Genomic DNA, 56,480 nt, shown 5'->3' with positions numbered 1-56,480 from the left:
CCCCGGATGCGGCGAACCCCCGCCGCCGCTGGAGGCGGCGGCGGGGGCTCTGTCTACGACATGTCAGCCATGACCGTAGGTCACTTCTTGACGGCCTTCAGGGTGACCGTGTTGCCCGGGCCGGCAGCGAGAGCGCTGACGAGCGGGTTCAGGAAACCGCAGCCCTGGAGGGCCGGAAGGGTGAACGTGCCGCTCAGGTCGCCGCCGTTCGGGCCGAAGTTGGACGACTTCAGCGGAACGGTGGCGGGCGTCGCGGTCTGGCAGGTCGTGCCGCCGGCGATCTCCAGGCCGAAGATCTTGATCGACGAGAGCTTGACGACCGTCTTGGTCTCCGTGCTCAGCGCGGTCCCGGCCAGGGTGCCCGTGGTCTTGCCCTGCGGAACGTAGGCGACGTCCACCGTGCCCGGCAGGAAGCCGAACAGCGAGAACTTGCCGGCGCTGCCGCCGAGCGTCAGGTCGGCGCTCACCTTGCCGTCGGTGACGGTCGAGGTGACGGAGCCCGTCAGCGGGATGGTCCCGTTGATGCTCTTGATCGCCGACGTGCCGGTGAGGGCGTAGGTCGTGCTGCCGCCGGCCGGCGGCGTCTCGACCGTGACGTCGGTGCCCGCGCTCTGGTCGGACTCGTTGCCGGCCTTGTCCGCGGCCGAGACCGTGAACGTGTACTTGCCGGCGGCGAGGCCGCTGATGGTCTTGCTGGTGCCCGTCACCAGGCCGGGAAGCTTGGTCCCGTTCTGGTAGACGTAGTAGCCGGCCAGGCCGGAGCCGCCGTCCTCGTCCTTGGACGCCGACCAGGTCAGCGCGACGCTGTCGCCGGTCGCCGTGCCCTTGACGTCACCCGGAACCGAGGGCTTCGTGGTGTCGGGCTTGGCCTGGGTCTTGGCGTCGACGGAGGCCGCCGTGCCGTCACCCGCGGTGTTGTTCGGCGTGACCGTGACCTTGTACGCGGTGTTCGCGTTCAGGCCCTTGATCGTGTAGGTGGTGTCGGCGGTCTCCGCGGAGCCGCCGTCCCACGCGATCTTGTACTTGGCGGCGCCCGCGGTCTGGTCCCACTTGACCGTGACCGAGTCGAAGGTCGTGCCCACGACCGTCAGGCCCTTGAGCTCGCCCGGCTTGTCGATCGGCTTCGCCGGGGTGGTGGCGTCGACCGTGGCCGCGTCACCGGAACCCTGCGCGTTCACACCGTTCACCGCGAAGGTGTACTTGGTCTCCGGGGAGAGACCCGTGATCGTCGTGGTGGTGCCGCTCGGGACTTCCACCGTCTTGTCGCCGTACTTCACGACGTACTTGTCGGCGTTCGTGGCGGCGTTCCACTTCAGCGAGACCGAGTCGAAGGTCGTGCTGGTCACTTCGAGACCCGTGACCGCGCCCGGCTTCTGGGGCGGCGCGGGGGTGTCGAACTCGACCGCGCTCTTCGCGGACTCGTTGCCCTTGTTGTCGATCGCGCTGACTTCGAGCTTGTAGTGCTTGCCCGCTTCCAGCCCGGTCAGCGCCACCTTCGGGTCGGTGACGGTGTCACCGAACTTGGTGCCGTTGAGGAAGACGTTGTAGCCCTTGAGGCCCGAGCCGCCGTCCTCGTCCTTCGAAGCGCCCCAGGTCGCGTTCGCCGTGGTGCCGGTGATGTCGGCCACGGTCGGCGTGCCGGGAACGGTCGGCGGCGTCTTGTCCTCCGCCGGCGACGTCACGTCAGTGATCTTGAAGGTGTGGATGATGTTGTTCTGGCCGGGAGGCGCCGCCGGCCCGTCCAGGGTGCAGGGAACCTGGAACGGCTTGCCGCCCGGGTTCAGGTCGGGGTGCGGATCCCCGTTCGCGTCGCGCAGGACGATGTACAGGTCCAGGCGCTGCACGCCCATCTTGCCCTCGCCGGCCTTGGAGAAGACCAGCGGCGGGGCGGTGCCCAGCAGGCCCTTGATCGGCAGCGTGCCCGACTCGGGGACCGGCAGCTTGGCGATCGGCAGCTTCAGCTTGGCCGCCAGCGGGGTCTGGCCGTTCTGGATCTCCGGCGCCCACAGGTTGGCCGTCGCGATCGCGTAGCCCTCAAGGGACGCGGCAGGCGGGTCGATGACCGTCTGCATCGCGTTGACCGTGTAGGCGTTGACCTCCGCGTCCGAGCTGACCTTCATCTGCGGGGTCAGCGTGTTCGCGTGGATGTCCTCCGGGTACGGCAGGCTCGCGTCGACCTTCAGGCCCTGCGGCTTGATGATCGGGAACTTGCAGGAGAACGTGAGGCCGCTCAGCTTGCCGTCGACCGGCGTGTGGTCGTCGGCCTTCGGCTCCGGAGCCGTCGGACGGTCCCACTTGACGTTCGGCGCGTCGCCGCCCGTCTCGGAACCCTCCTGGACGTAAACCGCGGCGATCTGGTTGTCCTGGCCCGGCTTCTGGTAGCACTGGACGTCGAACTCGCCCAGCGCCGTCAGCTCGCCCGCGGCGTTCTTCGGCGCCACGTGCAGCTTCAGGTTGCCGACGTTGACCCGGCCCCAGCCCTTCGCCGTGCCCGAGTTGATCGCGCGCGGGGTGGTGCCGTCCGCCGTCAGCGGGAAGTCGCCCGTGTCCGGCACCGTCACCTTGGGGATGGTGACGTTGGTCGGCATGTCCTCGGTGTGCCCGTCCGGGAACACGCCGTTGACTTCCGCGACCGCCGAGCCTTCGAGGGACTTGGCGTCCATCGCGAACAGGCCGGTGGTCGTGTCGCCGCTCACGATGTCGGTGGTCTTCACCGATAGCGGCGCGACCGTCGTGTTGGTCTTGACCGTGTCCGGGATGCCGTCGACCTTGACGTTGACCTTGAGGTCCTGGGCACCGATCATCGGGTAGACACAACGGTAGTTCAGCGTCAGCTCGCCGTGCGGCACCGCCGCCACCGCGCTCTGCGCGAACGTCAGGCCCACGACCCCCGTGAGGGCAGTGGAGCCCGCGGCCAAGAGCGCGAGGGCTCTGGCCTTACGTGCTCGGGTCCTTCGTCTCACTTTTTATCTCTCCTGTTAGGTGGCAGACCGCTGGCCCCCGCCGCGAACGGGATCGAGGCGGGAGCCAGCTTGTGAGGACCAGCCGTCCGAGGGCTTTGGATCAGGCCTTCGGGGTGAGCTTCAGGTCGATGGTGTTGCCGGACTGGGAGGCGAAGATGGAGAGGATCCCGTTGATCAGGCCGCAGTTCTCGAGCTCGGCGATCGAGTAGTTCGGGGCCTTGAAGGGCCCGCCGACCAGCGGGTTGAAGAAGACGCCGTCGTTGGACTGCATCTGGATCTTCGAGGGGTCCTTGGCGCGGCACTGGTCGCCACCACCGAGGGGGATGCCGAAGAGCGTGAAGCTCGGCAGCTTGATGTACATCGTCGAGGTGGTCTTGATCTGACCGTTGGCGAAGGTGCCGACGGTGTCGCCCACCTGCTGGAAGTCGACCGTCGCCTCGACCGGCAGGAAGCCGAGGATGCTCATCATGCCCTTGGTCTTCTGCAGGGAGAGCTGGCCGGTGATCGCGCCCGTGCCGCCGTCAACGGCCACGTTGATGCCGCCGTTGATGGGGACGGTGCCGTTCGGGCCCTTGATGTACGACGAGCCGGCGAGGCCGAAGCCGTAGTTCAGGGTGCCCGGCTTGGCGCCGGTCGGCTTGTACGGGAAGTAGCCCGGCTTCTGCCACGGGTCGCCGAGGGGCTGGTCGCCCTGGACGATGTCCGCCGACACGATGGTCGCGTCCTGGCCGCTGGCCAGCGTGCAGGGAACCTTGAACTCGCCGAGCGCGGCCGGGGAGCTGTCCGCCTTCTTGACGAGGACGGTGAACTCCATCGAGCTCAGGGCGGCGGTGACGTGGCCGGCCTGGTCGAAGCCGATGGCCGGGGCCTCGCCGTAGCCGTCCAGCGTGAACGCGCCGGAGTCCGGGATCTTCGTCTCGGGGAACGCGTTGTTCACGTTCACGCTGACGTTCTGCCCGGGGCCCGTGACGGCGGCCTTGGCGTTGGCGGCGCCGACGAGCGTGGAGCCGCCGATCGCCTTGAGGCCGTCGGTGGTGTCGCCGCCGATCGTCGCCTTGAACTTGATCTGGATGTCGTTGGTGTACTGCCCGACACCCAGCTTGGCGGGGACGTTCGTGTCGATGTCGATCTTGACCTGGCGGCTACCGATGAGCGGGTAGGCACAGTTGTAGGTCAGCGACTTCGTGGCAGCAGCCTGCACGCCCGTGGCCGCCGAAGCCGCGCCGACACCCGCGACGCCCGCGGCGCCGATCGCGAGACCCGTGGCCGCGCTGAGGATCAGACCCTTCCTGATCCCTTTGTTGTTGAGGTTCACTCACATGCCTTTCTGATGGGAACAGCACCGCTTGAGGCCGTACTGCTTTCTCTCGATCACCCCCGAGATCCAGCACACCTCCGATACTCTCGGCTGTCCGCGTCAGAGCGGGTTTGCGGACTGGCTGTCAGGCGGCTTTCGAAAATCGAGGGAATTCGACTGGACGGGGGGTTCGACTAGCGGTCTCTCAGGCGTCCATCGAGCCGTTTCCACCGACGTTTCGTGGACGTAAACTACCCCCTGGTGAGGCCTGCGTCATCGTACTGGTGTGACAAGTTTCACGCCGGGGTGGCTCACTCCGATCCAAGAGTTCGACCGCAGGTCAGCGGGGTGACTACGAGTCGCCACCCGGCGAACACGACGCGATGCGGCAGGCCGGAAGGTTGTCTTCCGACGCCATGTTCCGCGCGTGCTTTATCGTCTTCTTATAGCCGCCGCCGACCCGGCCGGCGCGGTGGTCGCCGGTGGGACGGGACCCGCATCCGGCCAGCCGTGGTACGGCGGGCCGGGCGGGAAAACGGGCCATCCTTGGGAGCGATGTGACCGCTGCCGGAAAGACATTTCCCGCAGGAAAAGAAGAGATGCCGCGAACGCTTTGTGCGGGGCGGTGGGAAAACCGTTGTGAACCACGTTCGGTCGCGGCGCGCAGCTCGGGCCCGGTGGGCCGGAGTTCTCTTTCTCGCGGCTTTCCGGGCGGTCCCGCCCGGCGTGTACCGCAATTCCGATACCCTGCTTCACAGGCGTCCCACCTTCCCGGCCGGGTGTATCGTCCCCGGCCGCGGAACCCGCCGGCCGCGTCCGTCGCCGTCCGGTGCGCGGTCGTTCGCCGGGGAACGCGGCCCGGCGGTCGCCGGTGCAACGTTCCTCTGCGCGCGCTCGCCCCATATCAGCGACATCGACGGCGAAACCGTCACAACGACAATTGACCCTATCGCCGACGAGACGGACACCACAAGATTGTTCGCGGCGGGTGCGAAATGGCGCACCAAGTGACAAGAAACCGGTGGCCACCGGAAGAAATATGGAACCGGACGCCGTGGCGTCCGGTTCGGGGGACCGTCCCCGCCCCGTGCGGGGGACGGTCCCCTCAGGCCGTCTCGGGCCGTCAGCGCACCGGCTGGACCGGGCGGCAGTTCGTCGTCTCGGGCTTGCAGATCGGGCCCTGGACGATCTTCACGTAGTTGCCCTTGCCGGAGATCGCGGCGTTGAAGATGCGGTTCATGTTCTCCCGCTTGCCGCCGCACCCGCTGAAGCTCGGCAGGTCGATCTTCCCCGACAGGATCCCGCCGACCAGGATGTCGCGGTACTCGGTCGGCTTGGCGGTCAGCGTCAGGTCGATCGGCTTGCTGCTCTGGCAGGACGGCCCGACGTTGAGCGCCCCGCCGTTGGCCTTCGCGTCGTAGATCCGCGCGATGACCTTGGCCTTCGCCGTCATGTCGTAGCCGCCGCCGTTCTCGGGGTGGTATATCCCCTCGAGCGTCCCGATGCCGACCTGCTTCAGCTCCATCATCGCCGTCGTCGGCATGAGGCCGAACGTCAGGACGGTCGTCGGCGAGCGCAGCGGCGAGGCGAACTTGAAGCTCGCGTGGATGTTCTTGCCGTCGGCCGTCGCCTGGTAGGCGATGTTCGTGTGCGTGGCGGTCTTCGGGTCGTTGACGATCACCGCGCTGTCGAGCTTGTTCAGGTTGTTGTACCCGGACATGTAGACGCAGCCGCGGCTTTTCTGCGACGCCGGGGCGTCGTCGAACTTGCCGCAGCCGTCCGGCGGGCCGTCCGTGGTGTGGACGGTGACGGGCGCGCTGAACGGAGAGGCGTTGCCGGCCTCGTCCTTCGCGCGGACGTACAGCGTGTAGTCGTGCTGCGCCTTCAGCCCGTCGGCCCAGCCGTACGGGTCCGTGCCGGGGAACGTGCCGGAGAGCTTCGGCTGGCCGTTGCCCTCCTTGGCGTACACCTCGTAGGCGGCGACGCCGATGTTGTCCTCCGACGCCCCCCATTCGAGCCGCGCCCACGTCCCGCCGACCGCCGTCACCTTCGGCTTGCCCGGCGTGCTCGGCGGCGACTTCTCCGGCGCGTCCGGCCCGGCCTTGAACGCGACCGGCTCGGACTCGGAGGAGTTGTCTCCGGCGTCGAAGGCCTTCACGCTCAGGTTGTAGCTCTTGCCCGGCTCCACCGGCATGGTCGTCGTGGCGACGTCGCCGAATGAGCCGACCTTCCCCCCCAACGGGTCGTCGGGGTTGTCGATCTCCTTGCCGTCGTTCAGGATCCTGTAGGCGACGATGCCGTGGTCGTCGGTCGACTTGCTCCACGACAGGTAGGCGGTCTTACCGGACTGGACGACAGTCGGCTTGCCGGGCTTCGTCGGGGGCTGCTTGTCGGACTCGATGACGTCGAACTCGGCCAGGACGTTGCTTCCACTGCTCTGCGTGCACTGCGTGTCGAACGTGTCGCCGAGGTCGGTCAGGCCGCCATCCGCCTTCCGGAGCTTGACCGTCAACGACAGCGAGTCGAGCGTGATCTTGCCCTTGCCGGCTTCAGATGCGAACGGAGCCGTGATCTGGCCCGTTGCATGGACCTTGAACGACCCGGATGGCGGGACCGGGGTCTTTGCGATGGCCGGATGTGCGTTCGCCGTGATGGGCTTGTCTCTACCGGGCACCAACACGCCCGCCTTGGCGTTGGCGGCGCCCTCCAGGGAAGCCGCGTCGAGCAGGCGAAGTCCCTGGGTGGTCTTCGCGTTGATCGTCGCCACCGCGTCGATGTGCACGTAATCCGGTGATTCGTTGTGATCCGGCACGATCTGCGAGTAGAGGTCGGGCAGCTTGATGTTCATGCTCAGCTCTTGCTCGCCGATGTACGGGAACGTGCACTTGAACGGCAGCGTCACCGCGTCCGGAGCGGCCTGCGCGGCCGGTGATCCGCCGAGGCTGACGGCAGTGGAGAGAGCGCCCGCCAGCACCGCGGTAGTGGCCAGGGCCCAGGCGGGCTTCAGCCGCTTGAAAGTGATCTTGGCGTCCAAGTGCTGCCTCTCCTAGTTCCGCCGAGGCTGGGTGCGGCCTCCATGGGCATCGAGCGCCATGGGCGCGTCCCGACCTCCGGTCGCTCGACGACGGGCACGGGAAACCGGATGTTGCCGAGCGTAGGGAGTGACCTGAGCCTCACGAAAGTGGAGGGGTCGAGATCCGGCCTATTCTAACAACGGGCGAGTACCCGCCTACAGGAGCTTGTCATCCGATAACACAAACAGCGGCACATTGCTCGCCCGGCCAACTGCGGCCGAGCGATAGTTGTCACCAAGTGAGCAAACGCCGTTTCGGAGAGGCCTCCAGAAGCCGTCGGGCTCAGCGTACTGCTCAACGGTCGCGCGAAAGATGATCTGGCCGAAACGGGCCGCCCACAAGGTTGTCAGAGGGCTTTACCGTAAGTGCGGACGCGAGTCGGAACGACTCTCCCGTTCTCTCGGAAGGAAGCCTCGACATGGTGGAACAAGTCGTGAAGGGCAAGCGCAGGACGGTGTTGCGCGCGGGCCTGGCCGGGATCGTCGCGACGGCGGCGACGGTCAGCGGAATCGCCGCCTCCGCGTCCGCCCTGACACCGACCCCATGGGGCAATCCGGTGCCGGGTGCCGCTGCGATGGGCACCTACTTCAGCCTGATGGCAACCGCTCCGGACGCCACTGGATTCAACGAGGTCTACGCGGCGGGAGACAACCTCTGGGGTGAGCTGGGAATCGGCAGCACGAGCTTCGGCTCGAACGTGTTCGTCAAGGTGAAGGGCTTAACGCGGGTCAAGGCGGTGGCTGCCGGTACGACGACCGCTGTGGCCGTCAAGCAGGACGGCACGGTGTGGACGTGGGGCTCCAACCTGAATGGTGAGCTCGGTCTCGGTCTCGACCCCGAAACCGAGCTCCACGTTCCGACACAGGTTCCCGGCATCACCAATGCCGTGTCCGTCAGCGTTGCCAACCTCGGCGCGGTCGTGGTGGTCCTGGCGGACGGCACCGCCAAAACCTGGGGCGCCAAAAACGCGAACTGCTCGAACAGCAGCACGCCGGTCACGGTGGCGGGAGTGACCGGCCTGGCGACCACTCCACGCGCGGTCGCCCTCGGTTACAGCCACTATCTGGCGCTCAAGGCCGACGGCACCGTCCAAGCATGGGGAAGCAGCAACAATTACGGGCAGCTCGGCACCGGCGACACCACCGCTTCATGCTCCCCGCACACGGTGCCGGGCCTGTCCGGCGTCACGCAGGTCGCGGCGGGGGACTACCACTCCGTGGCGTTGACCTCCGATGGGACCGTCAAGGCGTGGGGCTGGAACGGCTCCGGCCAAATCGGTGACGGGACGACCACCAATCGCCTGTCGCCGGTCACGGTCCCCGGCCTGGCGAACGTCGTCGGGATCTCCGCCGTATACCGGTACAGCACAGCGGTCACCAGTGCAGCCGCGCCCGCTAACAACCGCTTCGCATGGGGAGCCAACTCGTACGGCCAACTCGGGACCGGCACTACTTCCTACGCGCTGAGCCCCACGCCGCTCGCCGGCGAGAACTTCAGCAACACGGTCATCGCTGCGGGGAAGTTCCACGCGCTGAGCGTGCAGTCCGGCGCGGTGCCGCGCGCATGGGGCAATAACTCCTCCGGCGAACTCGGCACTGGGGACACGGTCGACCATCCCACGCCGACGTACGTGCAGCGCGTGGGGTGATGGTGCGGCTCGTCCTCTTCTGATGCCGTGCCCCGGCGGGACGGTGAACTTGTCGGCGGACGACAGCCCTCGCGGGCTGATTGCTCCGGAGTGACGCAGGGAGCCGGGCCGCCGGGGCGCGACCCCCGTGATCGGCCGTAGCGCAACCCGTGGCGTGTGCGCGAGTTCGTGGGGCAAGTTGTCACGGCGACGCGATGAAGTTTTGCCTGACTGACAAGTACCTTTGCCTCCACGAAACTTCCGGACGGCGGCGTGGAAGCGGCCTCGGAGGAACTCGCCGGTTCGGCGCCCGGCGGGTCCCGCGCGGCAGCGGCCGTGACCGGGTGATCGGTGTCTCCCACCGGGTGAGACGAAGAGGCGAGGGTGCCATGAAACGGACCAGGACGGGGTTTGCCCTGGCAGCGGGCGCGGCCCTGGCGATCGGCGGTGCCTTCGCGGGCGTCGGCGCACCGCCCGGCGGCGGCGTCGGGCTCGCGCGGGCCGCCGGTGCCCCGGCCGACGCGGGGCAGGCGGTGTCGCTGACCCTGAAGTACCAGTGCGCGTATCCGCTCATCGGGAAGCAGCCGTTGAGCGTGAAGATCGACGCCGAGATCCCGAAGACGTTCCCGGCCGGCGAGGGGACGCCGAAGTTCGCCGTCCAGGCGGTGGCGACGGTGAACGCGGGCGCGACCAAGGGCCTGCGCGCCGTCTACGGCGAGACGCTGGAGGGCTCCGCGCTCGCCACCGCGACGGTGACGTCCCCGGACCACCCGGACGGCTCCCCGCTCGGCGTGACGATGGCGCTCGACAAGAGCGCGATCCCCGAGTCCGGCGAGTTCCCGGTGAACGTGCACGGCAACGCGCCCTCGCTCACCTTCACCAAGGCGGGACACGGCACGATCGCGGTGGGCGACCTCGTGCTGTCGCTGAGCGCCAAGCTCAAGGACGGCGGCGAGAGCGGCCTCGGTCCGTTCGAGTCCGAATGCACGCAGGACCCCGGGCAGAACAACGTGCTCGCCGAGTTCGACGTCGTCGGCAAGGAAGAACCCGCCGCCGTGTTCAAGCTCAAGGGCTCCACGCGCGTCAAGGCGGCGGGCGTGACCGTCCCGCTCACCGGCGCGCTCACGACGGGCTTCGACGCGGCCGGAAAGCTGACGGGCACGCTGGCGCTGGACAAGAGCGCGGTGCCGTTCAAGCTGTTCGGCTTCCTTCCGGCGAACTTCGACGTGGCGTTCGGCCCGGCCGTCCCGGCGACCGGGACGCTGTCGGCCGCGAAGCTGACGACGACGTCCGCGGTGCCGGTCAGCGTGCCGTCGGTGAAGGTGTTCGGCCTGGAGATCGGCGGCGGGCCGGACTGCCGCACGGCCGCCCCGGCGCAGATCGGGCTGGCCTCGGACCCGTTCGACAGGGCGTCCGGCGGCAAGCTCACCGGCACGTACACGCTGCCCAAGCTCCAGGACTGCGGGATGCTGACGTCGATCCTCAGCGCCGTCACCGCCGGTCCGGGCAACACCCTCTCCCTGACCGCCGCGCCGTAGTGGCCCGCTCAAAGGATTCGGCAGAGTCATGAGAATCTTCGCGAACGTCCGCGTCCGGCGGGCCGGCGCACGGCGGACGGCGCTCGCCGTCGCGCTGCTGATGGTGGCCGCGCTGTTCGTCGCGCCCGGCGCCCCCGCGTCCGCGGCGCCCGGCCGCGCGCCCTTCGACGCCGCCCCGCCCGGCGACGACTTCTACACCCCGCCGTCGCCGCTTCCCGCGGGTGCGCCGGGCGACGTCATCAGGGCGCGCCCGTCGAAGGCCGGTCCGCCGACCGCGCGTTCCCTGGCGAACGCGTGGGAGGTCATGTTCCTGTCGACGACCGCCGACGGGAAGCCCAACGCCGTGACCGGGACCGTCCTCGTGCCCAAGGGCGTCGACCCGGCGAAGGCGCCGATCGTCGCGTTCGCGCCCGGCACGTCCGGGCCCGCGTTCCGGTGCGCCCCGTCCAAGATGATCGACTCCGGCAGCTTCTACGAGCAGGCCATGCTCAACGAGCTGCTGAAGCGCAAGTGGGCGGTGGCCGTCCCCGACTACGAGGGCTACCACAAGGACCCGACGACCAGCTACATGACCGGCAAGGCGCTCGGCCACGCGGTGCTCGACGCCGTGCGCGCCGCGCAGCGCCTGCCCGAGGCCGGGCTGTCCAAGGACGCCAAGGTGCTGTTCCACGGCTACTCGCAGGGCGGCGGCGCGGTCATGTGGGCGGCGCAGCAGCAGCCCGAGTACGCGCCCGAGCTGAAGCTGATCGGCGTCAGCGGCGGCGGCGTGCCCGGCGACATCGTCGCGGTGGCGCTCAACCTGGACGGCTCCCCGATGTTCGGGTTCATGCTGTACGCCCTGATCGGGCTGAAGAACGCCTACCCCGAGCTGCCGTTCGACGAGCTGCTGACCGACAAGGGGCGCACGCTCGTCCAGAACATGCCGCAGAACGACTGCACGCTGGAACTCATCACGAACTACCAGAAGCTGACCGTCGACGACATCTTCACCAGCAGCCCGCTCGGCGACCCGAGCTGGAGCGGCCGGGCCGTCGAGAACCGGCTGGGCAGCACCGCGATCAAGGTGCCGGTGTTCCAGTACCACTCGAAGGCGGACGAGATCGTGGCGTTCTCCCAGGCGTCCCGGCTCCACGACAAGTACTGCGCGCTCGGCGTGCAGGAGACGTGGAAGACCTACGACGACCTGAGCCACATCACGCTGGTCTACCGGGGCAACGAGTCCGCGCTCGCCTTCCTCCAGGACCGGCTGGACGGCAAGCCCGCGACGTCGAACTGCTGACGCCGGGCCTCCCGGCCGGCCCTCACCGGCTGGCCGGGGGGCGCAGCGCGGTGGACATCGCGGCGGCCAGCGCCCGGTGCTTGGTGATGAGGACGGTGAATCCCGCCGCCAGATAGATGCCCGCCAGGACCAGGCGGGCCTGCTCGGACGGAATCGCGAACTGGATCGCGAACAGGACGAACAGGACCGCGGCCTCCCAGCGGCGGAACACCAGGTCGATCAGGAAGCCCAGGCCGAGGACGGTCTGCGCCGCCGTGAGCAGGACCTCCTCGGCCTGGCGCGCGTCCAGCGGCAGCGACCAGGCGCCGCCGCCCGCGCGGTAGGCGAACGGCAGGGTGCCGATGAGCAGCGTCCACTGGTTGACCTTGCTGGACAGCAGCGCGCCGATGCCGTCCGCGTCGCGCAGCCGCCACGCGTAGACGGTCGCCACGATCAGTTCGGGCGCCTCGGACGCCAGCGGCGCCAGCCACTGCACGAGCAGGAACCGGTCGATGCCCGCCGACGTGCCGAGGTGGACCAGCGCCTCGGCGAACGGTTCGGCGGACGCGAACACGATCACCGCGCCGAACACGAACCCGCCGCAGGTCGCCAACCGGCGCGGCACGGCGGGCAGGGCGGTGAAGTAGGCGGCGACGCCCATCGGCTCCTCGGCGGTGTCCGGGCCGCCGCGCGCGATCCGCAGGATGTACGCCACGTAGATCGCCAGCAGCGGGATCGACACGTACCAGCCGATCTCGTCGGCCAGCGGCGGCACGAACGCCACCACCGCCGCGAGCGACAGATAGCCCAGCTCGATCCGGTGCGCGGGGTACAGCGTCACGTCGCGGCGGGCGGACGAGCGCCCGTGGCGGCCCCGGCCCCGGCGGCGGGTGGCCAGCGCGAACGCCAGCACGACGACCGCCCAGCCGACGCCGATGAGCAGCCGGTTCGCGCCCGTCATGTTCGCCGCCGCGTACGCCGTGTACTCGGGACGATGCCCCGCCGCGTACGCGTAATAAAGGTCGACGGCGTACTCGGGCAGCACCGCGATCAACGCGAGCAGCGCCAGCGCGAGGGCGCCCGAGATGTCCGCCCGCGCGGTCTCCGACGCCCACATCAGGACGACCGCCGCCGCCAGCACGCCCAGCCCGTACACGAGCGTCGCGACGACCGGCGGCGGATGCGTCCCGGTCAGCCGCAGGACGAGCGCGGGCAGCGCCGCGGCCACCGTCAGGCCGACGCGCGTGACCGCCGTGCGCTTCTCCATACACAGGCGATGCCGCCGCGCGCGTCCGCGCACACTCCCCGGGCGGCAAAGATCAGCGCCGGGCGTCCGCCAGCGACGCGAAGGCGCTCGCGCGCAGCCGCCGGGACAGGTCGCGGTGGACGCGGTGCGCCCACAGCGGCCCGCCGTAGATCATCCCGGTGTAGCCCTGGACGAGCGTCGCGCCCGCCCGGACGCGCTCCCACACGTCGTCGGCCGTCTCGACGCCGCCGACGGAGATGAGCGTGAGGCGTCCGCCCGTCCGGTCGCGCAGGCGCCGCAGCACCTCGACCGACCGCTCCTTCAGCGGCGCGCCCGACAGGCCGCCGGTCTCCTTGACGAGGTCGGCGGACGAGCGCAGCCCGGTCCGGGAGATCGTCGTGTTGGTGGCGATGATCCCGTCCAGGCCGAGGTCGAGCGCGAGGTCGGCGACGGCGTCCACGTCCGCGTCGGCGAGGTCGGGCGCGATCTTCACCAGCAGCGGGACGTGCCGGTCGGTGACCTGGTCGGCGGCGGCGCGGACGGCGGCCAGCAGCGGACGCAGGTGCTCGACGGCCTGCAAGTTCCGCAGCCCCGGCGTGTTCGGCGAGCTGACGTTCACGACGAGGTAGTCGGCGTGCGGGGCGAGGCGTCCGGCGCTCGCGACGTAGTCCGCGGCGGCCCGCTCCTCCGGGACGACCTTGGTCTTCCCGATGTTGACGCCCACGATCGTCGGCGGACGGCGCCGCAGCAGCCGCCGCGCCGCGTCGATCGACCCCCGGTTGTTGAACCCCATCCGGTTGATCACCGCGCGGTCGGCGGTGAGCCGGAACAGGCGCGGCTTGGGGTTGCCGGGCTGGGCGGCGCCGGTGAGCGTCCCGACCTCGACGTGCGCGAACCCGAACGCGCCGAGCGCGTCGTAGGCGACGGCGTCCTTGTCGAACCCGGCGGCGAGCCCGAGCGGGCCGGGGAAGTCCAGGCCGAGGGCGCGCACGCGCAGCGCGGGGTCGCGCGGCGCGAGCAGGCGGCGCAGCAGCGCCGTCCCGCCCGGGACGGCCTGGACGGCTTTCAGCCCCGACATCGTCCAGTGATGGGCCGTCTCGGCGGGGACACGGCTGATGACCAGTGCGTACAGAAGTCGATACATCGCGTCCGATTATCTCAGCCCGGACGGAACGCCCGGCGAATCAGCTCCCGGACATCGCGTCCGGCCGCCCGGATCGGGTCCACGAACGTCGCGCGGATCCAGCGGGCGGGCGCGATGACGCACGTCCGCCACGTCGCGCGGACGGCGTGCCCGAGCGGCGTCAGCACGTACCGGTACACCGCGCGGCACGGCACGACCAGCAGATAGAAGAGGACGCGGCCCGTCGCGAACCACGACCAGCGGAGCGCGTGCCCGAGCGGCGTGAGGAGCCACCGGTAGGCCCAGACGAGCGGGACGACGACGAGGATCCGGAGCGTCCACAGGATCGCGTGCCCCAGCGGACGCAGCACGTACCTATATATCCAGACGCACGGCACGACGATCAGCACGCGCAGCGCCCGTCCGGCGGCGAACCACAGCCACGCGCACGCGAGCCCGATCGGTCGCAGCACGTACTTATAGAGCAGCATCAGCGGCAGGACGAGGACGTACTGCATCAGCAGCGCCAGGCCCAGGCCGATCGGCCGCAGCACGTACCGCCCGAACATCGCGACGGGCCACCACAGGACGCGCGCGAGCGGCACCAGGAGATAACGCCAGAGCGTCCGGCCGAGCCAGGCGAGCGGACGCACGACCAGCGTGTTCACCGTCCACCCGACGCCCCGCGCGACGAGGACGACCAGCTCCCAGAGCAGCCGGAACGGCAGGACGATGACGAGCGCGGGCACGCGGATCCACGCCGCGACGGGCGGCGGCTCCGGCCGTCCCTTGCCGGGGGGAAGAGGGGTCACAGGCCATCCTTGGAACGCCGAGACCCCGATTTCACCACAAAAACGGGCGCACTCAGACGAACGGGCGTCCGACCTCGTCCAGCGCCTCGTTCACCAGCGCGATCAGCGACCGTCCCGGATGCTCGTCGGCCCAGCGCTGCGCGCCCACCCGCACGGCCGTCAGGAACGCCGCCGCCAGCACCCGCGCGCGGATCCCGTCGGCGGGCAGGCCGTCGCGCGCCGCGATCAGCGCCGCCAGCTCCAGCTCCAGTTCCGCGAACCGCGCCACCTGCCCCTGGTTCAGGGACGGGTTGCAGTGCGCGAGCTGGATCTGCCGCAGCAGGCCCGGATGCAGCGAGAAGTCGGCGAAGACCTCGTGCGCGGCCGTGCGCAGCGCGGTCCAGGCGGGCTCCCCGTCCGGACGGGCGGCGAACCGGTCGCTCAGCCGGCAGCGCCACTCGATGTGCCCGTAGAGAAGGGCGTCCTCTTTGTTCTCGAAGTAGTTGGAGAACGTGCGGCGCGAGACGCCGGCGGCGTCGGCGATGGCCTCGACCGTGACCTGGTCGAGCCCGTGCTCGGCCGTCAGGCGGACGGCGGCCTCGTGCAGGGCCCGCCGCGTCGCCGCCTTCTTCCGTTCCCGCAGCCCGGGAGGCGCTGCCGTGGTCGTCTCCATCGCCTTTACAGCGTACCGCTCCCGTCGCGGCGCCCCCGAGCGCCGCGATCGCGCGGTCCGTCCCCGGCCCGGTCGACGGGCCGGGGACCTCATCCCCGTCGGCGCGGCACGCGCGGCGTCGAGACGGCGTGCGGGACGGTCGGTCCGCCCCGGCGCGCCCGCGCCGTCGGCAGCGCGGCCGGCGGAACCGCCCGGCCGGTGCCCCGCGACGCGCCCGGCGCGCCGCCGCGCGTCGGCGTCTTGCGCGCCCGCTCGCGCAGCTCCATCGCTCGCAGCACGGCCTCGATGCCGAACCGGGCGTCGGGGTCGGCCAGCTCCGGGCCGAGCGTCTGCTCGATCTTGCGCATGCGGTACCGGACGGTCTGCGGGTGGATGTGCAGCTGCGCCGCGATCTCGGCGGCCGTGCCGCGCGTGACGAGCCACGTCCGCAGCGTCTCGGTGAGCCGGTCCTGCTGGCCCGGCGTCATCGCGGGCAGCACGCCGAGGACCTGGTGGGCGAGCTGCTCCAGCAGCGCCGGGTCCGCCATCAGCCACAGCGTGACCAGGTGGTCGTCGCAGCGGATGACCGGGCCGTCCACCGTCAGCACGCCCTCTTCGGCCAGGTGCAGCGCCTGCCGCGCCCAGCGCAGCGAGTCCGCCGCGCGCGCCATCGGCACCGCCGTGCCGATCGCGATGCCCCGGCCGGGGAACGCCGCCGTCAGCATCGCGGCGCGCTCGGGCGTGGGCGGGCCGGGGAACAGCAGGTGCGGCTCGGCGTCGTCCAGGTCGACGAGCAGGTCGTCGTCCAGCACGCTCCGGACCTGGCCCGGTCCCGGACGCAGCGCCACCAGCGTGACCTGCTCCGGTACGGTCCACCCCGCGGACTCGGCCATCTCCATCAGCGCGGGGCCCGGACCGGCGGCGCCGTCCAGCAGCACGCGCAGCAGACGGCGGCGGCGCTCGTCCAGCGCGGCCACCGGGTGCGCCCGCGCCGCGAGGAACCCCTCCAGCGACAGCGCGGCCAGCTCGTCCATGAACGAGAACAGCGCGTCGGCCAGCCGCGACATGACCGCGGACGAGATGTCGTAGCGCGGCGCCACCTTCATGACGCGCCGCCACGCCACCTGCCCGCCGATGCGGTAGGCCGCCTGGAGGGAGTCCAGGCTCCGGCCCTCCATCGCCTCGTACTCGCCGAGCCGCCGCGCGGCCTCGCGGTGGGACGATCCACCGGCGGTCCCGCCGATGCGGTCGGCGAACGCCGTGAGGCTCTGCCGCACGCTGTCGTGCAGCACCTGGTCGTACGCGCGGTCGTACGGGCCGTCGCCGGCGCGCGCGTACTCGGGGATCGCCCTGCGGATCTCCGCGACGATCTCCTCGCACAGGCTCGGCAGCTCGGGCCGCATGAGCTGCGCGAGCCGCCGGGGCAGCGGCGACACCGGCGGCGTCGCGGCGCCGCCGGGAACGGCGCCGCCGGGAGTCGCGACGGCGCCCGGGTCGAGGGTTCGGGTCATGAGGGACACACCTCCAGAGCCGGCGCTCGCCGTTTCGGGCCGAGGTCGTCTCGGTGCGGGGCCGCACCGTCCTCGGGCCTGACGGATCCGCCGGCCGTTGTGCAGGGACCACGGCGGGGGGTGGGACGCACCGAGCGGGGACCCCTGCGCGCCGTGCCTGCCGTGATCCAGGACACGTCGACGCTAACCCGCGCGCCCGCGGGCGGTCCTTATGCCAGGTGAACAATCCGGGGACCCGAACGCGCGTCTGGTGACAAGAAAGTGGCCGGGCGTCCTGCGCGGCGGGCGAGTACTCACCTGATGACGAGTTTCCCCGGGAGAACACTGCGTTGCCTTCAAATCGGCCCGCGCCCGGGCCGGAGGGGTATTCGGGACCGTACCGGTTCGTTACCCTGCTGACCGAGTGGCGCACGTCACCCGCCGCTTATCAACTTTCGCGAGACTCCGATCAACGTATGGACGGCGCGTCCCGCCCCCCGGTAGTTTGCGCCCGTCGAAGCCCCTGATGGCCCCGGTACGACGGGCGGCCCGGCCCCTTTCTGTGACGCGTCCCCGCGGCAGTCGAGACGCCAGCCCTTTCAGTGGAACGCAAGAGGTAGCGAGTGAACGCCAAGAAGAAGTTCGGGTGGACCAGGCCCGCCGTGGCGGCGACCGCCGTCGGCGCCGTGGTCGCCGCGCTGACCACCGGCCTGGCCGGTCCGGCGGCGGCGAAGGACTGGCCGCTGAGCCTGAAGTACACCTGCGCGTACCCGATCATCCACAAGCAGGCGCTCACGATCGACATCACCGCGTCCATTCCCGAGGTGCAGACGCCGGGCAAGCCGTCCGCGTCGTTCCCGGTGAAGGCGGTCGCGCACCTCGACGCCAAGACGATGTCGGGCCTCGACCTGATCGGCGCGGCGTCCATCGAGGGCAGCGCGACGGCGACGGCGACGATCAAGACGCCCGGGCTGGCCGACACGGTGATCCACCCGGAGCTGGTGTTCGACAAGACCGCGATTCCCGAGAAGCAGCAGGCGTTCGACGTCAACGCGCACGGGATGACGCCGTCGGTCACCATCAAGGCCAAGGAGGGCGACAAGTCCCAGGTCTTCGTCAACGACCTGTGGCTGAAGGTCGTCGCGGTCGACGCCGACGGCTACACGATCGACCTCGGCACGCAGCCGGACGGGACCACGCTCGACCACGTCGTCTGCACGCAGGACACGGGTCAGAACAACCAGCTCGCCACCATCACGTATGGACCCGCGGACGGCGGCGTGGCCGACACGACCGCGCCGACGGTCCCGGCGAACGTGAAGGCGGCCAGCGCGGCCGATGGCAAGTCGGTGAGCCTCACCTGGGACCCGTCGACGGACCCGAAGGACTCCGACGGGTCGGCGGGCTCGGGCGTCGCCGGTTACCAGGTCTTCGACAAGGCGGGCAAGAAGGTCGCCGACGTCACCGACCCCAAGGCGACCGTCAGCGGCCTGACCCCCGGAACGGAATACGCCTTCACGGTGAAGGCCAAGGACAAGGCCGGCAACGTCTCCGCCGCGAGCGCGGCCGTGAAGGTCACCACGGCCGGTGGCGGCGGGACGGACGACACGACGGCGCCGTCGGTTCCGGCGAACGTCAAGGCGGCCGGTTCGGCGGACGGCAAGTCCGTCGAGCTGACCTGGGACGCGTCGGCGGACCCGAAGAACGCCGACGGTTCGGCGGGCTCGGGCGTCGCGGGCTACGAGGTGTACGACCAGGCCGGCAAGAAGGTCGCGGACGTCACCACCGCCAAGGCGACCGTCACCGGCCTGACGCCGGGCGGCAGCTACTCCTTCACGGTGAAGGCCAAGGACAAGGCCGGCAACGTCTCCGCCGCCAGCGCGGCGGTCAAGGTCACCACGGGCGGCGGCGGCGCCACCGACACCACGGCGCCGGGCGTTCCGGTGAACCTGAAGGCGGTCGGCTCGTCGGACGGCAAGTCGGTCGACCTGAGCTGGGACCCGTCGGCGGACCCGAAGAACGCCGACGGCTCGGCGGGCTCCGGCGTCGCGGGCTACGAGGTCTACGACCAGGCTGGCAAGAAGATCGCCGACGTCACCGACCCCAAGACGACCGTCACCGGCCTGACCCCCGGGACGGAGTACACCTACACGGTGAAGGCCAAGGACAAGGCGGGCAACGTCTCCGCCGCCAGCGCCGCGGTCAAGGTCACGACGGGCCCCGCCGCGGACACGGTCGCGCCGAGCGCCCCCGCGAACGTGGTGGCCACGCCCGCGCCCACGAGCGTGTCGCTGACCTGGGAGAAGTCGACGGACAACGTGGCCGTCACCGGCTATGAGGTGTACGACTCGTCGGGCAAGAAGGTCGCCGACGTCACCACCAACAGCGCGACGCTGAACGGCCTCACGCCGGACACCGACTACACCGTCACCGTGAAGGCCAAGGACAAGGCGGGCAACCTGTCCGGCGCCAGCACGCCGGTCAAGTTCCACACCGGCAAGGAGAGCACCGGCGGCGAGGGCGGCGAGTACGCCTTCAAGGTCAGCGGCTCCACCTTCCTCAAGGCCCCGAACGGCTCCGCCCCGCTGACCGGCGGGCTCATCGCCTCCGTCGACGGCGCCACCAAGAAGTACACCGGGGACCTGACCCTCAACCCGACCACGGGCGACTTCCGGATCCTCGGCTTCCTCCCGGTGCGGGCCGGTCTCGTCATGACGCCGCAGGGCAAGGTGACCGGCACGATGGACGGCAAGCTCGTCGCCGACGTCAACGTCAAGGTCGGCGTGCCGAGCCTCAGCTTCTTCGGGATCCCGCTGGCCGGCGGCGAGAAGTGCACCACCCGGACGCCGTCGGCGCTGCACCTGGAGTCGCCGGGCGCGTTCGACCCGGTGAAGGGCAGCAAGATCAGCGGCACGTACAAGCTGGACGAGCTGGAGAACTGCGACGGTCTGGAGCCGCTGCTGTCGGCGTTCACCGCCGGTGACGGCAACACGATCAACCTGAACGTCGTCGGCCGCTGACGCGACGGGCCCGGCCGCACGTCGCGGGCGGCCGGGCCCCTCGCCCTGTGAGGAGAACACCATGCGGCGTCTGGTCATCGGCGCGGCCCTGGCCGTCACGCTCGGCACGGCCGCCGCGGGCTGCGGTTCGTCCGGCGACAAGCCGCGCACGACGCCGCAGGCCGCGTGGGCCGCGAAGGTCTGCTCGTCGATCGGGCTGAACGAGGCGGTCCGGCTGCCGGCGGTCACCGAGGACGCGAAGGCGTACAAGGCCAACATCGCGGCCTTCCTCGCCCAGCTCGCCCGGCGGATGGACACGATGGAGGCGGGCCTGAAGAAGGCGGGCGTTCCGCCGGTCAGCGACGGTCAGGCGACGTACGACGCGGCGCTCACCAAGCTGGAGGGCGCGAAGACCGTCCTGAACCAGGTCCGGACGAAGCTGAACACCACGAAGGTCACCGACACCAAGTCGCTCCGGTCGGCGCTGGCCGGCCTGTCCCAGCAGGTGCTGGCCTCGGTGAGCTACACCGGCCCCCGGGACGACCTGCGGAGGAACCCGGCGCTGACCACGGCGTTCGACACGGTTCCGGCCTGCCAGGTCAAGAAGTCCTGACGCGGTTCGTCCGCCGCGCCGGGACAGTGGCACCCGTCCGTTCCCTTATCTCCCAAGGGAACGGGCGGGTGCCTTCCGCTTCCTGCGGCGGGTTGTCAGAACAATGCCAACGCCGTCAGCGGTTTCGAGCGAAAGCCGTATTCTCGGCGCCCTTCGCGACGCGGGAAAGTCGTGCCGTCCACCGCCGATCGTTCCCGCGTGAAGGACCCGCCCATGACCACCTCGAATGTCCCGGCGCCGCGCGGCGTGACCCCTGACAACGGCCCGCGTCCGCGCCGCATGGCCCGCGACCGGGAGACCGTCGCGCTGCGGCTGCTGCGCTCGGCGGCCCGCGCCTCGTTCGATCCCGACGCCGAACTCGACTGGACCGCGCCGTTCGACAAGGAGAAGCCGTTCCTGCCGTTCGAACGCGTCTCCCTGTACGGGACGCCGTTCTGGGACGGCCTCACCCACGCCCAGCGCGTCGAGCTGTCGCGGCACGAGCTGGCGAGCGTCTCCGCCGCCGGGATCTGGCTGGAGATGTGCCTGATGCAGCTCTTCCTGCGGTTCCTCTACGACGTGGACCCGCGCACCGCGCACGCCCAGTTCGGGCTGACCGAGGTCGGGGACGAGACGCGCCACGTCGTCATGTTCGCCAAGCTGATGGAACGGCTCGGCACGCCGGTGTACGGGCCGCCCGCGCCGGTGCGCAACGTCGGACGGCTGTTCAAGGCGCTCGGGTCGGGGCCGTCGATGTGGGCGGTGTTCCTCGTCGGCGAGGAGATCTTCGACCGGATGCAGCGGGCGGCGATGGCGGACCCGCTCGTGCAGCCGCTCATCCGGGAGATCAGCCGCATCCACGTCGTGGAGGAGGCGCGGCATGTCCGGTACGCGCGGGCCGAGATCGAGCGGAGCGTGCGCGGGCTCGGCCGGACGGCGCTGGCCCGGCACCGGCTCGTCGCGGCGGTCGGCGCGACCGCCACGCTGGAGTTCATGATCGACCCCGAGGTGTACCGGTGCGTGGGCCTGGAGCCCGCCGAAGGGCGCGCGATGGCGCTCGCCAATCCGCATCATCTTGCCACTCGTCACTGGCTCGGTTCTAAGATCGTGCCCTTTCTCGACGAGCTGGGACTGATCAGCGGACCCGGTGCCGCGCTGTGGCGCCGGGCCGGCCTGATTCGGTGAAAACACGACAGCGTCCCACGTCATGGGACGAATGAAAAGCCATGGAACGTGGCGCGTTCGCTTGTTTGTCAGCCGTCCACCCGGTTTGTAAATCGGCGGGAGGTGGAAGGGTCAAAAGTCTTCCGCCGCACACAATCGGGTGAGCGTGTAATACGTGATGCTTGGTGGTGGTCCATCAACATTCCTCGGGGGAGTGATCACGTGACCGCGACAACGCTCGACCATCGCCCGTTCGAGGCGATCCCGACCTGGGTCGGCACCCGGCTGCGACCCGTCGTGGAGGGCGCCGCCGACGAGCTGCTCGGCGAGCTGCTCGGCCGGACCGACGGCCCGCCGGGCGACGCGCCGCCCCGGCCGGGCAGCCCGCACGCCGAACGCCTCCGCGACGGCATCGTCGCCGGGCTCGCCCACTTCTGCGACCTGCTGGAGAACCCCGGCACCGGCTGGGGGCGCGTCGCGTCCTTCTACCGCGCGGCGGGCCGGCAGCTCGCCCGCGACGGCCGCGACCCCATCGAGTCGCACCAGACGCTGCGCCGGTCGGCGCTCGCGGCGTGGCGCGGCATCACCTCGCTGGCCGACGAGCTGGACCTCGACCACGACACGCTGCTGCGCGTGGTGGAGGCCCAGTTCAGCTACCTGGACGCGGTGTCGGCGGTCGTCGCCGAGGGCTACCGGGCCGAGTGCGGCGACGCGGCCCGCGACGAGCGGCTGCGCCGCGCCCGGCTGCTCGCGCTGCTGCTCGCCGACCCGGTCGGCGACCAGGGGACGATCGAGACGCTGGCCACGCAGGCCCGCTGGCCGCTGCCGTCGACGGTCGCGGCGGTGGCCGTCGCGCCCCGGCCCGGGCAGGTCGGACGCGACGACACCGGCACCTTCCGGCCGCCGCTGGCCGTCCCCGACGAACTGCTCGCCGACCAGGGCATGCCCGAGCCGTCGCTGCTGCTGCCCGACCCGGAGGCCCCCGGCCGCGCCGCGCTGCTGGACCCGCTGACGCAGGACTGGATCGTCGCGGTCGGCCCGACGGTGCCGCTGCCGCGCGCCCGCGAGTCGCTGCGCTGGGCGCGGGACACGCTGGTGCTCGCGCGGCGCGGCGCGTTCCCGGTCGACCGGCCGGTGCGCAGCGCGGACCATCTCCCGTCGCTGGTGGTGTTCCGCGCGGGCGAGCTGATCGACGACGCGGCCACGACCCGGCTCGCGCCGCTGTCGGGCCTCGCGCCCGCGCAGCGCGACCGGCTCACCGAGACGCTGCAGGCGCTGCTGGAGCACAACTTCAACGCGGCGCAGGCGAGCCGCCGGTTGCGCGTGCACCCGCAGACCGTCCGGTACCGCCTGCGGCAGCTGGAGGACCTGTTCGGCGACGACCTGCGCGATCCCCGGCGCTGCCTGGAGATGGAGCTGATCCTGCACGCGCGGTACGCGACGTCCGACAGCGCGCCCGCCGAAGTGGAACACGCCGTCCCGTAAGCGTGGCGACCCGGCCGTCCGGTTCTTCTGGGCGGCCGGGTTTCGCGTTTCTGGCACCCCTTTCTGACCTGCGCGTTCTTGGTTTTTTAGCAGTGTCGCGCGAGGTCTGTTCGGGAAAATGCTCGCTCCTGTGACAATCCGTGGCGGCGCGTCCTACGGCACTCTTGTGGAACTCGGTGTTCCACAAGAGTCGGTGTGCGGGGAGTGTTGCCATGACGCGGCCTGAACTCGATGTCCGTCCGTTCGAGGCGATCCCGCCGGGTATCGTCCGGCGGATGCGGCCCGCCGTGGCCGTCGCCGCCGCCGAACTGGCCGACGACGCGACCGGCCCCGCCCGCGCGGACGTGCGCGCCTGGGTCGGCGAGAGCCTGCGCCTGTTCTACGCGCTGGTGGACGACCCGCGCGGCGCCTGGCCGCGCGTCGCCGAGAGCTTCCGCGAACTCGGCCGGGGCGCCGCGCTGCGCGGCCGGGACCTGGACGAACTCCACGTCGCGCTGCACCGCTGCGCCCGCGCGGTCTGGCGGACGCTGACCGCGTCCGCCGAATCCCTCGACATCGACCGCGCGACGCTCGGCCTGCTCGCCGAGGCGCAGTTCACCTACCTCGACGCCGTCACCGCCGAGGCCGCCGCCGGCTACGAGGCCGAGCGGGCGGGCGGCGACGACGCGGTCCGCCGCCGCCGCGCCCGGCTGCTCGCGCTGCTGCTGGACGACGGCGACCCCGGCGACGTCGCCGACGCGGCCCGCGCCGCCCGGTGGCGGATCCCGCGCTCGGCGGCGGCCGTCGTGCTGCACCCGCGCGCCGACACCGGCGCCCGGCCGCCCGTGCTCCCGCCGGACGTCCTGGTCGACCTCGCGCGCAGCGAACCGTGCCTCGTCGTGCCCGACCCCGAGGGCCCGGGGCGGGCGCGGCTGCTGGACGCGCTGCTCGCCGACTGGATCGTCGTCCTCGGCCCGGCGCTGCCGCCCGCGCGCGCCGCCGAGTCGCTGCGCTGGGCACGGCGCGCGATGGCGCTCGCCCGGCGCGGCCGGATCGCGGCGGACGGCCTGGTGCGCTGCATGGACCACGTCCCCACGCTCGTGATCTTCATGGCAGAGGACCTCATCGAGCACGCCGCCGACACCCGGCTCGCCCCGCTCGCGGGCCTGTCGCCGGTGCAGACCGAGCGGCTGTCGGAGACGCTGCTGTCCTTGCTGGAGAGCAACTTCAACGCGACCGAGGCGGGGAACCGGCTGCACGTCCACCCGCAGACCGTCCGCTACCGCCTGCGGCACCTGGAGGAGCTGTTCGGCGCCGACCTGCACGACCCGGGACGCTGCCTGGAGCTGGAGATGATCCTGCACGCCCGGCACGGCGCCCCGTCCGGCCGCGCCGACGCGCCGGTCACGCGCCCGCGCACCAGCACCCGCCGCCTGCTGACCCCCTACCGCCCCTACGCCCCGACCCCCTAACCACACCCGCGCGCCGACGCCGCGTCCGCGCGGTGGCGCCGCGCCCGCGCGGTGGCGCGGTGGCGCGGTGGTGCGGGGCGGGGACGCGTGCGGGCGGTGGTTCAGTGTTCGGGGTCGGGGAGGAAGGCGGCGAGGGCGGCGAGGGCGCGGCGGTCGAACGCGTCCGCGACGGAGCGGATCAGCTGCCCGAAGCCCGAGGTCGGCGGCTCGACGCGCAGCAGCCACGTGATCCGGTCGGCGGCGACCGGGTCGAGCGGGGCGACGGCGAGGAGTTGCGCGGTGAACTGCGCGCCGAGGATGAACTCCAGCTCGTGCCGGGACGGGCTGCGCGTCCGCAGCCACTCCGCGCCCGCCCACTCGACGCCCGCGATCCACGACTGGACGGCCACGCGCAGCGGCTCGCTCGGCTCGGCCAGCTCCAGCGTCCGGAACGTCAGGTCGCAGATGCGCCGCCGGACCCGCTCGGCGACCGCCAGCGCGGCCTCCGGAGCGCGTCCCGCGCCGATCCCGAGGATCCCGGCGTACCCGCCCTCGTACTCCTCCAGGAAGTCGAAGTAGAGCGCGAGGCGCCGCATCAGCGCGTCCGACGGCGACGTGCCCGCGACGGCGGCGAGCCGGTCGGTGAGCATCGTCCCGACGCGCTCGGCGACGACCTCGTACAGCTCGCCCTTGCCGTCGAAGTACCGGTACACCGACGAGCGGGACGTGCCCGCCGCGGCGGCGACGTCGTCGATCGAGACGTCCGGTTCCGGCCGGTTACCGAAGGTCGCGATCGCCGCCGAGATGATCTCCTCGCGCCGCCGGTCCGAGGTCAGCCGCCGGAACGCCGGGCGCTCGCGTCCGGTCCCGGTACTGGTCATGGCCGTCAGCCTAGCCCCGCGTCCGGCCCGGATACGCACGGTATTCGCGCAATTATGTGCGGGGCGCATAAACCCGGGCGAAGAAACCGATCGTTCCAGGACAGGCCGGTAAAGACCGATCTTCCGATGTTGTCACCGAAATGACAAGGACCCGGCAGAACACCTGACTCCGCGAAGGAGACCGGCCGCCCCGGCGGCTTTACGGTCATCTCCGAGGCCGGGCACGCCGGCCGGTGATGACGGTCGGCGGGTGACAGGTTGATGAGCGGATCCTCGAACATCGGCGAACGGACGCGGTCGGCGGCACGGGTCGGCGGCATGTTCGCGCGCAGCGGGCTGTGGAAGCCCGGCCCGCCGCAGCGCGTCGTGCGGCAGCTCTCCGCGCTGCGGCGCTGGGGGACGAACCTCGGCGGCACGTTCGTGTCCGCCGCGGCCCGCGACCCCGAGCGCGTCGCCGTCCTCGACGACGACGGCGCGATCACCTACGGCGAGATCGACGCCCGCACCGACCGGCTGGCCGCCGCGCTCGGCCGCTTCGGCGAGCCGCCGACGGTCGCGGTGCTGTGCCGCAACCACCGGGGCATGCTCGAAGCGCTCGTCGGGGCCAGCAAGCGCGGCGCCGACACCGTCCTGCTCAACACCGGGATGAGCGTCGACCAGCTCGTCACCGTGCTGAAGGAGCAGAACGTCGACGTCGTCATCGCCGACCACGAGTTCGGCGAGTTCCTCGCGGCCGTGCCGGACGGCGTCCACGCGATCACGGCGGGCGGCGGCGACTCGGGCCTGGACGAGCTGATCGCCTCGACCCCGCAGGTCGAGATCGAGCCGCCGCGCCGCTCCGGCCGGACGATCATGCTCAGCTCCGGCACGACCGGCACGCCGAAGGGCGCCAACCGGCACTCGAACCCGGGCCTCCAGCCGCTCGCGTCGATCCTGTCCCGGATCCCGCTGCGCGTGCACGAGACGATGTTCATCGAGGCGCCGCTGTTCCACACCTGGGGCTACGCGATGCTCCAGGCCGCGATCTCGCTGCGCGCCACGATGGTCCTGCAGCGCCGCTTCGACCCCGAGCGGTCGCTCGCCCGGCTCGCCGAGAGCCGCGCCACCACGCTCATCGCGATCCCGGTCATGCTCCGCCGCATCCTGGACCTGCCCGGCGAGACGTTCCCCAAGTACGACACGAGCAGCCTGCGGATCTGCGCCGTCAGCGGCTCGGCCCTGCCCGGCCAGGTGTCCACCGCGTTCATGGACCTGTTCGGCGAGGTCGTCTACAACCTGTACGGCTCGACCGAGGCGTCCTGGGTGACGATCGCGACCCCCGCCGACCTGCGCGCCAAGCCCGGCTGCGCGGGCACGGCCCCGCCCGGGACGCGCGTGGCGATCCTGGACGCCGACGGCAAGCCCGTCCCGACCGGCGTCACCGGCCGCATCTTCGCCGCGAACGAGCTGATGTTCGCCGGGTACACCAACGGCGCCACCAAGGAGATGCAGGACGGGATGATCTCCCTCGGCGACCTCGGCCACATGGACGAGGCGGGCCGGCTGACCGTGGACGGCCGCGACGACGACATGGTCGTCTCCGGCGGCGAGAACATCTTCCCGAGCGCCGTCGAGGAGGTCCTGCTGAAGCTGCCGCAGGTCCGCGAGGCGGTCGTGGTGGGCGTGCCGGACGCCGAGTTCGGGCAGCGGCTCGCGGCGCACCTCGTCCTGGACCCGGCGGGCGAGCCGCTGGACGCCGAGGCCGTCAAGGCGCACGTCCGCCAGCACCTGGCGCGGTTCGCCGTGCCGCGCGACGTCCACTTCCCGGCCGAGCTGCCGCGCAACGCGACCGGCAAGGTCCTGCGGCGCGTGCTCGTCCAGGTGCCCGCGCCCGAGTGATCCGACGGGCCGCGGCCGGGTCCGTCCCGGCCGCGGTCACATCCGGGGGACGTCCACGGTGAACCAGAGGTAGGTGCCGTGCGCGCTCTGCTCCAGTCCCCACTCGGCGGCGAGCGCGTCGATGACGACCAGCCCCCGGCCGTGGTCCAGCCGCAGCGTGCCCCGGTCGTCGCGCGGGCCCGGCCCCTCGTCGTGGACCTCGACGCGCAGCAGCCGCCGGTCCGTCCGGACGTCCACGGTGATCAGTCCCGACCCGTGCAGCACCGCGTTGGCGACGGCCTCGGCGGTCATCAGCTCGATGTCGTCCAGCCGTTCGGCGTCCCCGACGACCTTGGCGGCCCGCTCCCGGACGATCCGCCGCGCGGCCTGCCCGGCGGCCCGCTCCCCGGTACAGGTGAACGGGTCGCCCACCGGTTCCATGTCGGCGGTCACGGCAGCGGCTCCGGCGCGGGGGCGCACGGCGCGGCGCACCGGAGCGCGGAGCGCGGCGGAGCGGTGCTGGCTGGCGGGCCGAGTGTCACGGGATCACCACACTGAGAGGACGGGAACGCAACGCAATCATTCACCTACGCTGAGTCATCGGCAATGCGCTGCGTCACTTGATCTTGACTTTTGCGGACGGACGCCGACCGGCCGCGGGCCGGACGCGGGGGGACCTTCCGCAACGTTACTACCCTGCTCGTTCCCGCCGCCGCGCGAAAAGAACAAACCTCGGTACCGGGATTACTCACCGCAGCACGAGGCGGGACGGCATTCTCCGTCATCTGGGCTGAATATTCCGTGAGTGTCTTATGTCACTATCCGGACTATAGGCAGTTCGCCCGGCCGGACGGGCCGGGTCACCTCTGGCCCGTTCACGCGGGCCTCACCCCGGGGGTGTTCATGCAAGCGCCGCTGCTGGCCTGCGCCGCGCAAGTGCTCTTCGTCGTCGCCTTCGTCCTCTTCAAGTCCGCCGCCCGCACCATGCCCGTCCTCTCGGCACGCCGTCCGCTCCAGACCACCGGGCGCGTCGCGCGCAGCCCGCGCTGGGTGCTCGGCCTGATCATCCTGCTGTCGGGCTTCGCGATGGCCGACCTCGCCCTGCTCTCGCTCCCGATCGCGAGCGCCCTGCCCGCCTACGCGGGGAGTCTGGTCGTGCTGCTCGTCATCGGAGCGGTCCGGTTCGGGGAGCGGCTCACCCGCCGCGAGTGGTTCGCGATGGCGATCGTCGTCGCCGCGATGGCCACCGCCGCGCTCTCGGTCGCGGGGGCGCCGGGGCCGTGGACGGCGACCGTCGAGCGTCCGCACCTCGCCACGGTGCCGCCGCTCTGGGCGATCGCGCTCGTGGTCGTCCCGTCGCTGTTCCTCCCGCTGTGGATGTTCTCGCTCCGCGACCGCGTCACCGCCGGCCGGCACGCGCGCGCGATCACCGGCATCGCCTACGGCATCGGCGCGGGGGCGATGCTCGGCGTGGCGGAGACGTTCGGGCTCGGCATGGAGCTGCTGTACAAGCAGGGGCACCACAACCCGTTCACGACGCCGCACGTCTACCTGTTCGTCCTGGCGGGCCTCCTCGGCATCGGGCTGCTGTCCATCGGGCTCCAGCGCTGCCGCCTGACGATCCTCGTCACCGTCCTCACTGTCACAGCCAAGGCGCACATCCTGGTTTCGGCCACGCTGCTGTTCGGTGAACCCTGGCCGCACGACCGGACGACGGCGATGCTGCGCGGCGGGAGCGTCCTGCTCGCCGGGCTCGCGGTGCTGACGTTCCCGCGCCACGAGCTGCGCCGCGCCGACCCGCCCCGGGCGACGCCGCGGCCCGAGCCCGAGCCGGAGCCCGTCCGGCGGCCGACACGGCGCACCGGGACGTACCCGGTCATGCCGCTCGCCGCGCCGACGCCCCCCGCCGACGCCGGACGGCCGCGCGCGCCCGAGCCCGCCGCCGAGGAGACGCGCCGGGACGGCTCGTACGTCGGACGGCGCCGGCGCGACCAGAAGACCGTCCCGACGACCTAGCCGGAGCGGGCCGCCGAGCGCCACAGGCCGAGCAGCCGGTCCGGCCAGAACCGGCCCGGCAGCACGAGCGCTCCCGGCCGCTCCGGGCGGACGACGAGCGGGAACGTCCCGGCGCCGAGGTAGCCGCCGGGCAGGTGCCGCCGCCGCACGAGCAGCGACGTCGCGAACGCGGGCAGGCTCCCGACCAGCCCGCGCGGGACGGCGAGGCGCGCGACCCGGCGGCGCTCGTCGGCGAGGACGGTCGCGAACGCGGCCAGCCCCGGGTCGCCGGGCGCGGTGCCCTTGACGGCGAACAGCGCGGACGCGATGTCCTGCAGCTCGTCGGGCATGTCGTCGAACGCGGGGTCGGGGGAGTAGACGACGACGGCCGGGCGGTCGCCCCGGCCGGGCCGCAGCAGCGCCCGGTGCGCCTGGACGACGCTGCCCCACACGACCGTCCCGTGGGTGAGGAGCGCGTCGTGGTCGCGGACGACGCGCCACAGCTCGTCGCGCGGGCGGCTGCGCAGCCACAGCGGCGCGCGGGCGCGCAGATCGCCGGGCAGCGGACGCGGGGCGGGGCCGAAGCTCGTCCGGCACGCCTCGATGATCTCCCGTCCGGCCCGCTTCATGACTCGGACATTAGCGACGCGCAGGGACCGAATCCCCTTCGGGGTCAGGCGGTGAGGCCGCCGCCCGCCAGCAGCCCGATCAGCAGCGCCGCGACGCAGAGCCGGTAGATGATGAACGCCGCGAACGAGTGGCTCGCGACGTAGCGGAGCAGCCACGCGATCGAGGCGTAGGCGACGACGAACGAGACGGCCGTCCCGACGGCGAGCGCGGCGATCGAGGTGTCGCCGCCCGCCGCGTCCTTCAGCTCGTACAGCCCGGCGCCGGTCAGCGCGGGCAGCGACAGGAAGAACGACAGCCGGGTCGCGGCCGGACGGTCCAGGCCGCGCAGCAGCCCCGCCGACATCGTCGCGCCGGACCGCGAGAAGCCGGGGAACAGCAGCGCGAGGATCTGCGACGCGCCGACGATCATCGTGTCGGTGAGCGTCGCCTTGTCCTCGCTCTTTTCCAGCCGTCCGTACTTTTCGCCGAGCGCCATGATGCCGCTGCCGACGATCAACGACCCGGCGACGACCCACAGCGAGGCGAGCGGCCCGTCGATGAGCGGCTTGGCGAGCAGGCCGACGACGACGATCGGGATCGTCGCGTAGATGATCCACCAGGTCAGGCGGTAGTCGTGGCCGCGCTTCTCCTTGTTGGCGATGCCGCGGAACCAGGCCGCGACGAGCCGCGTGATGTCCTTGCGGAAGAACAGCAGGACGGCCGCGATGGCGCCGACCTGGATGACCGCGGTGAACCCGACGACGGACTTGTCGCCGACGTCGATCTTGAGCAGTCCCTCGGTGATCTTCAGATGCCCGGTGGACGAGACCGGCAGGAACTCGGTGAGTCCTTCCACGACTCCGAGCACGACGGACTGCCAGACACTGATTGCGCTCACGCGGGATTGCCCTTCTACCTCGACCGGCCGGCGTCGGCCGGCGACCAGTGAACCGTCCCAACCTGGGCCAAAGTGCCCAAACGCTGGGCCTGTGGACGGGTGTTCACTCGACGTTCGCCCATTGTTCATGATCGGTGCCGCCGGGAAAAGGGGCTTCCCCGGCGGGTGCGGCGGACGTCATCCTTGCCGCATGGATGTGCTCCCCGTCCGTCCGTCGGCCCGATGACCCCGTCGGCCCGCGCGCTCCAACTCGCCATAGCCGCCCTCGGCCTGGCCGGCGTCGTCTTCGGCGCCTGGCACGCCGCAGGCCCCTACGCCGAGATCTCCGCCTACCGCCACGCATCACCATGCGCGGCATCAGCCGCACCCGACTGCATCCGCACCCTGGACGCCGTAGTCCTGAGCAAGCGGATCGTCGTGACAACCCACCAGGACCCGCCAACTCCCTACCAACCCCCGCCCGCACCCCCGATGGGCCCGTTCCACTTCGCGCAGCCTCTCGCCGTCCACCTCCCGCTCCGCGCCGACACCACGACGACGAGCTACCGGGTGAAAGTCCGAACAACCGAGGCCCGCACCGAAGAACTGGACGTCTCCAAGTCCTTCTACGAAGCAGCGAAGAAGAACGACCACATCCAGGTGGCCTACTGGAAACACCACGTAGTCCGAGCGACCCTGGGAAAACACACCCAGGAATACCCGCCCGGCGACTGGCTCACAGGCTCCTGGACGATCCTCTGGGCAAGCCTGCTCATCTTCCTCTCCGCGGCGACCTTCGGCCGCGTCCCCCTCGTCGCCGGCTGGATGACGTTCATCGGCGGCTGGATCCTCTTCTCCCTGCTGGACGTCTGGCGCTCGTCCATGATCGTCCTCCCCGTCCTCACAACCATCGCCTACATCGCCGCCGCCCTAACCCTCCGCCCCCGCCGCTGGTAATTACCCGAACGCCCCACAAGCCGAGGCGTGCTACAAGGTGGGCGCGCGGTGTTTTCTCGCCGTCTGGGAAGTCCTGGACAAAGGGCAAGGTTTTCGACTTTCTGCACACACGGCATGTCGCGGAGCGGTTCGCTGAGCTGGAGCGGGCATGACCGGGTGGTGATCGGAAAATCTCACGGGCATGGGCGTTCCTTTCCCGGAGATCATGGGAGGAACTCGGCGCATCGGTCGATTAGGCCGAAGGGAAACGTCTCTGTTTTTGGAGCGCAGAGGCGCACTGATTACTCAAGCTTTAAAAGTTTCGTGAGTAACTTGGGTCACACGGAAGAGAAATGCTCCGTGCTTCCCGGGGCGGGCGAACCCGCCGCCCGGCGGCCCCCGCCCGCACACCACCCCGAGCCCCAAGGAGTGATCAGTGAATTATGGAGACGCGCTGCGCCGCGCGATCCTGGCCGACGGCGTGACCCCGCTCATCGGCGTCTTCGACATGTTCTCCGCCTCCGTCGCCGCCAAACACTACAACGGCCTGTTCGTGTCCGGGTTCGGATTCGCGGCCTCGCACTACGGGCTGCCCGACATCGGTTTCATCGCCTGGCCCGACATCGTGGCGTTCGTCCAGCGGCTGCGGCTCGCGTTCCCGGCGCAGCACCTCCTGGTCGACATCGATGACGGCTACGTCGACCCCGAGGTCGCCTGCCACGTCATCGAGCAGCTGGAGATGACCGGCGCGTCCGGCGTCATCCTGGAGGACCAGGCGCGTCCGCGGCGGTGCGGGCACGTCGACGGCAAGCGCATCCTGCCGCTGGACGAGTACCTGGAGAAGCTCGACCTCGTGCTCGAAACCCGCCGCGACCTGGTCGTCGTGGCGCGCACCGACGCCACCGACGAGGAGGAGATCCTGCTGCGCGCCAAGGCGCTCGCGCGGACGGACGCCGACGTCATCCTCGTGGACGGCGTGCGCAGCGTGGACTGGATCCACCGCGTCCGCGCGGTCATCGGCGACAAGCCGCTGCTGTTCAACCAGATCGCGGGCGGCAAGTCGCCCCGGCTGTCGCTGTCGGAGCTGACCGAGCTGGGCGTCGACGTCGCGATCTACAGCACGCCGTGCCTGTTCGCGGCGCAGTCGGCGATGGACGAGGCCATCGCCCGGCTCAAGCGGGAGGACGGCCGGCTGCCCGAGGTCACGCCGTCCAGCGTCGGCGTGAAGGAATCGCTGGCGCTGCTGGAGCGCAACATCAGCCGCCACCACGCCAAGCCGGCGAGGGCCGGGGTATGACGCGCGGCACGAGCGGCGGAGGACGGACATGCGCGTCTCCGCCACGCTGACAAGGCTGCGCGTCGACCCCTACATCGCGGCGATCCTCTGCTCCGTGGGGCTCGCCGCGATGTTCCCGGCGCGCGGCGCCGCCGCCGTCGTCCTGGACTGGACGGGCAACGTCGCGATCACGCTGCTGTTCTTCTTCTACGGTGCGCGGCTGTCCACGTCCGAGGCGCTGCGCGGGCTGCGGCACTGGCGGCTGCACGCGGCGATCACGTCCGTGACGTTCGTGGTGTTCCCGCTGCTCGCGCTGGCGTGCTCGCTGCTGGTGCCGACGGTGCTGCGCGAGCCGCTGTACGCGGGCGTGGTGTTCCTGTGCGTGCTGCCGTCCACCGTCCAGTCGTCGATCACGCTGACGTCGATCGCGCGGGGCAACGAGGCGGGGGCGATCTGCAGCGCGTCGCTGTCGAGCGTCCTCGGGGTCGTGCTGACGCCGGTGCTGGCCGCCGCGCTGATGTCGGCGGGCGGCGGCGGGTTCTCGCTCGGGTCGGTCGGCGACATCGTCGTCCGGCTGCTGCTGCCCTTCCTCGCGGGGCAGGTCGCGCAGCGGTGGATCGGCGACCGCGTCCGGGCGTACCGCGGGCAGCTCTCGCTGTACGACCGGGGCGTGATCCTGCTCGTCGTGTACACGGCGTTCAGCCTGGGCGTCGTCCAGGGCATCTGGCACGGACTCGCCGCGCGCGAGCTGGGCACGCTCGGGCTCGTCATCGCGGGGCTGCTGGCCGTCGCGATGGGCGTCGCGGCGCTGATCTCCCGCGCGGCCGGGTTCTCCCGCGAGGACCAGATCGCGGCGCTGTTCTGCGGCTCGCAGAAGAGTCTCGCGAGCGGGCTGCCGATGGCGACCGTGCTGTTCGCGGGCGCCGGCGTCGGGACGGCCGTGCTCCCGCTCATGCTCTACCACCAGCTCCAGCTGCTGGTGTGCTCCTGGCTCGCGCAGCGGTTCGCGACGCGCCGGAGCGTCCCCGAACCCGTTCCCGCGGCGGCCTGACCGCCGCGCTCCCGAAAGGAATCCCCATGCTCATCAGGATGTTCGCGGCCGTGCTCGTCACCGGTCTGCTCGCCGTCTGCACGGGCGGGACGGCGTCCGGCTCGACCGGGCCGTCGGTGGCCAACGTCAACACGTTCACCACCGCCAACTCCGGCTCGGACGCCGGGAACGACAGCCTGCTGGAGATCGACCGCTCCGGGAACGTCGCCAAGGGCGACGGCAGCCCCGGCAGCGACATCATCAACAAGGCGACGGGCTCGGCGCCCGTCATGTCCCCCGGCAAGTGACCGGTGCGCCGTGCCCGGGGGCGCGCGCTCCCGGGCACGGCGCGACGGACGGCAGCCGTCCGGTGATCCACGCCAGCAGGCGCGGCACGGCCGGTTTCCACGCCGCGAACGTGTGCCGCGCGTGCGGGATCGTCACGAGCGGCACGCGCCCGCCGTGCGCGACGAGGACGGACCGGAAGATCCGCGCGCTCTCCACGTCGCCCCGGTCGGCGCCCCCGGCCATCAGCCAGAACGCCGGGAGCCGCCGCGCCGGACGGGACGCCAGCCACAGCGGGTCGTTCGCCAGCCGCGCGGCGGCGTTCCCGCGGAACAGGTCCGTCCCGTGCTCGGGCAGCGGCTGGAAGTAGCCGCTCATCGACCCGGCCGCCGCGAACACGCCGGGATGGCGCAGCGCGAGGTCCGCCGCGCAGAACCCGCCCTCGGAGAAGCCCGCGACGCCGAACGACCGTCCGGGCCGGACGCGGAACCGCGCGGCGACGTCGGCGGGCACGTCGGCGGACAGGTAGGTGTCGTCGCGGGGGCCGCCGGGCTGGTCGAGGCACTGCGATCCGGTCCGTCCGGCCTGCGCGCCGTTAATGTCCGGCATGACGAGGATCGCGGGCCGCGCCTCGTGGTCGTGCAGGACGCGCCGGAACGCGTTCTCGACCCGCAGCCCCGTCTGCCAGTCCGACGGCTGCCCCGGCGAGCCGTGCAGCAGCTCCAGCACCGGGAACCGGGCGCGCGCGTACGCGGGCTGGAAGTACTGCGGCGGCAGGTAGACGAGCCCGTCCCGCGCGATGCCGCTGCGCGCGCCGGGGAGCGCCACGTCGGCGAGCATCCCCCGGTCGGCGCGGCGTCCGCCGGTGGCGAGGGCGCGGCCCGCGGCGGGCGGGAGGGCCTGGACGCCGTCGGACGCGCCCGACAGATCCCCGAAGAGGTCGCCCCAGCTCTCGTAATAGTCGTAGTACCGATTGACGGTGGCCATACCGAACACCGCCGCGACGACGAACGCCAGCGCGCCGGCCGGGACCCGCAGTGCCAGCGGCCCCCGCCGCGCGAGCACCCAGGCCAGGCCGGCGAACGCCAGCACCAGAAACACCAGGACAACAACGCCCTGCGGACCGAACACGGCGTCGATTCTGCCGCCGGGGATGTCAGCGGGAGGTAAACCCGTGGCGGCCGGCCCACGCGGACAGCGCGGCGGCGATCTCGTCCGGACGGTCCTCGGGCGCGTGGTGCCCGGCCGGCCCGCACGCGACGGTCTCCAGCGCGGCCATGTTCTCCGCGCACCACGCGGCCGTGTCCGGCCCGATGAGCAGGGTGCCCGCGCCGTCGAAGGTGAGGAGCAGCTTGGGGACGTCCGGGCTGTCCTTGAGCCACGGCCGGAACGCGTCCAGCCGGTCGACCACCTCGGCCGGCTCGCCGCCGAGCGGGAACTGCCGCGCCCAGGCGAGGATCGGGCGGCGGCTCTCCGGCGTCGGGAACGGCTCAAGGTATTCGGCGTAGTCCGCGTCGCTGACCGGGGTCAGGACGGCCCCCTTGAACGCCGTCAGCAGGAACCGGTTCTCCTCCAGCACCATTTGCTCGCCCGCGCCCGGCGTGCGGACGAGCGCGGTGCGCTCCCGCGCCGCTTCGGACAGGGCCTCCGGCGGGATCGGCCGGACGACGCTCTCCAGGAACGCGACGCCCTTCACCCGGTCCGGGTGCCGGGACGCCCAGTCGAACGCGAGCGCGCCGCCCCAGTCGTGGCCGACGAGCACGACGCCGTCCAGGTCGAGCGCGTCGAACCAGGCGTCCAGGTACCGCGCGTGGTCGGCGAAAAGGTAGGGGATATCAGGCTTGCCGGACCGTCCCATGCCGATGAGGTCGGGCGCGAGCAGCCGCGCGCCGCCGACGCCCGGCAGGACGTTCCGCCAGAGGTGCGACGACGCCGGGTTGCCGTGCAGGAAGACGAACGGTGTTCCGTTTCCGGACTCGCGGTAGTGGACGGTCGAGTCGAGCACGTCGATCACAGGCATGGCGGTCCTTCGTTCGTTGCTCTAACGTTTATGTCACTAACGAACGTAAACCGTTAGTCCGACTAACGCAAGGAGCTGCCCATGCCGGACGACATGCCCGCGCGCTCGGGATCCGCGCGGCTGCGGGAACTGCCGACCCGTCTCGTCGGTCACGTCTCGGCCGTGGCGGACCGCCTGGTCACCGACGGTTTCGCGGTCGCCGACGCCCGCCGCTGGCACTACGCCGTGCTGACCGCGCTACGCGAGACGGGCCCGGTGAGCCAGGCGGAGCTGAGCCGGGTGGCGGGGATCTACCGGAGCGATCTCGTGGCGGTGCTGAACGAGCTGTCCGTGCAGGGATACGTGGAGCGGGCGCCCGATCCGTCCGACCGGCGGCGCAACGTCATCACGATCACGCCGGCGGGCTGGGACCGCGTCCGGCGCCTGGACGCGCTGATCGACGGGATCCAGGACGAACTGCTCGCCCCCCTGGACGCGGCCGAGCGCGCCCAGTTCAAGCGGCTCCTGGAACGGCTCTACGAGCACCACTTCCCGGCGAGCTGAAACTCGGGCGGGCGCCCGTCCGTTCACCTCGTGGGAAGCAGGTCCTCGACGAGGTGCTCGGCGAGGACGGCGCGATGGGTCGCGCGGGCCTTCTCGTGGCGGGCGCGGCCCTCCGGGGTGATGCAGACGTACACGCCCCGGCGGTCGGACGAGCACAGCGACCGGGCGACGAGCCCGTGCTTCTCCAGCCGTCCCACGGTGCGGGACAGGGCGCTCTGGCTGAGATACATCTCACCCGCCAGGTCCTGCATGCGCTGGTTGTCGCGGTGGCACTCGGCGAGACGGTCGAGCGTCTCGAACTCGCTCATCGTGAGGCCGTGCTTCTCCTGCAGCAGGCGGTCGAGATGGCACGCGACCGTGTTGTAGCAGGTCAGCAGGGACCTCCACCGCTCGACCAGGCCATGCTCTTCCGGCTCCATGCCGCGCATCCTACCATCTCCGCGCATCTTATGCAGCTACATTAGTTGCTTAAGGATCTTATGCGTGGACAATCAATGCATGTGCATGTATCGTCCTTCGACGTGACGACCACCGAAACCTCCCGTGTCACCGCTGCCCCCGCTTCGGCGGAGCCGGTCAATCAGAGCTGGACCCCCAGACTGTGGGGCGTCCTCGCGGTGCTGTGCGCCGTGCTGTTCCTCGACGGCCTGGACGTGTCGATGGTGGGCGTGGCCCTTCCGTCCATCGGAACCGAACTGGGCATGTCCACGACGTCGCTCCAGTGGATCGTGAACGGCTACGTCCTCGGCTACGGCGGACTGCTGCTGCTCGGCGGACGCACCGCCGACCTGCTGGGCCGCCGCCGCGTCTTCCTGACCGCGCTCGGCATCTTCGCCGCCGCCTCGCTCGTCGGCGGGCTCGTGAACGACGGCACCCTGCTGATCATCACCCGTTTCGTCAAGGGGCTCTCCGCGGCGTTCACCGCCCCGACCGCCCTTTCCATCCTGACCACCACCTTCCACGGACCGGCGCGCAACCGGGCGCTGTCGGTGTTCTCGATCTTCGGCGCGAGCGGCTACTCGTCCGGACTGATCCTCGGCGGCCTGCTGACCAGTGCGGGCTGGCGCTGGACGTTCCTGACGCCCGTGCCGCTGGCGCTCGTCGCGCTCGCCGTCGGATTGGCCCTGATCCCGAAGGACCGCAAGGCGGAGGAGGGCGGCCACGACGTCCTCGGCGCCGTCACGCTGACCGCCGGGATGCTGCTCGCCGTCTACACGGTCGTTTCCGCGCCCGACCGAGGCTGGACCGCTCCGCTGACGCTGCTGTCGATCGTCGTGGCGATCGCGCTGCTCGCCGCGTTCGTCGTCACCGAGACCAAGGTGCGGCACCCGCTGATCCGCCTCGGGATCCTGCGCGTCGGGACGATCGTCCGCGCGAACCTCAGCATCATCGCGCTGTTCGGTTCGTACCTCAGCTTCCAGTTCATGATGACCCTGTACCTCCAGGACGTCCTGCACTGGTCGCCGCTGCGGATGGCGATGGCGCTGCTGCCCGTGGGCCTCATCGTCGCGGCCGTGTCCCCGTTCATGGGCGGCCTCATCGGACGGTTCGGCACGCCGAAGCTGATCGTCAGCTCGATGGTCTCGCTCAGCCTCGGCTACGGCTGGTTCCTGCTGACGGCGGGCGACCACCCGAACTACGCCGTGACGGTCTTCCCGACGATGATCCTGCTCGGCGGCGGGTTCGGCTTCGGGTTCAGCTCGATCATGGCGCAGGCCACCGACGGGATCGAGGACGCCGAGCAGGGGCTCGCGTCCGGGCTCGTCCAGACGTCCGGGCAGGTCGGCGCGGCGCTCGTGCTGGCCGTCGTCACGGCGCTGGTCGCGACGGACGGAACGGGCGACGGCGGGGGCTTCGCCCCGTTCCACCCCGGCGTGAACCTCGTGACGGCGGTCGGGCTCGTCGGCCTGGCGCTCAACGTGGTGCCGCTGCTGGCGCGCCGCCGCCAGGGGGCGCACGCCTGACGTCCCGGTTCGGGCCGGCGTCGCGGGAGACCGCGGCGCCGGCCCTTTTCGCGTAGCCCGGGCCCGCCGGGGTAGGGGGCGGCGACCGTACGCCAACTCGGGGGGAGACATCATGCGGATCGTCGTGGTCGGGGCCACCGGCAACGTCGGCGTCGGCACGCTGCGGGCGCTGGCGGCCGACGCCGAGGTCACCTCGGTCCTCGGGATCGCCCGGCGCCGTCCCGAAGTGTCGTTCGCCAAGACCGAGTGGGCCGCCGCCGACACCGCGCGCGACGACCTCGTCCCGCTGTTCCGGGACGCGGACGCCGTGATCAACCTGGCCTGGATGTTCCAGCCGACGCACCGGCCGCGCGTGACCTGGCGCAACAACGTCCTCGGCGGAATGCGGGTGCTGCGCGCCGTCGCGGACGCGGACGTCCCGGCGCTCGTCCACGCCTCGTCGGTCGGCGCGTACTCGCCGAAGCCCGCCGACGGCCGTCCGGTGGACGAGTCGTGGCCCACCGACGGCTGGCCGACCGCCGCCTACAGCCGCGAGAAGTGCTACCTGGAACGGGTGCTCGACGCGTTCGAGCTGGCGAACCCCGAGCGGCGCGTCGTGCGGATGCGGCCCGGCTTCATCTTCCAGCGCGGCGCGGCGACGGCGCAGCGGCGGATCTTCGGCGGGCCGTTCGTGCCGAACCGGCTCGCGCGGGCGGGCGTCGTGCCCGTCCTGCCGGACATCCCGGGGCTCGCCGTCCAGGCGCTGCACGCCGACGACGCGGGCGAGGCGTACCGGCTCGCGGCCGTCCGGGACGTGCGCGGCGCGTTCAACCTCGCCGCCGACCCGGTCATCGACATGCAGCGGCTCGCGGACCTGCTGAGCGCCCGCACCGCGCGGGTGCCGGTGGGCGCGCTGCGGGCGTTCGTCGCGGGGGCGTGGCGGCTCGGGATCGTCCCGGCGTCGCCCGACCTGTTCGACCTGGCGCTGCACGTCCCGCTCCTGGACACCGGACGCGCGCACGAGGAACTGGGCTGGCGGCCCCGCCACTCCAGCCTGGACGCCATCGCCGAGTTCCTGGACGGGCTGCGCTCCAACGCGTCCCTCGACACGCCGCCGCTCGCCCGGTCCACGAGCGGGCCGATGCGGATCCGCGAGTTCGCCACCGGCATCGGCCGCCGCCCCTGAAAATTCGGCGTGCCCGTGGAAAAGGGCGGCCGGTACAGTCGGGCGCATGGCGGACGAAGGCAGCGTCCGGGTCGACGCGTGGATCTGGTCGGTCCGGCTCGTGAAGACGCGGTCCCTGGCGACGTCGGCGTGCCGGGGCGGGCACGTCCGGGTGAACGACGACCGCGTCAAGCCCGCCGCGCAGCTCCGCGTGGGCGACGAGGTGCGCGTCCGGCTGGAGGGCCGCGAGCGCATCGTGATCGTCCGTCAGCTGCTCCGCAAGCGCGTCAGCGCGGCGGCGGCCCAGGAGGCCTACACCGACCAGAGCCCGCCGCCGCCCCCGCGCGAGGCCCTGATCCCGGTCGCCCGCCGCGACCGCGGCGCCGGCCGTCCCACCAAACGCGACCGCCGCGAACTCGACCGCCTGCGCACCCTTCCGCCTGACCTTTAGCTGCGCAGATGGCGCTCCACCGCGTCGCGGGCGAAGCGGAGGATCCGGTCGGGCGGGAAGGTCTCCGGCTCGGCGAGGACGAGGCGGCCGGCGTCCCAGAACAGCGCGTGGAGCGCGCGGGCCAGCACTTCCACATCGGTGCCGGGCTCCGGGTTCCCCGCGCGGATGACGTCTTCGAACGCGGCGAGCACGGCGGCCCGGCCCTGTTCGAGGCGGGCGCGGAACACCGGCGTGCTGGAGTCGACGAGCGTGAAGATGGCGCGCCACCGGTCCGGTGCCTCCTGCACCGCCGCGAGGAAGCCCGCGAGCGAGGCGATCACCGCTCGCGCGGGCGTCCCCCGCCCGGGCTCGGGCATGATCGCGGCCATCTGCTTGAGGGCGGCTGCCTCCTCGCGCGCCAGAGAGGCGCGGAGAAGGTCGTCCCGGTCGGTGAAGTGCGCGTAGACGACCGGCCGGGTGACCCCGGCCTCCTTGGCCACCGAGTCCATCGAGACCTTGTGCACGCCCTGGGTGACGATCACGCGGAGCACGACGTCGAGCAGCTGCTCACGGCGCTCCCCGGGCGGCATCCGGACCGCGGACGAACGCGTCCTGCCGGGGGCTGTGCCGGTCATTTCCCCGTCCTCGCTCTTGACAGGCCCACGGCCGCGGGCCTTACCTTACACTCAGTGTAAGTTACAGTTCGTGTAGGGAGGTTGGTCGGGGACCGCCCGTCGCCACGGGCCGTCCGGCATCGAGGAACGACCAGCTGCACAAGATCGCCGCTGGACGCAGCCCACAGCGTCGGCCCGGCGTCCGGACGACCCGTCGCGCAGGCGACCATTCGCGGCTGAAAGGCGATTCCCATGAGCGTTTACGTACGTCTTCTCGCCGCCCACCAGCGGATCTATGAGGCGTCCGGCGGTCGGGTCGGCCACCGGCTGCTCGGCGTCCCCACCCTCCTGCTCACCACCCGGGGACGCCGGACGGGGCAACGCCGCACGGTCGCCCTCGTCTACGCCCGCGACGGCGACGACCTGCTCGTCGTGGCCTCCAACGGCGGCAGCGACAAGCCGCCGTCCTGGCTGTTGAACCTCAGCGCCGAACCGGTGGTGGGCGTGCGGCTGAAGCGTCATCAGCGCCGGGCGACCGCCAGGGTCGTCCGGCCGGACGACGACGGCTACGACAGGCTGCTGGCCCTGTGCGACGCCGTGAACCGGGGCCGCTACAGCGCGTACCAGCGGAAGACGTCCCGTCCCATCCCGATCGTCGCGCTCTCACCACAGGCCACGCCGAAGGACGACCGATGACCGTCCGCCGGGGCCTCCGCCCGTCCTCTAGGCCCGGCTGACGCGCGCCGCGCACATGGTCGCGGACGCCTTCCCGGCGAACGCCGCATAGCGCCGGAACGCCTCGCCGTGGCCCAGCCGCGCCGCGCGCCGGAACCAGGTGACCGCCTCGCGGGCCGCGCCGCGCTCGGCGTGGATCAGCCCGATCCGGAAGCACGCCTCGGCGTTCCCGCCCCGGCTCGCGGCGGCCTCGAAGAACACCAGGGCGGCGTCGAGGTCGCCGTCCTCCTGGTAGGCGCGGGCGATTCGGTGCGCGACGCCCCGCACCGCGCGCGAACCGGCCAGGTGCGAGCACAGGTCGACGGCGTCGCGGTGCCCCGCCTCCCCGGCGCGCCGCAGGTAGGCGTTCCCTTCCGTGTCGCGGCCGTAGCACAGCAGCAGCGCGGCGAGCTGATAGGCGGCCTCGCCGACGGCCGCCCCGGACGCGGCGGCGTGAAAGAGACGGAGGCCGGTCGTCCCGTAGCGGCGGAGGAACTTGGGCGCTCCTTCGGCGGACGTCTTCGGGTCCGCCGTGTACATCCCGGTCGGCGTCCGGCGCGGCGGGGTCACCTCGCCGCAGGCGCGCTCGGCCTCGGCCCGCCGCACCGCCCAGTCCTGGACGGTGCCCATGCCGAGGTCGTCCGGGTCGAGTCCCGCCTCGCCGACGGCGGCCCGGCATGCGGTCACGAACGCCGCGACCCAGGGCAGCTTGGGCACCCGTGCCCGGTGCCCGGCCAGGATCTCGCTGGTGGTCGACTCGATGAGCACGTCCTGGGAATGTCTCCGCAGGTACGGCAGCGTGCAACCGGCCAGGATGTAGAGCGCGTTCAGCTCGGCGACGAAGTCGTCCAGCGCCTTGGGATGTTCCGCCATGCCTCGATCCGCGTGATGAGAAGTGGTGAGCGCGGAGCTGCGACCGGCTGCTCTCGTGGCGTCACTCCACGTGCGGTCGTGCTCTCGACAGACATCTCACTTGCAAGTGTGTATGTCGGTCAGGACATGAAACGAGACCGTAAACCGACGCACAATGCAAAATCTTCGCGGATCATCCAAGATCGTTCCGAAGAACTCCGGATCTTGGCGGGCGCGCTTCGTTCGAACTCCTTCGGCGTGCTTCGGCGCGGACGCTCCGCGTCGCCGGTCCGTGACGGCGCCCGGCTCGCCGACTCGCCCGGGGCCCGGGCCGTCGGGTCGCCTTGGATGGCCGGGCCGTCCGGATGGCCGGGGGAGGACGGTGGCTGTATTCATGCTTAAACGGTGGGTATAGTCGGCATATTGTCGACCGCAGGAGGCCGGGATGTCGTTGCCGACCTTTCTCGTGCTCGGGGCGCCGAAGGCCGGGACGACCGCGCTGCACGCCGCGCTCAGCCGTCATCCCGGGCTGTATCTGTCGCCGGTCAAGGAGCCGAAGTTCTTCCTCACGGACGGGCCGCCGCCGGAGAAGGGCGGGCCCGGCGACGCGCAGACGTACCGGGAGCACGTGTGGCGGCGCGCGGAGTACGAGGCGCTGTTCGATGGCGCGCCCGCCGGGGCCGGGCGGGGCGAGGCCACGCCGTTCTATCTGTACGACCTCGAGGCGCAGAAGAGGATACGGAACCTTGTTCCGGATGCGCGGCTCATCGCGATCCTGCGCGATCCGGTGGAACGTGCCCACTCCAACTGGACGCACCTGTGGTCGGCCGGGCTGGAGCCCGTCGGCGACGTCGTCGAGGCGTGCGCGCTGGAGCCGGAGCGGATCGCCGCGGGCTGGTCGGCGTTCTGGCACTACGTCGGGCTCGGCCGCTACGGCGAGCAGCTCGACCACCTCTACTCGCTGTTCCCCCGCGAGCAGGTGCTCGTGTTCCGGTACCGGGAGCTGCTGGAGCGGCCCGTCCCGACGCTGGACCGGATCTTCGCGTTCCTCGGCGTCGAGGAGGGGCTCGTCACCGAGGTGCCGCGCGAGAACGTCACCGCGCATCCGGACGCGTCCGCGCGGCACAGGCTGCTGGCCCGCGCGCTGCGGGTCAGCGCCGCGGTGGACGCGGCGCTGCCCGGCCACCCGCTGCGCGCGCGGGTGACCGTCCCGCTGGAGCGGGCGCTCCAGCGCGGCGGACGGCCCCGCCGCCCCCTCACCTGGGAGCAGCGGCAGGCGCTCATCCCCTACTTCGAGGCCGACGTCCGGCTGCTGGAGAAGGTGACGGGGGAGGAGTTCGGCGACTGGCTGGCGCCGCGCGAGGCGTCCGGCGGACGGGTCGGGGAACGTCCGCCGGGCCAGTTCCAGGCCCGCAACGGCCGCCCGAACGGCGGCTAGCGCAGCCCGGTGCGCAGCCTGGTGTGCGGTTCGGCTGGGGGTCAGGCACGTGGTTCGATGCGGAGTTCGGTGCGGAGTTCGTGGGCGCCGTCCGGACGCGTCCACTCGTAGTAGAGGCGGTGGCCGCCCGTGACCGGCACGACGTCGAGGTAGCGCAGCCCGCCGCCGTGGTGCGGCGACGCGATCGGGCCGCCGTCGAGCGCGGTGAGCGCGCCGGGGTCGGCGCCGGCGGCGAAGCCCGTCCGCTCCTCGTAGTTCTGCGCGGCGTCGGCGCGTCCGTCGTAGGCGGCGAGGACGCCGTCGGGCGTGAACCGGACCGCGCTGACCCGGACGCCCCGCGCGTCCCACGCCCCCGGACGGCGCCCGAGCGCGGTGCCGTGCCACGTCCACTCCAGGCCGTCCGGGCTGGTGGCGTAGTCGGTGACCATCTGGTCGGCCTCGGCCGGGTCGGCGAGCGGGTGGCAGGACGCCCACAGGTGCCACAGGCCGTCGTGCCGGACGATCACCGGGTCCTTGACGCCCGTCTTGTCGTCGCCGGGCAGCGTCACACGACGGTTCCGGACGTCGAACGCGGCCGGGTCGTCGGCCTCCACGACCTCGACCCGCCAGTGCTTGGTGCCGGGCGTCGCGGCGCTGAGGTAGAGGCGCCAGGCGCCCTCGGGGGTCCGGACGAGCGCGGGCCGCTCCAGCGACTCGCAGTCCAGCTCGTCCTTCTCGATGGTGAGGAGCGGCGTGAAGCGCTCGCCGTCGGTCGACCGCGCGACCACGACCGCGTGGCCGCGCCCCTGGCCGAGCGGGCGGCGCAGCCGGTAGGCGAGGTGGACGGTCCCGTCGTGGGCGACGGCGCTCGGTGCGCCGGCCCAGTGGCCGTCCCCGGCGCCGGGCGGCGCGACCACCAGCGCGGACCGCTCGGGACGGGGCGTGAGGGCGGACACCGCGGCTTCCCTTTTATTCATACCTGGATGATAGGTCTATCGGCGCGTCCAGGGGGCGGTGTCCCAAAGTCAACCATCTTGGTAGGGATGGTTGACTTGTCCGGCGGTGTCGTGGTTCGCTGAGGTCATGCCCAAGCCGCTCCTCCTCGTCCGCCGGCGGCACGTGGATCACGGTCGCCTCGCGGCCTCCATCTGTCGGCGCTGACCGACAGTTCCCCCCTTTTCCGGCCCGGCGCCCTGCCCCCGGCCGTGTTCCTTCCACGCCCTCCCCGAGGAGTCGAGTCATGCCCGAAAACCTGTTCGACGTGCGCAAGATCGGCGGCCGGATCGGCGCCGAGGTCGTCGGCGTCGACCTGCGCGACCTGTCCGACACCGTCTTCGCCGAGATCCACGCCGCCCTGCTGGAGCACAAGGCCCTCGCCTTCCGCGGCCAGGACCTCACCGACGCCGACCAGATCGCGTTCGCGTCCCGGTTCGGCCCGCTGACCGGCGCGCACCCGACCGTCCCGTCCGTGGACGGGCACGCCGAGGTGCTGCCGGTGGACAGCGAGTCCGGCCGCGCGAACCACTGGCACACCGACGTCACGTTCGTCCGGACGCCGCCGAAGATCAGCACGCTGCGCAGCCTCGTCGTCACCCCGTACGGCGGCGACACGCTCATCGCCGACACCGCCGGCGCCTACCGCGACCTGCCGGACGAGCTGCGCGCGTTCGCCGACCGGCTCTGGGCCGTCCACACCAACGCCTACGACTACGTCCGGCCGCGCACCGACGGCGTGGACCCGGAGAAGGCCGCCGAGCACCGGCGCAAGTTCGTCTCCAGCGTGTGGAAAACGGCGCACCCGGTCGTCCGCGTCCACCCCGAGACCGGGCAGCGGAACCTGTTCATCGGCGGGTTCGCGCAGAGCGTCGTCGGGCTGCCGAGCCACGACGGCCGGACGATCCTGGACCTGTTCCAGTCGTACGTGACCCGTCCGGAGAACGTCTTCCGCTGGCACTGGGCGCCGGGCGACGTGATCGTGTTCGACAACCGCACCACCCAGCACTACGCCGCCGACGACTACGGCGACCTGCCCCGCCTGCTGCACCGCGTCACGGTCGCCGGCGACGTCCCGGCGGGCGTGGACGGCGCCGCGAGCTACCTGATCGAGGGCGACGACGCCGCCCACTACACCCCGGCGGGCTGACCGGTGACGATCGTCAGACGCGACGTCCTCGCCGCCCTCGCCCTCACCGCCGCCGCCACGACGGCCGCCGCGTGCGGGACGAGCGCGTCCGGGAGCGAAACGACCACGACCCTGCGCTACCAGGGCTCGGTCGGGCAGGTCACGCCCGCCGAACTGGCCGCCGACCTGGGCTATCTCGGCCCGGTGAAGCTGAAGTGGGTCGGCAACACGATCAGCGGTCCGCAGGACATCCAGTCCGCCGCGACCGGCCAGACCGACTTCGGCGGCGCGTTCAACGGCGCGGTGATCAAGCTCGTCCAGGCGGGCGCGCCGATCACCGCCGTCGTCGGGTACTACGGCGTGGACCGGCAGATCAACAACGGGTTCTTCGTCCCGGCGGACAGCAAGATCCGGACGGTCCGCGACCTCGTCGGCAAGAAGATCGGCATGAACACGCTCGGCGCCCACGCCGAGGCCGTTCTCGACATCTATCTCCAGCGCAACGGATTCTCGCCCGCCGACATCAAGAAGGTCGAGCCGGTCGTCGTCCCGCCGGTCAGCACCGAGCAGGCGCTACGGGCGCACCGCATCGACGTCGGCGTGCTCAGCGGCATCTTCCAGGAGAAGGCGAAGGCGGCGGGCGGCCTGCGGGAACTGTTCGACGACCACCAGTTCCTCGGCGATTTCACGGCGGGCAGCTACGTCTTCCGCAAGGACTTCATCAAGCGGAATCCCGCGACCGTCCGGGCGTTCACGACCGGGGTCGGCAAGGCCGTCGACTGGGCCCGGACGACCCCGCGCGACCAGGTGATCCAGCGGTTCGAGCAGATCATCCGCAAGCGCGGGCGCAACGAGGACACGGCCGCGCTGAAGTACTGGAAGTCCTACGGCGTCGGCGATCCGCACGGCGCGATCCAGGACCGGGAGATCACCACCTGGATCACCTGGCTCGAACAGGTGGGGCAGATCCCGAAGGGCAAGGTCAAGGCCGCCGACGTCTACACCAACCGGTTCAACGGGGGGTGACGGGAATGGCACCGAAAATCGAGGTCCAAGGGCTCGGGAAAACGTTCGCGATCCGGGGCGGCGGGACGTTCGACGCCCTTCAGGACATCTCCTTCGCGCTGCCCGAGGGCGACTTCCTCGTGGTCGTCGGGCCGTCCGGCTGCGGGAAGAGCACGCTGCTGGACCTGCTCGGCGGGCTGACGCGGCCCACGTCCGGACGCGTCCTGCTGGACGGCGCCGAGATCACCGGCCCCGCCCTCGACCGCGGCATCGTTTTCCAGCAGTACGCGCTGCTGCCGTGGCGCACCGCCCAGCGCAACGTCGAACTCGGCCTGGAGGCCAGCGGCGTGCCGCGCCGGGCGCGCGCCGCGACGGCCCGCGAGTACCTGCAGCTCGTCGGCCTGACGGGGTTCGAGGACCGCTACCCGCACGAGCTGTCGGGCGGGATGCGCCAGCGCGTCGCGATCGCGCGCAGCCTCGCCTACGACCCCGGCGTCCTGCTCATGGACGAGCCGTTCGGCGCGCTCGACGCCCAGACCCGCGAGTCCCTGCAACAGGAGCTGCTGCGGATCTGGGAGCGCACCGGCAAGACCGTCGTGTTCATCACGCACGACATCGACGAGGCCGTCTATCTCGGCCGGCGCGTCGCCGTCATGACCGCGCGGCCCGGCCGGATCAAACGCGTCGTCGACATCGACCTGCCCGTCCACGACGAGGCCGCCGACCCGCGCTCCAGCCCCGAGTTCGCCCGGCACCGGCACGAGGTGTGGTCGCTGCTGCGCGACGAGGTCGCCGCGTCCCGGAAGGAGGCCGTCTCCGTTGGCTAGCGTGCTCGAAGCGCCCCCGGCCGCGCGTCCCGCCGCGCCGCCGGCCCGCGCCCCCCGCCGCGTCCTGCGGCTCGGCCTGTCGTTCGGGCGGCGCAGCGTCGCGATCCTCGCCTTTCTCGCACTGTGGGAGATCGCGCCGCGCGCCGGGCTCGTGGACCGGACGTTCCTCGTCCCGTTCTCCGAGGTCCTGCCCACGCTGTGGGACCTCGCCCGGGACGGGCAGCTCTGGAGCAACACCCAGACCAGCCTCGCCCGGGCGCTGAGCGGGTTCGCGATCGCGATCGCCGTGGCCGTCCCGCTCGGCCTGCTCATCGGCTGGTACCGGACGCTCGCCGAACTGCTCAACCCGCTGCTGGAACTGTTCCGCAACACCGCCGCGCTCGCGCTGCTGCCGGTGTTCGTGCTGATCCTCGGCATCGGCGAGACGTCCAAGGTGTCGATCGTCGTGTACGCGTGCGTGTGGCCCGTCCTGCTCAACACGGTCAGCGCGGTGCGCGGCGTGGACCCGACGTTCGTCCGGGCGGCGCGGTCGCTCGGGCTGTCGGCGCCGCGGATCTTCCAGAAGGTGGTGCTGCCCGCGTCCGTCCCGTCGATCTTCACCGGGGTGCGGATGGCGGGCTCGAACTCGATCATCGTGCTGATCGCCGCCGAGATGGTCGGCGCGAAGTCCGGGCTCGGCTACCTCGTCAACGCGTCCCAGCAGAACTTCGCCATCACCCAGATGTACGCGGGCATCGTCGCGATCTCGGTGATCGGGCTCGTCTTCAACCACCTCCTGGTCGCGCTCGAACGCCGGTTCACCCGGTGGCGCGCGGACCATTGATCGGGGCCTCTCCATGCATCTGAACGCCTTTCTCATGCCCGCCGGGCACCATGACGCGGCGTGGCGCCACCCGTCCAGCGGCGCCGACCGGGCCACGGACATCGCGTATTACCAGGAGCTGACCCGGACGGCGGAGCGCGGCTTCCTGGACTCGGTGTTCTTCGCCGACGGCGTCGCGATCCGTCCGGCGCCCGCCGCGAACGTCGCCGGGGGGCTGGAACCGCTGACGCTGCTGGCCGCGCTCGCCGTCGTGACCGAGCGGGTCGGGCTGATCGCCACGGCGTCCACGACGTTCTACGAGCCGTACACGCTGGCGCGGGCGTTCGCGTCGCTCGACCACATTTCGGGTGGACGGGCTGGATGGAACATCGTCACGTCCGGGACGGAGGCCGAGGCCCGCAACTTCAACCGCGACACCCATCTCGACCACGCCGTCCGGTACCGGCGGGCGGCGGAGTTCGTGGACGTCGCGACCGCGCTGTGGGAGAGCTGGGAGCCGGACGCGATCGTGTTCGACCGGGCCGCGGGCGTGTACGCGGACCCGGCGAAGATCCACGACGTCGGCCACACGGGCGAGCACTTCCGCGTGCGCGGGCCGCTGAACGTGCCGCGCTCGCCGCAGGGACGTCCGCTGCTCGTCCAGGCCGGGTCGTCGGAGGACGGCCGGGCGTTCGCCGCGCGCCACGCCGAGGCGATCTTCACCGCGCAGCAGACGCTCGCCGACGGGCAGGCGTTCTACCGGGACGTCAAGGCGCGCGCCGCCCGGCACGGCCGCGATCCCAAGATCCTGCCGGGGATCTGCCCGGTCCTGGGGTCGACGGAGGAGGAGGCGCAGCGGCTGGCGGACTCCCTGACCGAGCTGCAGGTGCTCGACTACGGGCTCGAACAGCTCTCCGGGATGCTGAACGTCGATCTGTCCGGATATCCGCTGGACGGGCCGCTGCCGGACGTCCTGCCGTCGGAGGACCAGATCAACGGCAACAAGAGCCGGTTCACGCTCGTCGCCCGCCTGGCGCGGAGCGAGAAGCTGACGATCCGCGAGATCATCGCGCGGCTCGGCGGCGGGCGCGGCCACCGCGTGTTCGCCGGGACGCCCGAGCAGGTCGCCGACGAACTCGAAGAGTGGCACCGGGGCGGCGCGGCGGACGGGTTCAACATCATGCCGCCCGTCCTGCCCACCGGGCTGGAGGACTTCGTGGACCACGTCGTGCCCCTGCTCCAGAAGCGCGGGTTGTTCCGGCACGAGTACGAATCCACGACGCTGCGCGGGCACTACGGGCTCGATTGACGCGCGGGGCTCGCGGGCGGTTGACGTGCGGTCCGCTCCCGGCCAGCGGCCACGGCCGTCCCGGCATGACGCTACATATATGGCCTTGTCACAACGAAAGGACCATGAGTGAAGAAGCTTCTCGGGGCGGCCGTCGCGGCGGTGGCGACGGTCGGTGTGTGGGCGGTACCGGCGGAGGCGGCGTCGGCCGTGCAGATCTACCGGGTCTACTACGACTCGCCGGGCAAGGACACCCGGTCGAACACGTCGCTGAACGGCGAGTGGGTGCAGCTGTTCAACACGAGCCGGACGTCCCGGCAGCTCCGGGGCTACGCACTCCGCGACAAGACCGGCTACACCTACACGTTCGGGACGTTCACTCTGAAGGGCCGCAAGTCGGTCTACGTCCACACGGGACGCGGGACGAACACCGCCACCCAGCGCTACTGGGGACGCCGTTCCTACGTCTGGAACAACACCGGGGACAAGGCGTACCTGCGCTACAACGGCACGACGCTCGACACGTGCTCGTGGGGCTCGGGCGGGTCGTCCACGTACTGCTGACCCCTCCTTTTCCCGGATGATCGGCGCATTCGAGGCGCACGTGACCGTGGCCCCGGACGACGGCGCCGGGCTGGAGCGATGGGCGTCCGCGCGCGGCGTGAAGTTCACCCACATTCTGCTGGCGCGCGGACGCTCGGTCTCGCAGCCCATGCTGACCGTCCGCACCGACGGAACGCTGGCCGAGGCCCGCGCGTCGGCCGCCCGGACGGTCGCGGCGCTGCGCGCGGACGGGCTCCGGGTGCTGCGGACGAAGATCGAGGCGTCGCCGTCCACCAGCGGCGTCCCGGTGGCGGACGGCTGCGTTCCGGGCTATTTCGAGCACCATGTGAAGCTCGTCCTCGCCCCGGACGCGGACCAGGCGGCGCTCGTGTCGCTGGTCGTCCCGCACGGCGCCCATGTGTCCCGCAACGCCCGCCGGACCCGGCCGGACGGACGCGCGGAACGCTTCGTCACCCAGCGCTGCCACCACGTCGGCGCTGTGACGGCGGGCCGCCGCCTGGACGCGCTCACCACTGCGCTGCTGGCACACGGCTACGACCTGGCGGCGGTCGAACGCGAGTACGTCGTTTTCGACGGCGACCCGTCGCTGGACGACGGTTGGATCACCGAGGGGACACGATGAACTGGGACGAGATTCCGTGGGGTCCGTGGCCCGAGGGAACCGAACCTCCGCGCACCGATCCGGACGCCGAACAGCGCCGCCGCCTCGGCCTCCCCGCCACGCTGCGTCTCGTCCGCGAGGGACGGCAGCCGCTGCTGTTCGACCCGGCGCTGAAACACCACAGCCGCGCGATGCGCGCCGGACCGCCGCGCTTCCTATCTCCGGCTACGGAACACCGCTGGTCGGTGGCGCGCCGCCGGGCGCTCGACCACCTCGTGGCGGCCGTGGCCGAATCCCCGTGGGCGGACCACCTCGTCCTGCGCGGGAGCCTGCTGCTGCGCGCGTGGTACGGCGACGCGGCGCGGGAGCCGCACGACCTGGACTTCGTCGTCGTGCCGGCGTCCTTCGGGATCGCCGACGACCGCGCCGAACCGATGCTCGACGACCTGGCCCGCCGCGCCTCGGACATCTCCCGCCGCTCCGGGGACGTGCTGGTGAGCGCCGACGGCGCGGTTCGCGACGACATCTGGACCTACGACCGCGTGCCGGGCCGTCGGCTGGTCCTGCCGTGGCGGGCGGACGGCCTTCCGGAAGGGACCGTCCAACTCGATTTCGTCTTCAACGAGCCTTTGCCCGTGGCGTCTGGCTGGACGCCTCTGCCGCCTCTCTCTGGTGACGGCGTCGCGTCGCGTGTCCAGGCGGCGACACCGGAATTGTCGCTGGCCTGGAAAGTGATGTGGCTGCTGGACGACATGTATCCGCAGGGGAAGGACTTGTACGACGCCCTCCTGCTCTCCGCGGACACATCCCTCGACTTCCGCCTTCTGGCGGAGGTTCTGGTGGCGGCCGATCCGTCGCACGTCCGCCGCCTGCCGACGCTGGACGATGTGAAACGCCTGCGGGTCGACTGGCCGGAATTCCAGAAGGAGCATCCCGAACTCCCGGGCACCGAAACGGACGCCCACCGGCGCCTCGTCCGCGCGCTGACCCCGACGTTCACCGCCGACCACGGCCTGCCGGCCGACCATTACGCCCGCCGTGCCGAACTCCTCGGCCCGCGCATCGCTCAATACGCGCCCGTCCTCGCGTCGGAAGGCGCGGACGCCGTGCTGCGCCGCATGGCCCTGACCGACCGCCTCGACGCGAACGAGGCCGCGATCGTCCTGAACGAACTCCTGCACCGGGCGCCCGCCGACGTGCCCGCGACCCTGGACGTCGTCCTGACCGGGTACGGCGCGGCAAGCTCCGACTGGTCCGCCTACCTGGCGCGCTACCCCGAGGTGCGCACCAAGATCCTCAACGACCTGGTGCCCTGACCCCGCCCGGCCCGTCGAGCGTGCCGGTGACGATTTGGCGGATCGCGTCCAGGTCGACGTCCGCGGCGAGCGACGCCTCCTCGGGCGCGTTCTTCGCCGGCTCCTCGACGCTGAGCAGCGTGCGCACGAGGCGCGGCAGGACGGTGCGGGCGACGAGGTCCTCGGCGAGCGCGGCGCCGTCCACCGCGTACCGCTCGGCGAGATAGGCGCTCAGCCGCTCGTAGGTGCCGCCGAAGATCGCGTCGAAGTAGGCGTTCGCGCTGCCCGGCAGGCGCTCGGCGGCGGCGATGCTCAGCCGGCACGTCCGGACCTGCGGCTCCCAGACCATGAGCTGCAGGAACCGCGCGCAGAACAGCGCGACCGCCTCGGCGGGATCGTCGGCATAGGCGTCGGGGGTGCGCAGGCGGTCCAGGTACAGCTCGCGGACGAGGTCCAGGACGGCGAGGAACAGCTTCTCCTTGCTCTCGAAGTGGGCGTAGAGCGACCGCTTGGAGGTGCCGGCGCGGCTCGCCACGGTGTCCATCGAGGCCCGCTCGTAGCCCGCCTCCAGGAACACCTCCTTGGCCGTGAGCAGGATGTGGCGGCGCAGGCTCTCGCCGCGCCGCTGGGGTCCGGCCTGGTGCTTCATCCGCTTGCGTCCTTCTAAGTAAACGGTACAGTTGAGTTTACTTACCTGCCAGGGGGAGGCATCCCATGATCGTCATCACCGGACCGACCGGGAACATCGGCCACCGCGTCCTCGCCCATGTCCTGACCGGCGACGAGCCCGTCCGGGTCGTCGTCCGCGACCCGACCAGGCTGCCCGCCTCCGTCCGGGACCGGGTCGAGGTCGTCCAAGGCTCGCACGGCGACCCGTCGGTCGCGCGCCGCGCCCTGGACGGAGCCGACACCGTGTTCTGGCTGGTCGCCGCCGACCGCCGCGCCCTGAACCCCGACGAGGCGTTCGTCGGCTTCACGCGCCCGACCGCGGCGGCGCTGCGCGACCACGGCGTCCGCCGGGTCGTGACGATCAGCGCCCTGGGCCGCGGCACCCCCGTCGCGGACCGCGCCGGCCACGTGACCGGCTCCCTCGCCATGGACGACCTGCTCGCCGGAACGGGCGTGGCGCTGCGCGTCCTCGCCTGCGGCTCCTTCATGGACAACATGCTGCGCCAGGCCGCATCCATCAAAGACCGGGGAGTCTTCTTCGACATCCTCCCGCCGGACTTCGAACAGCGGCTCGTGGCCGCCCGCGACATCGCCGCCGTCGCGTCCCGCCTCCTGCTGGACCCGTCCTGGACGGGCCAAGAGGAAATCCCCCTCCTCGGCCCCGAAGACCTTTCGTACGACGAGATGGCCGCCATCGCCTCGGACGTGCTGAGCGCCGAAGTGCGCTACCAGCAGATCACTCCCGCCGCACTTCTGTCGCAGCTCACCGACATGTCCGACGGCATGGCCCAGGCCATGCACGACATGATGACGGCCAAGATGAACGGCCTGGACAACGGAGTCGCCCGAACACCCCAGTCCGCAATCGACACCCCCACGACCTTCCGCGAGTGGTGCGAACAAACCCTCAAGCCCGCCTGACCAACGCCCAAGCACCAACCAGCACCAACGCCCCGCCTCCGCCCCGCGCGGCGCGGCGTGTCCGCGCCGTGCGTCCGCTGTATCTCGGCGGGGCGGCTGGGCGTGGTCGACCGCTCGGCGGACGCTCGCCTACGGCTGCAGCAACTGACGCCGAAGCGCTGCCACCAGATCGTCCCCAACCTCCAACTGCTCAACGGCATAGCCGTGGACGGACCCGTACCTCGCGCGCAGGTCGTCCAGGAAAAGCCGCATGATCGCAGCGGGGGCGCGGCCGTAGGCGGGCCAGCGGAGGGTCAGTTCGGGATGCTTGGCGTGCCATTCGGCGACGAGGCGTTCGGTCGCCAGTTCGGTGAGGGCGAAGTCGGCGACGATGTCGTCTTCGCGGACGCCGAGCAGGCTGAGGACGAGCATCGCCAGAAGCCCCGTGCGGTCTTTGCCGGAGTGGCAGTGGAAGACCAGCGGCGCGGTGTCGTCCGCGATGATCTCAAGCGCACGACGGAGTTCGGCGACACCGTCATGGGCGACTTCGGCGTACTTGGCGGCGAGGAAGCGCGCAGGGTCCACGTCCGGCTCCTGGCCGGCCTGGTCGTATGGATGGCGTTCGACGCTGAGGTTGTAGTACGTCACGCCGAGGTCGTGAGGGATGCGTCCACTGCGCTTCACTTCCCACGGATACCGGAGGTCGATCACGGTCCGGATGCCCAGCGACCGGAAGCGCTCATGATCCGTGCCTTTCAGCTTTCCCAGAGCATCGGAACGGAACAATCGCCCCCAGCGAACCGCCCGGCCGTCGACTCCTAGATAACCGCCGAGATCCCGAAAATTGCACAGGCCATCGAAGTCGATGTGTCTCTTCACCCGTTGCAGTTTACGGCTGCCCGCGTCGCCTTGTCGCCATGCAGAATTTCGATCTGCTTTCCGTGACCCGTGGCACACCACCGATCCGAATACGGTCGGCCTTGCACGACACTCCGCCGGCGGACGGGGCCGTCCGAAACAGGCGTTCTGCCTGCCAATGGGGCACGCCGTCCCGCGCATGGCAGCTTGGGTGCGTCACCGAGACCGGGGACACAGGGCGGGTACCGGCCGCTCGACCAAAGGATCCCCGCCCTTCCGCCGCGCGGTGGCCGGCACATAACCTGGCGGTAGAGGGCGTTTTTTGATCACCGACGGTGCGCCTGCTGGAACGCACCGACCATTCAGGGCAGGTTCTGTCTTCGCCATGAGAATCCACGACTACGGATGGCAGGATGGGAAAGTCCTGAGCATTGGCGGGCGTTTCGCCGCATACGGCCCGTCCCACTGGGCGGTGCTCGCGTTATTCGCGCTCGGCTGCGCAGGCCTGGTGCTCATCGGCCGCACGCATCGAACGCCGCCCGCACCGGACGAAAGGTTCAACGGTTACGCAAAGGGCTTCAGCCAGGCGTACGCCCTGGCGATGGCCTTCATCGCGATCGGCACCAAAACGTACTCCTACCTCCCGTCCCGGTGGAACATAGGCTCAACGCTCCCACTGGGCCTCTCCGACCTGGCCTGGCCAGTGGCGATCATCGCCCTGTGGACGCTAGGCCGTCACTGGTTCGCCCTGACGTACTACTGGGGCCTGACACTGTCGATACAGGCCCTACTAACTCCAGCTCTGAACGGCCCGGACTACCCCGCAATCAACTTCCTCGACTTCTTCGGCATGCACCTACTGGTCGTCTGGGCGGCGGTCTACATGACCTGGGGCCTGGGCATCCGCCCGGACTGGAACAGCTACAGATTCGCCGTCCTCATCACCGCAGCCTGGGGCCTGGCGACCTACTGCTTCAACTCGCTGGCAAAAACGAACTACGGATACCTCAACCACAAACCCGACACCGGATCGGCGCTGAACCTGATGGGCCCCTGGCCCTGGTACGTGCTGGCCGAGGTCGCGATCATCCTGTCCGGCTGGGCACTGATCACCTGGCCCTGGACACGCCGAACCCCCACCCCCTGACCGCCGGGCCCGACCGCGCCATGTATCTCACGGCGCCGGGGTCGCCACATGAGCGGTGGACGCGCCGGTCAGCGCCCTGGGCCCGACCTGCGCAGCGCGGACGGCTTGTGCACCGCGTACTTGCCGGACTTCTCACTGCGAACCAGGTACTGCGGATCGTCCTTGGACGCGACGACATCCCGTCCCGCAGCAGTGGTGCGCTCGGTGATCTTCTGCTCGACCCGCCCCG

General features: G+C 71.3%; 51 protein-coding genes (1 of these 51 only partly in view). 30 read left to right on the top strand and 21 right to left on the bottom strand.

Going from position 1 to position 56,480, the window contains the following annotated elements; translation table 11 throughout:
• Positions 1–80: 80 nt before the first annotated feature.
• From GQ466_RS22625 to GQ466_RS22615, 3 genes are all read right to left on the bottom strand, one after another.
• Positions 81–2,885, bottom strand: a complete 2,805-nt coding sequence (locus GQ466_RS22625) for a DUF6801 domain-containing protein (RefSeq protein ID WP_161105014.1) — start codon at positions 2,883–2,885, stop codon at positions 81–83.
• 178 nt (positions 2,886–3,063) lie between these two features.
• On the bottom strand, positions 3,064–4,278 hold the full coding sequence (locus GQ466_RS22620; protein WP_161105013.1) for a DUF6801 domain-containing protein: 1,215 nt from the start codon (positions 4,276–4,278) through the stop codon (positions 3,064–3,066).
• 1,105 nt (positions 4,279–5,383) lie between these two features.
• On the bottom strand, positions 5,384–7,294 hold the full coding sequence (locus GQ466_RS22615) for a DUF6801 domain-containing protein (RefSeq protein WP_161105012.1): 1,911 nt from the start codon (positions 7,292–7,294) through the stop codon (positions 5,384–5,386).
• A 458-nt stretch (positions 7,295–7,752) separates the two neighbouring features.
• On the opposite strand from GQ466_RS22615, the gene GQ466_RS22610 reads away from it, so the two are divergent.
• The 3 genes from GQ466_RS22610 (at position 7,753) to GQ466_RS22600 (ending at position 11,778) form a co-directional block, all read left to right on the top strand.
• Positions 7,753–8,982 carry an RCC1 domain-containing protein gene (locus GQ466_RS22610; RefSeq protein WP_161105011.1) on the top strand — a complete coding sequence of 410 codons (1,230 nt, stop codon included), beginning with the start codon at positions 7,753–7,755 and terminating at the stop codon, positions 8,980–8,982.
• A 368-nt stretch (positions 8,983–9,350) separates the two neighbouring features.
• On the top strand, positions 9,351–10,499 hold the full coding sequence (locus GQ466_RS30965; RefSeq protein ID WP_202420946.1) for a DUF6801 domain-containing protein: 1,149 nt from the start codon (positions 9,351–9,353) through the stop codon (positions 10,497–10,499).
• A gap of 28 nt (positions 10,500–10,527) precedes the next feature.
• Entirely contained in the window at positions 10,528–11,778 is a 1,251-nt protein-coding gene (locus GQ466_RS22600) for a lipase family protein (RefSeq protein WP_237418255.1), read from the top strand.
• A 22-nt stretch (positions 11,779–11,800) separates the two neighbouring features.
• On the opposite strand, the gene GQ466_RS22595 is transcribed toward GQ466_RS22600, so the two are convergent.
• The 5 genes from GQ466_RS22595 to GQ466_RS22575 form a co-directional block, all read right to left on the bottom strand.
• Positions 11,801–13,024, bottom strand: a complete 1,224-nt coding sequence (locus GQ466_RS22595) for a sodium:proton exchanger (RefSeq protein ID WP_161105010.1) — start codon at positions 13,022–13,024, stop codon at positions 11,801–11,803.
• Between the two features lie 52 nt (positions 13,025–13,076).
• Positions 13,077–14,147, bottom strand: coding sequence for a quinone-dependent dihydroorotate dehydrogenase (locus GQ466_RS22590; protein ID WP_161105009.1), 1,071 nt, complete (start codon positions 14,145–14,147; stop codon positions 13,077–13,079).
• Positions 14,148–14,161: 14 nt separating this feature from the next.
• Positions 14,162–14,938, bottom strand: coding sequence for a hypothetical protein (locus tag GQ466_RS22585; protein ID WP_161105008.1), 777 nt, complete (start codon positions 14,936–14,938; stop codon positions 14,162–14,164).
• 52 nt (positions 14,939–14,990) lie between these two features.
• Complete coding sequence (locus tag GQ466_RS22580; RefSeq protein WP_161105007.1) at positions 14,991–15,590, bottom strand: TetR/AcrR family transcriptional regulator; 600 nt, start codon at positions 15,588–15,590, stop codon at positions 14,991–14,993.
• An 89-nt stretch (positions 15,591–15,679) separates the two neighbouring features.
• Complete coding sequence (locus tag GQ466_RS22575; protein ID WP_161105006.1) at positions 15,680–17,080, bottom strand: PucR family transcriptional regulator; 1,401 nt, start codon at positions 17,078–17,080, stop codon at positions 15,680–15,682.
• A 602-nt stretch (positions 17,081–17,682) separates the two neighbouring features.
• On the opposite strand from GQ466_RS22575, the gene GQ466_RS31870 reads away from it, so the two are divergent.
• The 5 genes from GQ466_RS31870 to GQ466_RS22550 all read left to right on the top strand — a co-directional run bounded on the left by GQ466_RS31870 (position 17,683) and on the right by GQ466_RS22550 (position 24,750).
• Positions 17,683–20,079, top strand: a complete 2,397-nt coding sequence (locus GQ466_RS31870) for a fibronectin type III domain-containing protein (RefSeq protein ID WP_337193583.1) — start codon at positions 17,683–17,685, stop codon at positions 20,077–20,079.
• Between the two features lie 61 nt (positions 20,080–20,140).
• Complete coding sequence (locus GQ466_RS22565) at positions 20,141–20,671, top strand: hypothetical protein (RefSeq protein ID WP_161105005.1); 531 nt, start codon at positions 20,141–20,143, stop codon at positions 20,669–20,671.
• Positions 20,672–20,884: 213 nt separating this feature from the next.
• Positions 20,885–21,835: an AurF N-oxygenase family protein gene (locus GQ466_RS22560; protein WP_202420945.1), complete on the top strand. Its 951-nt coding sequence runs from the start codon at positions 20,885–20,887 to the stop codon at positions 21,833–21,835.
• Between the two features lie 201 nt (positions 21,836–22,036).
• Entirely contained in the window at positions 22,037–23,299 is a 1,263-nt protein-coding gene (locus tag GQ466_RS22555; RefSeq protein WP_161105004.1) for a helix-turn-helix domain-containing protein, read from the top strand.
• Between the two features lie 212 nt (positions 23,300–23,511).
• On the top strand, positions 23,512–24,750 hold the full coding sequence (locus tag GQ466_RS22550; protein WP_161105003.1) for a helix-turn-helix domain-containing protein: 1,239 nt from the start codon (positions 23,512–23,514) through the stop codon (positions 24,748–24,750).
• 101 nt (positions 24,751–24,851) lie between these two features.
• On the opposite strand, the gene GQ466_RS22545 is transcribed toward GQ466_RS22550, so the two are convergent.
• Positions 24,852–25,610 carry a TetR/AcrR family transcriptional regulator gene (locus GQ466_RS22545; RefSeq protein WP_161105002.1) on the bottom strand — a complete coding sequence of 253 codons (759 nt, stop codon included), beginning with the start codon at positions 25,608–25,610 and terminating at the stop codon, positions 24,852–24,854.
• A gap of 261 nt (positions 25,611–25,871) precedes the next feature.
• On the opposite strand from GQ466_RS22545, the gene GQ466_RS22540 reads away from it, so the two are divergent.
• Positions 25,872–27,488 carry an AMP-binding protein gene (locus tag GQ466_RS22540; protein ID WP_161105001.1) on the top strand — a complete coding sequence of 539 codons (1,617 nt, stop codon included), beginning with the start codon at positions 25,872–25,874 and terminating at the stop codon, positions 27,486–27,488.
• Between the two features lie 36 nt (positions 27,489–27,524).
• On the opposite strand, the gene GQ466_RS22535 is transcribed toward GQ466_RS22540, so the two are convergent.
• Positions 27,525–27,920 carry an ATP-binding protein gene (locus GQ466_RS22535; protein ID WP_337193582.1) on the bottom strand — a complete coding sequence of 132 codons (396 nt, stop codon included), beginning with the start codon at positions 27,918–27,920 and terminating at the stop codon, positions 27,525–27,527.
• A gap of 450 nt (positions 27,921–28,370) precedes the next feature.
• Between GQ466_RS22535 and GQ466_RS22530 the strand changes: the two genes are divergently transcribed.
• Entirely contained in the window at positions 28,371–29,483 is a 1,113-nt protein-coding gene (locus tag GQ466_RS22530; RefSeq protein WP_161105000.1) for a hypothetical protein, read from the top strand.
• Here GQ466_RS22530 and GQ466_RS22525 read toward each other — a convergent pair.
• The gene (locus GQ466_RS22525) at positions 29,480–30,091 is read right to left on the bottom strand and encodes a hypothetical protein (RefSeq protein ID WP_161104999.1); all 612 of its coding nucleotides are present in this window, start codon (positions 30,089–30,091) and stop codon (positions 29,480–29,482) included. The genes GQ466_RS22530 and GQ466_RS22525 overlap by 4 nt on opposite strands.
• A 44-nt stretch (positions 30,092–30,135) precedes the next feature.
• Positions 30,136–30,969 (bottom strand): undecaprenyl-diphosphate phosphatase, encoded by an 834-nt coding sequence (locus GQ466_RS22520; RefSeq protein ID WP_161104998.1) that lies wholly within the window; start codon positions 30,967–30,969, stop codon positions 30,136–30,138.
• A gap of 222 nt (positions 30,970–31,191) precedes the next feature.
• Between GQ466_RS22520 and GQ466_RS22515 the strand changes: the two genes are divergently transcribed.
• From GQ466_RS22515 to GQ466_RS22500, 4 genes are all read left to right on the top strand, one after another.
• Positions 31,192–31,905 (top strand): hypothetical protein, encoded by a 714-nt coding sequence (locus GQ466_RS22515; protein WP_161104997.1) that lies wholly within the window; start codon positions 31,192–31,194, stop codon positions 31,903–31,905.
• Positions 31,906–32,320: 415 nt separating this feature from the next.
• Positions 32,321–33,181 (top strand): isocitrate lyase/phosphoenolpyruvate mutase family protein, encoded by an 861-nt coding sequence (locus GQ466_RS22510; RefSeq protein WP_161104996.1) that lies wholly within the window; start codon positions 32,321–32,323, stop codon positions 33,179–33,181.
• Between the two features lie 28 nt (positions 33,182–33,209).
• Positions 33,210–34,211: a bile acid:sodium symporter family protein gene (locus GQ466_RS22505; RefSeq protein ID WP_161104995.1), complete on the top strand. Its 1,002-nt coding sequence runs from the start codon at positions 33,210–33,212 to the stop codon at positions 34,209–34,211.
• A 26-nt stretch (positions 34,212–34,237) separates the two neighbouring features.
• A complete protein-coding gene (locus tag GQ466_RS22500) occupies positions 34,238–34,498 on the top strand; it encodes a hypothetical protein (protein ID WP_161104994.1) in 261 nt (86 codons plus the stop codon).
• Here GQ466_RS22500 and GQ466_RS22495 read toward each other — a convergent pair.
• Both GQ466_RS22495 and GQ466_RS22490 read right to left on the bottom strand, forming a co-directional pair.
• Positions 34,479–35,606: an alpha/beta hydrolase-fold protein gene (locus GQ466_RS22495; protein ID WP_161104993.1), complete on the bottom strand. Its 1,128-nt coding sequence runs from the start codon at positions 35,604–35,606 to the stop codon at positions 34,479–34,481. The two genes, GQ466_RS22500 and GQ466_RS22495, sit on opposite strands and share 20 nt — an antisense overlap.
• Before the next feature lie 25 nt (positions 35,607–35,631).
• Positions 35,632–36,495 (bottom strand): haloalkane dehalogenase, encoded by an 864-nt coding sequence (locus GQ466_RS22490; RefSeq protein ID WP_161104992.1) that lies wholly within the window; start codon positions 36,493–36,495, stop codon positions 35,632–35,634.
• 81 nt (positions 36,496–36,576) lie between these two features.
• Here GQ466_RS22490 and GQ466_RS22485 point away from each other — a divergent pair, with 81 nt between their 5' ends.
• A complete protein-coding gene (locus tag GQ466_RS22485) occupies positions 36,577–37,038 on the top strand; it encodes a MarR family winged helix-turn-helix transcriptional regulator (protein WP_161104991.1) in 462 nt (153 codons plus the stop codon).
• Between the two features lie 23 nt (positions 37,039–37,061).
• On the opposite strand, the gene GQ466_RS22480 is transcribed toward GQ466_RS22485, so the two are convergent.
• Positions 37,062–37,457, bottom strand: a complete 396-nt coding sequence (locus GQ466_RS22480) for a MarR family winged helix-turn-helix transcriptional regulator (RefSeq protein ID WP_161104990.1) — start codon at positions 37,455–37,457, stop codon at positions 37,062–37,064.
• Between the two features lie 102 nt (positions 37,458–37,559).
• On the opposite strand from GQ466_RS22480, the gene GQ466_RS22475 reads away from it, so the two are divergent.
• The 3 genes from GQ466_RS22475 (at position 37,560) to GQ466_RS22465 (ending at position 40,597) form a co-directional block, all read left to right on the top strand.
• Positions 37,560–39,002 (top strand): MFS transporter, encoded by a 1,443-nt coding sequence (locus GQ466_RS22475; protein ID WP_337193581.1) that lies wholly within the window; start codon positions 37,560–37,562, stop codon positions 39,000–39,002.
• A gap of 112 nt (positions 39,003–39,114) precedes the next feature.
• A complete protein-coding gene (locus tag GQ466_RS22470) occupies positions 39,115–40,167 on the top strand; it encodes an NAD-dependent epimerase/dehydratase family protein (protein ID WP_161104988.1) in 1,053 nt (350 codons plus the stop codon).
• A gap of 46 nt (positions 40,168–40,213) precedes the next feature.
• The gene (locus GQ466_RS22465; RefSeq protein ID WP_161104987.1) at positions 40,214–40,597 is read left to right on the top strand and encodes an RNA-binding S4 domain-containing protein; all 384 of its coding nucleotides are present in this window, start codon (positions 40,214–40,216) and stop codon (positions 40,595–40,597) included.
• Here the strand turns inward: GQ466_RS22465 and GQ466_RS22460 are convergent.
• A complete protein-coding gene (locus tag GQ466_RS22460) occupies positions 40,594–41,211 on the bottom strand; it encodes a TetR/AcrR family transcriptional regulator (protein WP_237418254.1) in 618 nt (205 codons plus the stop codon). The genes GQ466_RS22465 and GQ466_RS22460 overlap by 4 nt on opposite strands.
• Before the next feature lie 231 nt (positions 41,212–41,442).
• Here GQ466_RS22460 and GQ466_RS22455 point away from each other — a divergent pair, with 231 nt between their 5' ends.
• Positions 41,443–41,886 (top strand): nitroreductase/quinone reductase family protein, encoded by a 444-nt coding sequence (locus tag GQ466_RS22455; RefSeq protein WP_161104986.1) that lies wholly within the window; start codon positions 41,443–41,445, stop codon positions 41,884–41,886.
• 27 nt (positions 41,887–41,913) lie between these two features.
• On the opposite strand, the gene GQ466_RS22450 is transcribed toward GQ466_RS22455, so the two are convergent.
• Positions 41,914–42,777, bottom strand: a complete 864-nt coding sequence (locus GQ466_RS22450) for an SEL1-like repeat protein (RefSeq protein WP_161104985.1) — start codon at positions 42,775–42,777, stop codon at positions 41,914–41,916.
• Between the two features lie 424 nt (positions 42,778–43,201).
• Here GQ466_RS22450 and GQ466_RS22445 point away from each other — a divergent pair, with 424 nt between their 5' ends.
• The gene (locus GQ466_RS22445) at positions 43,202–44,194 is read left to right on the top strand and encodes a sulfotransferase family protein (RefSeq protein WP_161104984.1); all 993 of its coding nucleotides are present in this window, start codon (positions 43,202–43,204) and stop codon (positions 44,192–44,194) included.
• A gap of 41 nt (positions 44,195–44,235) precedes the next feature.
• Here the strand turns inward: GQ466_RS22445 and GQ466_RS22440 are convergent, their stop codons facing one another.
• On the bottom strand, positions 44,236–45,150 hold the full coding sequence (locus GQ466_RS22440; protein ID WP_161104983.1) for a glycoside hydrolase family protein: 915 nt from the start codon (positions 45,148–45,150) through the stop codon (positions 44,236–44,238).
• 263 nt (positions 45,151–45,413) lie between these two features.
• On the opposite strand from GQ466_RS22440, the gene GQ466_RS22435 reads away from it, so the two are divergent.
• The 8 genes from GQ466_RS22435 to GQ466_RS22400 all read left to right on the top strand — a co-directional run bounded on the left by GQ466_RS22435 (position 45,414) and on the right by GQ466_RS22400 (position 52,698).
• The gene (locus GQ466_RS22435) at positions 45,414–46,316 is read left to right on the top strand and encodes a TauD/TfdA dioxygenase family protein (RefSeq protein ID WP_161104982.1); all 903 of its coding nucleotides are present in this window, start codon (positions 45,414–45,416) and stop codon (positions 46,314–46,316) included.
• A 3-nt stretch (positions 46,317–46,319) separates the two neighbouring features.
• Complete coding sequence (locus GQ466_RS22430) at positions 46,320–47,321, top strand: ABC transporter substrate-binding protein (protein ID WP_161104981.1); 1,002 nt, start codon at positions 46,320–46,322, stop codon at positions 47,319–47,321.
• Between the two features lie 5 nt (positions 47,322–47,326).
• Positions 47,327–48,127 (top strand): ABC transporter ATP-binding protein, encoded by an 801-nt coding sequence (locus GQ466_RS22425; RefSeq protein ID WP_161104980.1) that lies wholly within the window; start codon positions 47,327–47,329, stop codon positions 48,125–48,127.
• Between the two features lies 1 nt (position 48,128).
• The gene (locus GQ466_RS22420) at positions 48,129–48,950 is read left to right on the top strand and encodes an ABC transporter permease (protein WP_337193580.1); all 822 of its coding nucleotides are present in this window, start codon (positions 48,129–48,131) and stop codon (positions 48,948–48,950) included.
• A 13-nt stretch (positions 48,951–48,963) separates the two neighbouring features.
• Entirely contained in the window at positions 48,964–50,238 is a 1,275-nt protein-coding gene (locus GQ466_RS22415; protein WP_161104978.1) for an LLM class flavin-dependent oxidoreductase, read from the top strand.
• Between the two features lie 108 nt (positions 50,239–50,346).
• Positions 50,347–50,781, top strand: a complete 435-nt coding sequence (locus GQ466_RS22410; protein ID WP_161104977.1) for a lamin tail domain-containing protein — start codon at positions 50,347–50,349, stop codon at positions 50,779–50,781.
• A 16-nt stretch (positions 50,782–50,797) separates the two neighbouring features.
• Positions 50,798–51,403: a hypothetical protein gene (locus GQ466_RS22405; protein WP_161104976.1), complete on the top strand. Its 606-nt coding sequence runs from the start codon at positions 50,798–50,800 to the stop codon at positions 51,401–51,403.
• Complete coding sequence (locus tag GQ466_RS22400; RefSeq protein WP_202420942.1) at positions 51,400–52,698, top strand: nucleotidyl transferase AbiEii/AbiGii toxin family protein; 1,299 nt, start codon at positions 51,400–51,402, stop codon at positions 52,696–52,698. Before GQ466_RS22405 ends, GQ466_RS22400 begins: the two co-directional genes overlap by 4 nt.
• Here the strand turns inward: GQ466_RS22400 and GQ466_RS22395 are convergent.
• Positions 52,679–53,326 carry a TetR/AcrR family transcriptional regulator gene (locus GQ466_RS22395; RefSeq protein ID WP_161104975.1) on the bottom strand — a complete coding sequence of 216 codons (648 nt, stop codon included), beginning with the start codon at positions 53,324–53,326 and terminating at the stop codon, positions 52,679–52,681. The two genes, GQ466_RS22400 and GQ466_RS22395, sit on opposite strands and share 20 nt — an antisense overlap.
• A gap of 65 nt (positions 53,327–53,391) precedes the next feature.
• Between GQ466_RS22395 and GQ466_RS22390 the strand changes: the two genes are divergently transcribed.
• Positions 53,392–54,267 (top strand): NAD(P)H-binding protein, encoded by an 876-nt coding sequence (locus tag GQ466_RS22390; RefSeq protein ID WP_161104974.1) that lies wholly within the window; start codon positions 53,392–53,394, stop codon positions 54,265–54,267.
• Positions 54,268–54,396: 129 nt separating this feature from the next.
• Here the strand turns inward: GQ466_RS22390 and GQ466_RS22385 are convergent, their stop codons facing one another.
• Complete coding sequence (locus GQ466_RS22385) at positions 54,397–55,125, bottom strand: tyrosine-protein phosphatase (RefSeq protein ID WP_161104973.1); 729 nt, start codon at positions 55,123–55,125, stop codon at positions 54,397–54,399.
• Positions 55,126–55,489: 364 nt separating this feature from the next.
• Between GQ466_RS22385 and GQ466_RS22380 the strand changes: the two genes are divergently transcribed.
• Positions 55,490–56,251, top strand: a complete 762-nt coding sequence (locus tag GQ466_RS22380) for a YwaF family protein (RefSeq protein ID WP_161104972.1) — start codon at positions 55,490–55,492, stop codon at positions 56,249–56,251.
• A gap of 68 nt (positions 56,252–56,319) precedes the next feature.
• Here GQ466_RS22380 and GQ466_RS22375 read toward each other — a convergent pair whose 3' ends face one another.
• Positions 56,320–56,480 carry the 3' portion of a hypervirulence associated TUDOR domain-containing protein gene (locus GQ466_RS22375; RefSeq protein ID WP_161104971.1) on the bottom strand. It continues 70 nt past the right edge of the window, so the window shows 161 of its 231 coding nt (coding positions 71–231); its start codon lies off the right edge, out of view; it ends in the stop codon at positions 56,320–56,322.

The organism is Actinomadura rayongensis (assembly GCF_009831215.1).
Taxonomy (GTDB): Bacteria; Actinomycetota; Actinomycetes; order Streptosporangiales; family Streptosporangiaceae; genus Spirillospora; species Spirillospora rayongensis.
This window is presented reverse-complemented; position numbering and strand designations above follow the sequence as displayed.

Bases quoted from the DNA above. Each gene is read 5' to 3' on its own strand.
- GQ466_RS22610 (WP_161105011.1), top strand. From the start codon at position 7,753: ATGGTGGAACAAGTCGTGAAGGGCAAGCGCAGGACGGTGTTGCGCGCG.
- GQ466_RS30965 (WP_202420946.1), top strand. From the start codon at position 9,351: ATGAAACGGACCAGGACGGGGTTTGCCCTGGCAGCGGGCGCGGCCCTG.
- GQ466_RS22600 (WP_237418255.1), top strand. From the start codon at position 10,528: ATGAGAATCTTCGCGAACGTCCGCGTCCGGCGGGCCGGCGCACGGCGG.
- GQ466_RS22595 (WP_161105010.1), bottom strand. From the start codon at position 13,024: ATGGAGAAGCGCACGGCGGTCACGCGCGTCGGCCTGACGGTGGCCGCG.
- GQ466_RS22590 (WP_161105009.1), bottom strand. From the start codon at position 14,147: ATGTATCGACTTCTGTACGCACTGGTCATCAGCCGTGTCCCCGCCGAG.
- GQ466_RS22580 (WP_161105007.1), bottom strand. From the start codon at position 15,590: ATGGAGACGACCACGGCAGCGCCTCCCGGGCTGCGGGAACGGAAGAAG.
- GQ466_RS22575 (WP_161105006.1), bottom strand. From the start codon at position 17,080: ATGACCCGAACCCTCGACCCGGGCGCCGTCGCGACTCCCGGCGGCGCC.
- GQ466_RS22565 (WP_161105005.1), top strand. From the start codon at position 20,141: ATGCGGCGTCTGGTCATCGGCGCGGCCCTGGCCGTCACGCTCGGCACG.
- GQ466_RS22560 (WP_202420945.1), top strand. From the start codon at position 20,885: ATGACCACCTCGAATGTCCCGGCGCCGCGCGGCGTGACCCCTGACAAC.
- GQ466_RS22550 (WP_161105003.1), top strand. From the start codon at position 23,512: ATGACGCGGCCTGAACTCGATGTCCGTCCGTTCGAGGCGATCCCGCCG.
- GQ466_RS22545 (WP_161105002.1), bottom strand. From the start codon at position 25,610: ATGACCAGTACCGGGACCGGACGCGAGCGCCCGGCGTTCCGGCGGCTG.
- GQ466_RS22540 (WP_161105001.1), top strand. From the start codon at position 25,872: ATGAGCGGATCCTCGAACATCGGCGAACGGACGCGGTCGGCGGCACGG.
- GQ466_RS22530 (WP_161105000.1), top strand. From the start codon at position 28,371: ATGCAAGCGCCGCTGCTGGCCTGCGCCGCGCAAGTGCTCTTCGTCGTC.
- GQ466_RS22525 (WP_161104999.1), bottom strand. From the start codon at position 30,091: ATGAAGCGGGCCGGACGGGAGATCATCGAGGCGTGCCGGACGAGCTTC.
- GQ466_RS22515 (WP_161104997.1), top strand. From the start codon at position 31,192: ATGACCCCGTCGGCCCGCGCGCTCCAACTCGCCATAGCCGCCCTCGGC.
- GQ466_RS22505 (WP_161104995.1), top strand. From the start codon at position 33,210: ATGCGCGTCTCCGCCACGCTGACAAGGCTGCGCGTCGACCCCTACATC.
- GQ466_RS22500 (WP_161104994.1), top strand. From the start codon at position 34,238: ATGCTCATCAGGATGTTCGCGGCCGTGCTCGTCACCGGTCTGCTCGCC.
- GQ466_RS22490 (WP_161104992.1), bottom strand. From the start codon at position 36,495: ATGCCTGTGATCGACGTGCTCGACTCGACCGTCCACTACCGCGAGTCC.
- GQ466_RS22485 (WP_161104991.1), top strand. From the start codon at position 36,577: ATGCCGGACGACATGCCCGCGCGCTCGGGATCCGCGCGGCTGCGGGAA.
- GQ466_RS22480 (WP_161104990.1), bottom strand. From the start codon at position 37,457: ATGGAGCCGGAAGAGCATGGCCTGGTCGAGCGGTGGAGGTCCCTGCTG.
- GQ466_RS22470 (WP_161104988.1), top strand. From the start codon at position 39,115: ATGCGGATCGTCGTGGTCGGGGCCACCGGCAACGTCGGCGTCGGCACG.
- GQ466_RS22465 (WP_161104987.1), top strand. From the start codon at position 40,214: ATGGCGGACGAAGGCAGCGTCCGGGTCGACGCGTGGATCTGGTCGGTC.
- GQ466_RS22460 (WP_237418254.1), bottom strand. From the start codon at position 41,211: ATGACCGGCACAGCCCCCGGCAGGACGCGTTCGTCCGCGGTCCGGATG.
- GQ466_RS22455 (WP_161104986.1), top strand. From the start codon at position 41,443: ATGAGCGTTTACGTACGTCTTCTCGCCGCCCACCAGCGGATCTATGAG.
- GQ466_RS22450 (WP_161104985.1), bottom strand. From the start codon at position 42,777: ATGGCGGAACATCCCAAGGCGCTGGACGACTTCGTCGCCGAGCTGAAC.
- GQ466_RS22445 (WP_161104984.1), top strand. From the start codon at position 43,202: ATGTCGTTGCCGACCTTTCTCGTGCTCGGGGCGCCGAAGGCCGGGACG.
- GQ466_RS22440 (WP_161104983.1), bottom strand. From the start codon at position 45,150: ATGAATAAAAGGGAAGCCGCGGTGTCCGCCCTCACGCCCCGTCCCGAG.
- GQ466_RS22435 (WP_161104982.1), top strand. From the start codon at position 45,414: ATGCCCGAAAACCTGTTCGACGTGCGCAAGATCGGCGGCCGGATCGGC.
- GQ466_RS22425 (WP_161104980.1), top strand. From the start codon at position 47,327: ATGGCACCGAAAATCGAGGTCCAAGGGCTCGGGAAAACGTTCGCGATC.
- GQ466_RS22415 (WP_161104978.1), top strand. From the start codon at position 48,964: ATGCATCTGAACGCCTTTCTCATGCCCGCCGGGCACCATGACGCGGCG.
- GQ466_RS22405 (WP_161104976.1), top strand. From the start codon at position 50,798: ATGATCGGCGCATTCGAGGCGCACGTGACCGTGGCCCCGGACGACGGC.
- GQ466_RS22400 (WP_202420942.1), top strand. From the start codon at position 51,400: ATGAACTGGGACGAGATTCCGTGGGGTCCGTGGCCCGAGGGAACCGAA.
- GQ466_RS22395 (WP_161104975.1), bottom strand. From the start codon at position 53,326: ATGAAGCACCAGGCCGGACCCCAGCGGCGCGGCGAGAGCCTGCGCCGC.
- GQ466_RS22390 (WP_161104974.1), top strand. From the start codon at position 53,392: ATGATCGTCATCACCGGACCGACCGGGAACATCGGCCACCGCGTCCTC.
- GQ466_RS22380 (WP_161104972.1), top strand. From the start codon at position 55,490: ATGAGAATCCACGACTACGGATGGCAGGATGGGAAAGTCCTGAGCATT.